Below are 57,671 nucleotides of genomic sequence, written 5' to 3'. Positions count from 1 at the left end.
TCAGCAGATCCTTCCCCGTGAGAAAGATTTGTTGTTAAGCTGTGGAGAGATCATCTCTGCAGCTACCCTGTCCAGCATGTTGACCCAGGCGGGGATCCGGAGCTGTGTATTGACCGGTGGACAAGCGGGGATCATTACGAACGATCAGCATACCAATGCCCAGATTATCACCGTCAATCCCAAACGCATTTTGCATGAACTGGAGAAAAACCGGGTCGTTGTCGTGGCCGGTTTCCAAGGACAAACAACCGATGGGGAAATCACCACATTGGGACGCGGCGGCAGCGATACCACCGCAACGGCGTTGGGAGCGGCTCTTGATGCCGAATATGTAGATATTTTTACAGATGTAGAAGGGATTATGACAGCTGATCCAAGAATTGTCGAGGATGCCGCCCAATTGGAGCAGGTCACCTATGTCGAAATGTGCAATCTCGCTTTTCAAGGAGCCAAGGTGATTCATCCCCGGGCTGTGGAGATTGCCATGCAAAACAGCACCCCGATCCGGATCCGTTCAACCATGTCGGACCATCCGGGCACGTTGGTGACACACCGGAGTGAAATTGACCGGTTGGTTCGGGAAGTGCGGGAAAACACCATCATCGGGGTGACCCAGATGCCCAATGTGACCCAAGTGAAGATCCGGCTGAGACAAGGACAATACCATACGCAGTTGAAAGTTTTCAAAGCGATGGCCGATCATGGGATCAGTGTCGATTTTATCAGTGTCAACCCGAGCGAAATTGCTTATACGGTTTATGATGATCTGGCGGATCAGGCGGAACAAATTTTATATGACCTGGGACTGGAACCAGAATTATCCAGAGGTTGCAGTAAAGTATCCGTTGTCGGGGCAGGCATCGCCGGCGTTCCGGGCGTGATGGCCAAAATTTCGGAAGCACTGACGGAAGAGGATATTCAAGTGTTGCAATCGGCGGATTCCCATACCACCATTTGGGTGCTCGTCCATGGAAAAGACATGGAGAAAGCCGTGCGTGCTTTGCATAAAAAATTTCATCTGAATAAACTCTATTGCTCATAAAGGAGGGAAGTGAGGATGTTGTTTGGCCGATTAATCACGGCGCTGTTTACGCCGTTTACCGAAGAGAATGAGATTGACTGGCCCTGTCTGGAAGCCAATATCGAGCGTTTGATCGAAGACGGGAATGATTCGATTGTTGTTTCCGGAACGACCGGAGAGTCTCCCACCCTGACCCTCTCCGAAAAGCTGGAATTATATCGTTTTGCCAAAGAAAAAGCAAACGGCCGGATCAAAGTGATCGCAGGGACCGGAAGCAATAACACCGTGCAGAGCCTGGAATTGACCAAGAAAGCGGAGGAAATCGGCGTCGACGGGGTGATGCTGGTTGCCCCCTATTACAACAAACCGTCGCAGGAAGGGTTGTATCAACATTTCAAAATGATTGCCGAATCGACTTCATTGCCGGTGATGCTGTACAATGTGCCCGGACGCACCAGTGTCAATATGACGGCTGAAACCATGGCCCGGCTCGCTCAATTGGATAATGTGGTCGCCATCAAAGAAGCAAGCGGGGATCTCAACCAAATCGGGCGGCTGATTGCGGCGGTTCCCGACGATGTGGCGGTATACAGCGGCGATGACGGGCTCACTTTGCCGATTCTGTCGATTGGCGGAGCCGGAGTTGTCAGCGTGGCCAGCCACCTGGTCAGCCGGGAAATGAAAGAAATGATGGACGCTTTCTTTTCGGGGGATGTGAAGAAAGCCCAAAACTTGCACATTCGTTTGCTTCCTGTCTTCCACGGCGTGTTTTTGACGACGAGCCCGGCGCCATTGAAATATGCGATGTCGCAAAAAGGTTGGTCGAAACCTTACGTGCGCCTTCCGATTGTGGAATTGTCGGAAGAAGAAAAAAGAAAAACGGATGCATGGTTGAAAGAACTGTGACGGGAACGGACCTGCCTGTGAAAAAAACAGGCAGGTTTTTTGTTTGTCATTGACTTTTTTCAACAAAAGATCCGGTTGCATATCCATTTTTCCATCGTATATAATAAGGGACAAGTGGTAATTGTGCGGTTTCAGTGAAAGACAACAGAATATAGGAGGTAAACAGTTTGACAAAAAACCAGCGAGGCAAATTATCCATTTTTGCACTCGGTGGGTTGGATGAAATCGGAAAAAACATGTATGTGGTGCAGTATGAGAACGACATTGTTGTGATTGATGCGGGCTTGATGTTCCCGGAAGAGGAAATGCTGGGAATCGATATCGTGATACCTGACATCACATACTTGGTTGAGAATAAGGATAAAGTACGCGGGATTCTTTTGACGCATGGTCACGAGGACCATATCGGCGGGTTGCCGTATATTTTGCGTCAGCTCAATGTTCCCATCTACGCCACGAAATTGACGATGGGACTGGTGGAGCATAAATTGCGTGAGGCTCATCTGTTAAATGACACGAGACGGTACATCATCAACGGTAAATCGGAAATCAAACTGGGTTCTACACTGAAAGCGACCTTTTTTTATACAAATCACAGTATTCCTGATTCCGTCGGCATTTGTATTCATACACCGGAAGGAGCCGTTGTTCACACGGGAGATTTTAAATTTGACATGACTCCGGTGAATGGACACGCTGCGGACATCCATAAAATGGCTGAGATTGGAAGAAAAGGGGTATTGTGTTTATTATCCGACAGCACCAATGCGGAGCGGAGAGGATTTACCGGATCGGAAAGTTCGGTCGGTGAAGGGATTAACGAAGTTTTCCGTAAAGCAAAGCAACGGGTGATTGTGGCTACTTTTGCGTCCAATATTCACCGCATCCAGCAAGTGGTGAACGCATGCCATATGTACGGTCGAAAGCTGGCTGTGGTGGGACGGAGCATGGTCAACGTGGTCAATATTGCATCGGAGCTGGGGTATTTGCATGTGCCCTCTGATTTGATCATTGACCCGGATGAGATCAATCGTTTGCCTGCCAATCGGGTGGCGGTGATTTCCACAGGAAGCCAGGGGGAATCGATGTCAGCGCTGACACGCATGGCGAACGCATCTCATCGCAAAGTGGAAATTTTACCCGGTGATACCGTGATCATTGCCGCCACGCCCATTCCGGGCAACGAAAAATTGATCGGCCGCACCGTCGATCAATTATTCCGGATTGGGGCGGATGTGGTGTATAGCACGACTTCGCATGTACACGTCTCGGGGCATGGGTCTCAGGAAGACCTGAAGCTCATGCTGAATTTGATGAAACCCAAATACTTTATTCCGATTCATGGTGAGTATCGTATGTTGCGTGCTCACGCCCAACTTGCCGAATCTGTAGGAGTAAGCCCGGAAAACATTTTTATCTGTGACAACGGAGATATGGTCGAAATTTCAGGTGGTCGTGCCCGATACGGGCCCAAGGTTCAAACCGGAAAAGTACTGGTTGACGGTTTGGGTGTTGGTGATGTTGGCAATATTGTATTAAGAGACCGCAAATTACTATCTCAGGACGGAATTTTGGTCGTGGTGCTGACCTTAAGCAAAGAAAACGGCACCATCGTATCAGGACCGGATATCATTTCGCGAGGCTTTGTTTATGTTCGGGAATCCGAACAGTTATTGGATGAAGCAAACCGGATTGTGGCATTGACCATGGAAAAATGCATGAGAGAACATGTCAGCGAATGGGCTTCGCTCAAAACGAGCATCCGGGATGCATTAAGCAAATTCTTGTTTGAGCGGACCCGTCGTCGTCCGATGATTTTGCCAATTATCATGGAAGTGTAACCGGAGCTAAACCGCACAGAAAACCGCAGCTTTTGAATTTTCAAGGCTGCGGTTTTTTTATATCCCGGTTTTCCGCAAAAGAAAACCGGGATGCTGAAACCGTTTATTCTTTGAAATGGATAAAATTGTCAATCCGGTCGACCGGAACTTGGCGTGTTCCGTAGCCGTGACGGACGTCCCAGTTATATTCTTCGACCGTCACCGTTTTCTGGTCGCTGCTCACTTCGGCGACGAAAGCCACGTGGTTGAGGTTTCCTTTGTTCCATTGGGCAATGGTTCCGACTTTCGGGGTGCGGGTTACTTTGTAACCGATCTGTCTTGCGGTTTCATCCCAATGTCTGCCGTCTCCCCAATGTCCTTTTTTCCCGTTGGGGCCGGTCATGTCATTGGTGAACGGAATGCCCAGATTGTTATTGATGCGCCAAGCGACAAAAGAGACGCATTCCCTGTAATAAAAAACCCATGGGTCCACATCGCCGGGATTGTTGTTTTTAAAAGGGTAATCATCGATCATTTCATGCTTGGGTTCCGGTTCCGGATCGGGATCGGGTTCCGGCTCCGGGGAAGGGGCGGGTTCTTTGTCTGAATTTCCTTTTTTGAATTGAAAACTGATATTGACAGATCCTGAACCGGAGGCGATCAGTTCAACATGCCAATATTTGTCGTCTTCCGGGGATTGCGGCGGGTTGGGCGGTTCTTCCGGCGGGGGGTTGTCCGATCCTTTTTTGCTTTTCAGTGCTTCGAGCGATTTTGCTTTATCCATATCCACGTTCCCCATGATTCCCGAAACACTCCCTTTGTCCGTATACTGCCAGTAGGTAATTTCTTCCCAGCCGCCTGTTGCGGGCAACCGTGGCTCGTCCACTTCCCAATGCGCCAACCATAAGGGCATGTCCTTCAAACGGTTGTTAAAGCCGTTAAACCGGTTGATATAAGCGGGGAAAGTATATAACAGAACTTGTTCGCCCGTTTCTTTTTTGACATGCTCGGCGAAGGCAAGCACCCAATCGGCGATTTCGTCCGCTGTCATATCGGTATTTTTTTCTTCCAGGTCGAGAACAGGCATGAGATCCAGTTGGTGTTGTTTCAGTTTTTCAACAAAGTTCTGCGCTTCTTTCTCTGCTTTCCCTCTTAACAACTTGGCGTAATGATAAGCACCCGCTTGGATTCCTGCGGCCTGTGCCCCTTTTACGTTGTTGGAGAATTGCGGGTCGGTGAATGTTTCTCCTTCGGAGGCTTTGATAAAAGCGAATTGAATGTTTTGGGGATCTTCTTTGACCTTCTGTCAATCAATGACCGATTGATGATGGGAAACATCAATCCCGGTGACACTGCCAAATCGATCAGACATGCCATTCACCCCTTAAAGATGATAATCAAAATCCCTCGGTTTCCGGTTGAAAAGCGGTTTTGGATGATCCAGGTGGTGGAACCTCCCTCCCCCTTTTTCTTATTCCACATTTAATTATACCAAAAATAAAGAAAATTCTATCTATTTTTGTGTTCATTTGACGCCGGGGGACGGGGATTTTTGTAAGCATTCATTAAAAATTGGTGAATTTATTCAAACGGGTTATGTAAAAGGGGTGAGATTTGATATAATATCCATCAATTCTTGTGATTGATGTTCGATTGGGAGGGTAAAAATTGCTGCAAGAACCAGATTTGATGAACTCACTCGTCATACCAGTGGCTGTTGAATTGTTGGTATTCATTATCAAGGCATTGGTGGTGACACTGTTTGCCGGTTTCTTTGTAAAACGATACCTGGCACCATTGGTAAAAAAGGATCAGAAAACGGCTGAGCCGCGTGTTCCGGCCGGTGAAAACAAGGAAATTAGTGAAGAAGAAACGAAGGACAAAAAAGAAAACTGATCCACAGAGTGAATAAAAAACCGTATCCTGTTCAAGGATAACGGTTTTTTTATTTTGCGCGGATAAGAAAACGGCTTTTTGGTTATGAACCGGCGGATGTCACTTTCAAGCCGACGATTCCGGTCAGAATCAAGAACAAAAAAAATAAACGGATCCAGTCATGAGGTTCATCAAACAAAAAGATCCCCATCACCGCCGTGCCCAAAGCGCCGATCCCTGTCCAGACCGCATAGGCGGTGCCAATGGGCAGTGCTTTGAGGGCCAGGGACAAAAAATAAAAACTGAAGATCATTCCCGCGATGGTGACAAGGGATGGAAACCACCGGGTGAATCCTTGAGCGTATTTGAGTCCGATTGCCCATACCACTTCAAAGATTCCGGCAATGATCAAATAAGCCCATGCCATGGAATCTCCTCCTCCCGTTAAAACGGAATGGCTGGATTCATACTCATTTAGTATAACAATTTTCAAATCAAAAGCAATCTCTTTCGATATCCGGAGTCCAATGAGAAATTTGTATGAATCAGGAAGGAGAATTCAAAACGATGGAAAAGAATTAGTATGATATTTCATAATTCCCAAATGCTGTATATTCCAAAAACAAAAGCATATCATTTTTTTAAAGAATACATACCCCGGGATGATATCCAAAATACCTGCATCTTATTCCGAAAATCATTTTTTGATAATATAATTTTTATATTTTATTTTGTAATTTCATGATTGTCTCATTGACAAGAGGTGGATTTTCGGATAAAATGAGTTTTGCCTTTTTAAAATAATTGAAATAGATTATAAGTTTTATATAAATTGGAGGTTAATCATGACAAAGGCAAATGTTAAGGAACGATGGAGTGAGCACAGGAAGTATTATGATGAATGGTTAAGCAGCTATGACGGGGGCGTGTTCATTCCCGCCAGGAAAACATGGGCCGGCAAAGAAAACACGAAGGACACGGTGGAAACAACGGAGCATTATGAAATCAGACTGAGCCGGTCCGTCACGGAAAGCTTCTATGCGTTATCCAGAAGGTATCAAGGGGCTTTGTCTTCGTTGATTCAAGGGGTATGGGGCAGTTTGTTGTTGAGATACAGCGGAGAGAAAGAAGTTTTGTTTGCATTTGCCGACCATTCCGGGGAGAAGGTTTCCGCTTGCGATCCGGAAATTCGATTGCTCCGTGTCAAAGACGATTTTCAAACCTTTCACCAGCTCTTTCAACATTTGTCTGAAACGAATGTCCATTCTGATTTGTATTTATTTCCGCTTTCCAAGTTTCAGGAAGCGACGGGGATGGAAGAAAAAGCCTTGGACCATCTGGTGATGGTCGCTGAACGTTCTTATTCCAAGCACGATTTTGAATACCAAAAATGGATCCAGAAATATAAAAGCCACGTTCATGAAATCAAAAAGCATTCGCCCCGGCTCGGATTGATTGTCACCTTTATTCCCGCCAAATATCTGACCATCCGGATTTCATATGATCCGATCCGGTATGACGGCGGGTTGGTTCAAGCGACCGGTCATCACCTGAAACAAATCATTGAAAGTGTCATCAGCCAGCCCCGTTTGGAAATTTCCAAGCTGCAAATCGTGACGGCACAAGAAAAGAAATTGTTGAAAAAGTTTAACGAAACGACCCGGGCTTATCCGGACGGGCAAACGGTGCACCGGTTGATTGAGCAAAGGGCTGTGAAGTCGCCGGACCGGACCGCCGTTGAATTCAAAGGGGTCAGCCTGACTTATCAGGAGTTGAACCGGCGTGCGGATCTGCTGGCGATGGCATTAAGGGATCACGGGATTGAAAAAGGGGATATTGTGGCCATCATGGTCCCGCCTTCTTTGGAAATGATCGTGGGAGTTTTGGGAATTTTGAAAACCGGAGCCGCTTATTTGCCGGTGGATCCCAATTATCCCCCGGAGCGGGTTTCGTTTATGTTGAGCGACAGCCATGCCAAAATGTTGCTGTCTTTGAAAACGGCGTCCCGCGATTGGGCGGCGGATATCCCGGTGTTTGATTTGTCGGGAATGGATTGGAGTGTAACCAGGGAAGTGCGCCCCTTGCCGTCGACGGTCCGGCCCGATGATCTGGCTTATGTGATTTATACATCGGGTTCCACGGGAAAACCCAAAGGCGTGATGATCGAACATTCTTCTTTGGTCAACCTGGTTTATTGGCATAATCAACAATTTCACATCACCGAAAAAGACCGGTGCACCAAATATGCCGGTTTTGGCTTTGATGCTTCCGTGTGGGAAATTTTCCCGCCGTTGGTGGCCGGGGCGACGCTGTATGTCATTGAGGAGGAATTGCGTTACGACATCCGGCAGCTCAATGATTTTATGCAGGAAAAAGGCGTGACGGTAAGTTTTCTGCCGACGCAGGTGGCGGAACAGTTTATGGAGCTTGATAACCATTGCTTAAAAACCCTGCTGGTCGGTGGAGACCGGCTGCAAAAAGTGGTTCCGCAAACGTATCAAATCGTGAATAACTACGGGCCGACGGAAAACACCGTCGTCACCACCAGCGGGACCGTCCGTCCCGGTGAGCCGGTCATGATCGGAAAACCCATTGCCAACCACCGTGTTTATGTCTTGGATCAAAACCACGAGTTGCAACCGGTTGGCGTTCCCGGGGAGTTGTGCATCAGCGGGGCCGGTTTGGCACGCGGTTATTTGAACCGGGACGACCTGACACGGGAAAAGTTTGTCCCCAATCCCCATGAACCCGGTGAAATCATGTACAAAACCGGTGATTTGGTCCGTTGGCTTCCGGACGGAAGGCTTGAGTTTTTGGGGCGGTTGGATGACCAGGTGAAGATCCGTGGATTCAGGATTGAGCTGGGGGAAATCGCACAACGCCTCATGGAATATCCATTGATTCAAGATGCATTGGTTCTGGTGCAAAAGGATGAATACGGCGAAAACCGGCTGATCGGCTATTTCACGGCCTGGGAAGGATGGGAGGAAGAAGACATCCGCAAACACTTGGCGCAGGAATTGCCCGACTTCATGATTCCATCCCATCTGATTCATTTGGAAGCTTTTCCGCTGACCCCCAACGGAAAAGTGGATAAAACAGCCTTGCCGGTGCCGGAAACGGAGGCCGCCGCCACCCGGGAAACGGTGAAAACCACCGATGAGACCGAACAAACGCTGATCCGGCTTTGGAGAGAAATTTTGCATGTGGAGCCCGGAACCGGGGACCATTTCTTCCGTTTGGGAGGGGATTCCCTCAAGTTAATGCGGCTGGTGTCAAGGATCCGGGAAGCGTTTCAGATTCAGCTTTCGATTCAGGCTTTGTTTGAAAATCCGGTTTTACAAGATATGGCCGTTCAAATCCGGAAAGCGGAAGGGAGAATCCCGGATGAATGGGAGGGGGCAGAGGAAAAAGAGTATTATCCGGTGTCTTCCGTCCAAAAACGCTTGTATGCAGTGGAGCAGATGGAAAACATCGGCACCACTTACCATACGCCGGTGCTGTTGGAATGGAAGGGAGAGGTTGACACAAAGCGGTTAAAATCGGCGGTGGAACAATTGGTTCAGCGGCATGAGGCATTGCGGACTTCTTTTCACTGGGTTGATGAAGAACTGGTGCAGAAAGTACATGCCGAAGCAGAGATTGCGTGGGAGATGTTCCATGCGGATTCGGAGGAAGAAGCCAAACGGATTGCCGCAGATTTTATCAGGCCGTTCGATTTGGAACAAGCTCCTTTGCTTCGTGCTGCCCTGATTCATGCCAAAGAGAGCTGTTACCTGTTGTTGGATATGCACCACATCGTTTCGGACGGAATTTCTGTGGAAGAAATCTTGTACCGTGAACTGGGAGCGCTGTATCAAGGACAGGAGCTTCCGCCGCTTTCCAAACAATACAAGGATTATGCCCTGTGGCAACAACAATGGCTCCGTTCGGAAGAGTGCCTTCGCCGCAAAGAGTATTGGCTCAAGCAACTGGAAGGAGAGATTCCGGTTCTTGAGTTGCCGGCCGATTATCCGAGGCCCCCGGTTCAGGAGTTTGCCGGAGATAAAGTTTCTTTTGAAGTGAAACCGGAATTGGTGGAACGCCTGAAGCAAATCGGGCAAAGAGAAAATGCCACCTTGTTCATGATGCTGTTTTCGGCATACAAGGTGCTCATTTCCAAACTGTCGGGACAAGATGATATCATTGTCGGAATCCCGGTGGCGGGACGGGCCAAATCCTGGATGGAACCGGTTTTCGGAATGTTTGTCAATACCTTGCCGCTTCGTTCACAGCCCAAAAAGGAACTTTCTTTTGTCGGTTACCTGCAACAAGTCAGAACCCGGGTGCTGGGAGCTTATGAAAACGGCGATTATCCGTTGGAAGAAATCGTCGGGTCATTGCAATTGGAGCGGGACCGGAGCCGCAATCCGCTCTTTGACACCGCGTTTGTTTTGCAAAACATGGAGGAAGTCGCCATCCGGATTCCCGGGGTGGACGTGAAAAGTGTGCCGTTAACCTGGAAACAATCGATGTTTGACATGACTTGGGAAGCGAAGGAAGAAGCTGACACCGTCCGCTTTCATGTGGAGTATTGCACGCGTCTTTTTGAACCGGAAACGATTCAACGATATATCCGGTCCTTTTTATACATTTTGGAACAAATCGCCATGGATCCGGGCCAGCGCCTGGCTGACGTGGAATTGCTCCCGCCGGAAGACCGCCGTCAGCTTGTCGTCGGATTCAATCAGACGGATGCGCCTTATCCGAAAACGAAGACCATTCAACAGCTGTTCGAGGAGCAAGTGTTGAAAACGCCGGATCGGACGGCGGTCAAAATGGGCGATCAAGTGCTGACTTATCAAGAGTTGAATGCCCAAGCCAACCGGATGGCCCGTTGGTTGCGGAAACAAGGGGTCACCAGGGGAAGTGTCGTCGGTTTGATGGTAAACCGTTCCCCCTTGATGATTGTCAGTCTGTTGGCAATTGTAAAGGCGGGAGGAACTTACTTGCCGATTGATCCCGAATATCCGGATGAGCGGATCCGGTTTATGCTGGAAGACAGTCAGGCATCCATGTTGTTGGTGGAACCCGGGATTTCCGCGCCGGTTTCTTATCAAGGGCTGGTGGCCAGATTGTCTCCGGAAGTTTGGGAAGATGAGGAACCCGGAAATTTGCCGAATATCAATGCCCCGGAAGACGTCTTGTACATCATCTACACTTCCGGTTCCACGGGTACGCCCAAAGGCATCGAAACCATGCACTATAATGTGATCCGGACCATGTTTAATAACGGATATATCGAAATGGATCCTTCGGATCGCGTGTTGCAACTGTCCAATTATGCTTTTGACGGATCGACCTTTGACATTTACATTTCGTTATTGCACGGAGCGCAACTCACCTTGGTCTCCAAAGAGGCATTATTGGATTTGAACCAATTATCCAGGCTGATCCGGGAAGAACAAATCACGGTCACCTTTATCACGACGGCGTTGTTTAACACCCTGGTCGACTTGGATTTGGAATGTTTGCAAAACGTCCGGAAAATTTTGTTTGGCGGGGAAAAAGTCTCCTTTTCCCATGTGAAAAGAGCGGTGGAGTTTTTGGGCGAGGATCGGATCGTTCATGTGTACGGACCGACGGAAACCACCGTGTTCGCCACTTATTGCCCGGTTGGCTTCAAGCATATCGGGCGCGGAATCATTCCGATCGGGAAACCTCTCCATAACACCCGGCTTTATGTGTTGAATTCCGAAAACCAATTGCAGCCGGTCGGGGTGCCCGGCGAACTGTGCATCAGCGGAGACGGGGTGGCCAAAGGATATCTGAACCGTCCGGAATTGATGGAAGAGCGGTTTGTACGGGAGCCTTTCGCCCCGCACGGGCGCATGTACAAAACCGGCGATTTGGTGCGTTGGTTGCCTGACGGCACGATTGAGTATTTGGACCGGATGGATGATCAGGTCAAAATCCGGGGACATCGCATTGAATTGGGCGAGATCCAACGGAAGCTGCTGGAGGAAGAAACGGTCCGGGAAGCCTTTGTGATGATGGACCGGGATGAAAAAGGACAGTCTTACTTATGCGCTTATTGCGTGGCCGAAGGGGAAATCGATGTTGCTCAATTGCGGCAAAACTTGCTGAAAAAACTGCCGGATTACATGGTGCCCGGATATTTTGTCCCGATGGATTCGCTGCCGTTAAACGCCAATGGGAAAGTTGACAAACGCGCTTTGCCAAAACCGGATTTGCGCAAAGCGGTTTCGTCCGGATATGTGGAGCCCACGACGGAAACCGAAGCTTTGCTCGCGGAAGTCTGGAAGGAAGTTTTGGGGGCTGAACGGGTCGGAATTCATGACAACTTCTTTGAACTGGGCGGCGATTCGATCAAAGCGATCCGGATTGCGGCCCGGCTGAACCAGCAGCAAATGAAACTGGAAACCAAGCAGTTATTCCGGCATCCCACGATCGCGGAACTCGCTCCGTATATCCGGCAAGGGGTCTCCCGGATGGAAGAGGAAGAGGAAATGGTTTCCGGCGACGTCCGGTTGACCCCGATTCAAAAATGGTTCTTCTCCCTACAATCCGGGGAGCCGCATCACTTTAACCAAGCCATGATGCTTTTCTCCGGTGAAGGATGGAACCCGGCATGGGTCGGCGAGGCATTCCGGGCATTGGTCCGGCATCATGATGCGCTCCGTATGACGTATGATTTCACAAACGGTGAAGTCAAACAGACGAACCGACCTTTGGGACATCATGCGTTTACCTTGGATGTATTCGATTTGACCGGATCGGAGCCGGCCGACATCGAAGCTTATGCGAACCAATTGCAAAAAGGAATCGATCTTGCAAACGGCCCGCTGGTCCGGTTGGGGGTTTTCCACACCCGTGAAGGGGATTACTTGTTGATGGTGATCCACCATTTGGTGGTGGACGGCGTCTCCTGGCGCATTCTGCTGGAAGATTTCCAAACGGCTTATGATTTGGCGTCCAAACAAGAGGAGATCCGGTTGCCCCAAAAAACCAGTTCCTTTAAAACATGGGCAAAACAACTCTCCCGGTATGCAAACAGCAAGAAGATGTTGAAAGAGAAAAGCTATTGGAAGCGGGTTTGTTCCCAAACTGTGCCGGCTTTGCCCAAAGATGAGGAATGGACCGGGGAAAAACTCCACCGGGACATGCGGGAGATCGAATTGGAGCTGGATGAAGAGCTCACCCGGAAACTGCTGACCCAAGCCCATCAGGCTTATCACACGGAAGTGAATGACCTGTTGTTGACCGGACTGGCGTTGGCTGTTCATGAATGGACGGGCCAATCGAAAGTGGCGCTTCATCTGGAAGGGCATGGCCGGGAAGAATTGTTTGACGGAGTTGATTTAAACCGGACGGTGGGTTGGTTTACCACCATGTATCCCGTGGTTTTCGAGCTGAATGAAACGAAATTGTCCCGTGTGATTCCAACCGTCAAGGAAACGTTGCGCCATGTCCCGGAAAAAGGAATCGGTTACGGAATCCTGCGTTATCTGACCGCTTCGGACCAGAAACGGGACTTGTCCTTTGCGCTCGAACCGGAAATCAGCTTTAACTACCTCGGACAGTTTGAAAACGAAGGGTTGGGATTTGGCTCCGTGTCCACCGGGGACTGGTTCAGCCCGATGACGCCGGAACCACATGTGCTTACGTTTAACAGCATGGTGGCAGACGGCAAATTCAAAGTCCGGGTGGGATACAATGCCCGTTTCTTCCGCAGGGAAACCATTGAAACGGTGGGACGACGCTTTTTGGACCATTTGGCCCGGTGTGTCCGTCACTGTTTAAATCAAGCCGAACCGGTTCGCACCCCCAGTGATTTCAGCGCCAGGGACCTGTCGATCCGTGAACTGGAACAGATTTATTCGGTGTTGGATCCGAAGAACATTCATGACATTTATCCGCTCTCTTCTCTGCAAAAAGGAATTTTGTTTCATGCGATCCAAACACGGATCCAATATTTTGAGCAGTTTTACATCGATTTGGACGGGGAAGTGGACTTTGCCGCTTTTGAAGAGAGCTTGAATGATTTGGTCAAAAAACATGATGTGTTGCGAACGGTCTTTTTGTACCAAAAATTGAATCAACCGTTCCAAGCCGTGTTGAAAGAGGTCGGGGTTCCGTTCCGGTTTGAGGATTTAAGCCATCAATCCAAAGCCGAACAAGAGGCTTTCTTAACCCGGTTTAAACGGGAAGACCGGAAAAAAGGGTTTGCCACCTTGCACGAACCGTTGATCCGTTTTGCGTTGTTCAAATTAAGCGACCGGCGTTACCACTTTGTGTGGAGTTTTCACCACATCTTGTTTGACGGTTGGTGCATCGGCCTGTTGTTGGAAGATTGGCTGGACATGTACCGGGCGCGGATGAAGCATGCCACGCCCAAAGCGGAAAAAATGGCTCCTTACCGGGATTATATCCGGTGGCTGGAAGAGCAGGACCATGAAGAAGCCAAAGCGTTCTGGCGGGATTATTTGCACGGTTATGAACAGACAGCCAGCGTCTTGAGCAAAGGCATTGGGAAGAAGACCGATTTTGAGCTGGAAAAGAAAGAGGTTAACTTCCGCCTTCCCCGGCATCTGAGCGACCGGTTGTCGAAGTTGGCGCAAAAATATCATGTGACGCCCAGTACGTTCTTCCAAGCGATCTGGGGAGTGTTGCTTCAAAAATACAACAATACGGATGATGTCGTGTTCGGAACCGTGGTGTCCGGAAGGCCGTCGGATCTGCCGCAAGTGGAAAAAATGGTCGGTTTGTTTATCAATACCGTCCCGGTGCGGATCCGCCGGAAGGAAAACGAACCGTTTTCCGAATTGTTGGTGCGGACCCAGCGGGAAATCCTCGAAGCGGAAAAAGTTCACTATGCGTCATTGGCGGAGATCCAGGCCAACACCCCGTTGTTTAATCAGCTGTTCGATCACATTATGGCCTTTGAAAACTATCCCCTGGACATGGAAGCGTTAAAAAGCAAGGAAAAAGACCTCGGATTTTCCATCGCCGGTTTGGATGCGTTTGAACAGGACAGCTACGGGTTGGGATTGATCATTTACCCCGGCGATGAATGGTTGATCAAGCTGAAGTACGATACGGAAGTGTACACGGAGTCCGACATGCAGCATGTGATTTTGCATCTGCAAACCTTGATGGAACAAATCATGGAGAATCCGGAAACGCCCCTGAACCGGTTGGAAATTGTCTCGGAAAAAGAGAAACAACAATTGCTTGCGGACTTTAACCGCACAAAGACGGACTATCCGGATCAAGCCGTGATTCAGCAGTTGTTCGAACAACAGGTGCAAAAAACCCCCGGACATCCGGCGCTGGTTTACAAAGAGGAAGTCTGGACTTACAAAAAGTTGAATGAACAAGCCAACCAACTGGCGAGAAATCTCCGCGACAAAGGAATCGGCCGCGAACAGATTGTCGGGATCATGATGAACCGGTCGCCGGAGTTGATCGTTTCCATATTGGCGGTCTTAAAAGCCGGGGGCGCGTATCTCCCCGTGGATCCGGATTATCCGGCCGGGCGGATTCAGTATATGTTGGAGGACAGCCAAGCCAAATTGTTGTTGGTGCAGCCGGGATTGCAAGTGCCGGCCGGTTACCGGGGAAATGTTTTGGTGATCAGCCCGTCACTGATGAGGGGAGACGCCTCCGATTTGCCGGTCATCAACCAGCCGGACGACCTGGCTTACATGATCTATACCTCCGGCTCGACGGGTAAACCCAAAGGGGTGATGATTGAGCACCGCAACCTTTGCAACTTGGTGCAAATTGCCCGGCCTTACGAGATCCGTGAGCACAGCCGCGTTTTACAGTTTGCATCCATCAGTTTTGATGCATCGGTTGCCGAAATCTTCCCCACCTTAACCGTCGGGGCGACCTTGTATCTGGAAGAAAAAATGGTGCTCTTGAATGACCTGGTGAAATATTTGAAAGAAAAAAGGATCAGCAATGTGACATTGCCGCCGTCGGTATTGCAATCCATCCCGCATGAAAAATTGCCGGATCTGGAGACGATCATCAGTGCGGGAGAAGCATGCAGCCCGGGGGTGGCCGATAAATGGGGAGCCGGCCGCACGTTTATCAATGCTTACGGTCCGACGGAAGCGACGGTATGCACGACTTACGCCAAGCTTGACGGTTCTTCGGATAAAACGCCGATTGGAAAGCCGTTTTTCAATCAGCAGGTGTACATTGTCAACCAAGACCATCAACTGCAGCCGGTCGGGGTTCCCGGCGAGCTTTGCATCAGCGGGGAAGGGCTGGCCAGAGGTTACTGGAACCGTCCGGAATTAACCGCGGAAAAGTTTGTGGAAAATCCGTTTGTCCCCGGGACGAAAATGTATAAGACGGGGGACTTGGCGCGATGGTTGCCGGATGGAAACATCGAGTATCTGGGCCGGCTTGACGAACAGGTGAAAATTCGCGGACACCGGGTGGAACTGGGCGAAATCACAGACCGGTTGCTGAAACACCCGAGTGTGGAGAAAGCCGCGGTGGTGGCGCAAACCAATGAAAACGGACCTTCGTATTTGTGCGCTTACTTTACGGCCAGGGATTCCTGGTCAGTTCCGGAATTGCGCCGGTACATGATGGAAGAGTTGCCTGAGTACATGGTTCCCGCATTTTTTGTGGAACTGGAACAAATCCCGCTGACCCCAAACGGAAAAATTGACAAAAAAGCATTGCCCAAACCGGACGGGATGGTTCAAACCGGTGCGAAACACACCTCTCCGACCAATGAGGTGGAGAAAAAGCTGGTTCAAATCTGGAAAGAAGTGCTCGGTTTGGAAAGGATCGGGATCCATGATGACTTCTTTGAACTGGGCGGGGATTCGATCAAAGCCATTCAGATTGTATCCCGGTTGCATCAATGGGATTACAAACTGAAAATCAACGACCTGTTCGATCATCCCACCATTTATGAACTGGCACCGTATGTTCAAACGGTCGAATCAGCGGATGATGAGGGGATCGTCGAGGGGGAAGTCCCGCTGACTCCGATTCAGCATTGGTTCTTCGAGCAGGAGTTTATGAATGCCCATCATTGGAATCAATCGATGATGCTGTATCATCCGGACGGCTGGCAAAAAGACCGGGTGCATCTAGCTTTCTCCAAACTGGTGGAACATCATGATGCGCTGAGAATGCGTTTTGAGCAGGACGGCGAAAAATGGGTGCAGATCAACCGCGGCTTGGCAGAAGAGGAGTTTTTCACCCTTTATGAATTTGATTTGCGGCATGTCAACGACCCGGAATCGCACATCGAATCCATGGCCAATGAATTGCAGCGGAACCATGATTTCAAACAGGGTAAATTGATCCAACTGGGATTGTTTAGAACCGGCCAAGGGGATCATTTGTTGATCATTCTTCACCACTTGCTGGTGGACGGCGTGTCGTGGCGCATTCTGTTGGAGGATTTCGCAACCGCCTATCAACAGGTTTGTGCAAACCAGGAGGTTGTTTTGCCCAAGAAAACCACATCTTTTAAAAAATGGAGCAAAAAGTTAACCGACTATGCCGATTCACCCCAAGCCTTGTCCGAATTGAATTATTGGAAGGAAGTGGAAAATAAAGATGTTCCGGCCTTGCCGAGGGATTTCATCCCGCCGAAAGAGCGGCGCCTTATGGATCACGACACCATCAAAGTGGAACTGAGCGAAGAAGAAACGAAACAATTGCTTACCGAAGTGCACCATGCATATCATACCGAAATCAACGACCTGTTGTTGACCGCACTGGTTTTGGCTGTCCGCAAGTGGACGGGGCAGGAACGGGTGGCCGTCAACCTGGAAGGGCACGGTCGGGAAGAGATTGTGCAAGATGTGGATTTAAGCCGCACTGTCGGTTGGTTTACAACGGCGTTCCCGGTTGTTTTTGATCTGGATACAGACCATGAAGGGGATGCCATCAAGCAGGTGAAAGAGCAATTGCGGAAGATTCCCAATAAAGGAATTGGTTACGGGATTTTGAAATACCTGACTTCCCCGGTGAAAAAAGAATGGATGACCTGGAACCTGAAACCGGAGATCAGTTTCAACTATTTGGGGCAGTTTGATCAGCAAAAAGAAGACCAGGGGTTCCAAATGTCCCCGATACCGGCGGGCGATGAGTTCAGTCCGTTGTCGACCAGCCCTTACTTGTTGAATATTTACGGCAAAGTGACGGATCAACGATTGGAGATGAACTTCCAGTATCATCAGCATGTTTTCCGTTTTGAAACCGTGGCCCGCGTGGCGGATGAGTTTGTTCGTCAGTTGCGCCTGCTCATCGGGCATTGCGTAGCCAAAGAAGAAGAAGAGTGGACCCCCAGTGACTTTAGTTCCAAAGATTTGACGTTTGAAGAGCTGGAGGATATTTCCGATTTGCTTTCCGATTTGTAAACGTTCATGCCAAGAGTCCTTTCGCGAAGGGCTCTTGGCTTAACATCCTTGACTGAGCATAGGAGGAGATCGGTTATGGAGAAAAAACAGGTGGACATCTATTCTTTGTCTCCCATGCAAGAAGCCATGCTGTTTCATTCGCTGTATGACCAGGGGAATTCTTATTTCAAACAATTGCTGATCCAGGTGGAGGGGGATTTTGATCCCGGACTGTTTGAAAAGAGTTTAAATGTTTTGATTGAACGATATGACATTTTCCGGACCGTGTTTCTCTATAAAAAGCTGAAAAAACCGCGCCAAGTGGTTTTGCAGGAGCGCAAAGCAAAAATTCAGTATCAGGATTTTTCCCATTTTCCGGAAGATGAGCGGAATCAAAAGATTGAGGCATGGATTCGAAAAGATCAAACCAAACCGTTTGATTTGTCCAAAGATTTGTTATTGCGTGTTTCCGTGTTGAAAACCGGCGCCCAACAGTATCAAATTGTGTTCAGCAGCCACCACATCCTGTTGGACGGATGGTGTATGGGGATCGTATTTGAAGATTTGTTTGAAATTTACGGGAAACTGAAAAATCACGAGCCCGTTCCCCGCAAAAAAGTGACGCAATATCGCGAATTGATCCGTTGGCTGGAAAATCAGGACCCCAAAGAAACGGAACAATATTGGAAACAGTATTTGGCCGGGTATGAGGGACATGCCAAAATTCCGGGAGCAAAGACTGCCCGCGGCGATGATTATAAGTTGGAGGAAGTCCGTTATTCACTGGATGAAACGTTGACCAGGCAATTCAATCAATTGGCCCGTGAACATCATCTCACCCTGAACAATGTTTTCCAGACGATCTGGGGATTGATGTTGCAACGGTACAATCACACGGACGATGTGGTGTTCGGTTCCGTGGTCTCCGGAAGGAACAAAGACATTCCCCGGATCCAGGAAATCGTCGGTTTGTTCATCAACACCATTCCGGTGCGGGTTAAAGCAAGTGGCGATGAACGCTTTATTGACCTGGCCAGACAGGTTCAACAAGCGGCGCTGGCCTCGGAGCCGTATGATTATGCTTCTTTGACCGATATTCAAAAAGCGGCGCAATGCGGCGATTCCTTGGTTGACCATATTGTTGTGTTTGAAAACTATGTGTTTGATTCGAATATTTTCCATAAATACCGGCATCAATTGGGGTTTGTCGTGACGGATGCCAAGAGCACGTTTGAAAAAACCAACTATGACTTCAATGTGATTGTGGTGCCCGGTGAGAAATTCACCATTTTGTTTCAATACAACGGACAGGTTTATCAAAGAGAAGACGTGGAATCCTGTTTCCGCCACTTTGAACGGATTGTCCGCCAAGTCATTGAAAATCCGGATTGTCGCTTGAAAGACATTGAACTGGTTTCGCCTTCGGAAAAGCAGAAGTGGTTTGAATGGAATCAAACGGATGCGGATTATCCGCGCGATAAAACCATTCAGGAGATTTTTGAAGAACAGGCGGAAACATCCCCGCAGCAAATCGCCTTGAAATTCCGGGGAAACACGATGACTTACAAAGAGTTGAATGAGCAAGCCAATCAGCTGGCGAGGGTGTTAAGGAAACAGGGTGTCCGGCGCGGGGACATTGTCGGATTGATGACGGAACGCTCTTTTGAAATGATGATCGGCATGCTGGCGGCCGTCAAAGCCGGCGGGGCTTATATGCCGATTGATCCGGAATATCCGGATGACCGGAAGGAATTTATGCTGGAAGATGCCGGGGCTCCGGTTCTCCTGGTGCAGCCGGGACTGAAAGTGCCTGCCGGTTATGAAGGACGGGTGATTGAACTGGCTCCCGGTGAGTGGGCGGGGGAAGAAAAAAGCAACCCGGAAAATGTCAATCAACCGGATGATCTTCTTTATGTCATGTATACTTCCGGATCGACCGGAAAGCCCAAAGGCATTTTGACCATGCATTACAATGTGATGCGGACGGTCATCAACAACGGGTACATAAAGGTACATGCCGAAGACCGGCTTTTGCAGCTGTCCAACTATTGTTTTGACGGATCCACGTTTGATATCTATAACGCCTTGTTAAACGGAGCGACGCTGGTTTTGGTGCCCAAAGAGGCTTCTAAAGACTTCGCGGCACTGACCAAATTGATCCGCGAAGAAGAGATTACCGTCGCCTTTATGACCACTTCCCTGTTTAACACGGTTGTGGATTTGGATCTTGATTGTTTAAAGAACTTGCGCAAGATTGTGTTTGGCGGGGAAAAGGCTTCGGTCAAACATGTCCAAAAGGCAGTGCAAGCATTGGGCGGAAACCGGCTGATCAACGGGTACGGACCGACGGAAACCACGGTTTTTGCCGCGACTTATTCCATTGATTCGTCGGTGTTGGCCACCCATCGCGTCCTGATAGGAAAGCCGCTGAACAACACCAGTCTGTATGTGTTGGATCCGTGGGGAAATCTTCAACCGCCCGGCATTCCCGGTGAACTTTGCGTCAGTGGAGACGGGGTGGCCAAAGCGTATTTAAACCGTCCCGAATTAAATGAAACCCGCTTTGTTCCGGATCCGTTCCATCCCGGCCGACGCATGTACCGCACCGGGGATCTGGTCCGCCTGTTGCCGGATGGCCATTTGGAATATTTGGAGCGGATGGATAACCAGGTGAAAATCCGGGGACACCGCATTGAGACCGGGGAAGTGGAAAAAGGTTTGTTTGCCCATCCCGATGTGCTGAATGCGGTGGTTTTGGCCGATAAAGATGAGAACGGGCACTCCTATCTGTGCGCTTATGTCGTGTTGAAAAAGGATGTTTCACCTTCCGCATTGCGTGCACACATGTCCAAAGCGTTACCGGAATACATGATTCCCGATTACTTTGTGAAAATGGACCAACTTCCCTTTACGCCCAATGGAAAAGTGGATTTGCGGGCGCTTCCCAAGCCGGCCGAAGCGTTGGAGAGCAAAAGCGATTATGTTGCTCCCACCAACCCCGTGGAAGAAAAGTTGGTGAAAGTCTGGCAGGAAGTTTTGGATACGGACCGGGTTGGAATTCATGACAACTTTTTTGACTTGGGGGGCCACTCTCTGAAAGCGATGATGCTTTCTTCGCGGGTGAGCAAGGAATTGAATGCGGACTTGCCGTTAAGGGAGATTTTTGCCCGGCCGACGGTACAGCAACAAGCGGCCTTTTTGCAAGATACGGGCAAAAAAGAATACACCGGGATCGCCCCGGCACCGGAGATGAAGGATTATCCGGTGACTTCCGCGCAGAAGCGCCTGTATATGGTCAGCCAACTGGAAGGAATGGGCACCAGTTACAATATGCCTTATGTGTTCCGGATTCACGGTGATTTGTCCGTTCCGGTTTTAGAAAGCGTCTTGCAATCTCTGGTGGACCGGCACGAATCGTTGAGAACTTCTTTCCATATGATCGCCGGGGAATTAAGGCAGAAAATCCATCCCGATGCCCGGTTGGTCGTCGAGCATTACCAAGCCGGCGGGAAATGGCAAGAAAAACGTGCCATTCAAGAATTTATCCGCCCGTTTGATTTGCAAAAGGCGCCGTTGATGCGTGCCGGGGTGTTGGAACGTACGGACACCCGGGAAAAGTATCTGTTGTTGGATTTCCATCATATCGTGGCCGACGGTGTTTCGATCCGGCAATGGTTTTCCGACTTTTCGCGGCGGATGCAGGGGGAAGCGCTGCCGTCGCTTCCGTTGCAATACAAGGATTATGCTTATTGGCAACAACATGAGAAACAAAAAGACCGTTGGAAAAAACATGAGGAGTACTGGTTGAATGAACTTTCCGGCGAGTTGCCCGTTTTGCAATTGCCGACCGACTTTCCGCGCCCGAAAGTGCAGCGTTTTGACGGGGATCAGCATTCTTTTGAAATGGATGCGGGATTGTCGGACCGGTTAAGGCAGCTGGCTGATGAGCAGAATGCAACGATGTATATGGTGTTGTTTGCCGCTTATCATGTCCTGCTCGCCAAGTACACGGAGCAGGAAGATTTGATTGTCGGATCCCCCATCGCCGGAAGGCCGCATGCAGATCTGGAGTCGATGGTGGGCATGTTTGCCAACACGCTGGCGGTCCGGACCCGGCCGACACCGGATGTTTCGTTTTCCCGATTCCTCGGGCGATTGAAAGAACAGATCCTGGAGATGGCAGAGCATCAGGATTATCCCTTTGAAGAACTGGTGGAAAAATTGGGGGCGGAACGGGATTTAAGCCGGAATCCTCTTTTTGACACCATGTTTTCATTGCAAAAGAATGAATTGCCGCCCCTGCGATTCCGGGATTTTTCGCTGGAACTGGTTGAATGGGATTGGAAAAAATCCAAGTTCGATATGAGCTGGATCCTGATCGAAGATGAGAAAATCAAAGGGATCGTGGAATTTGCCACGCATCTGTTCAAGCCGGAAACGGTAAAAAGAATGGTTCGCCATTATCTTCATATTTTAAAGCAAATCACGGAGAATCCGGACCTTCGCCTGTCGGACATCAAATTAATTACGCCGGATGAAGAGCATCAGGTGTTAAACCATTTCAATGCGTATCGTCTGGAGTATCCACGGGGAAGAACGATTCCGTCCTGGTTTGAAGAACGGGTGGAAAAACAGCCGGACCGGGTGGCAGTGGTATGCGGCGAAGAAAAGTGGACCTATGAAGAGTTAAACCGGCAGGCCAACCGCCTGGCCCATGCGTTGAGGAAAAAAGGGATCGGCCGTGAGCAATTGGTCGGCATCCTGATGTTCCCGTCCAAAGAGATGATGGCGGTGGTACTGGGTGTTTTGAAAGCGGGGGCGGCGTACGTTCCGATCGACCCGCAATATCCGGCGGACCGGATTCAGTATATGTTGAAAGACAGCGGGGCTTCCCTGCTTCTTACGGATCGCCCGGCCGTGTTCGAGGGTTCCGGCGTGGAAGTCTGGGACATGAAAACCGAAGATTTGCGGGGTGAGCCTGACGACAATCCCGCACCAGTGAACAAAGAACGGGATTTGGCTTATGTGATCTATACGTCCGGTTCCACCGGGAAACCCAAAGGCGTGATGGTGGAACACGCTTCCCTGATCAATTTGTGCGAATGGCATATCCATGAATTTCAGGTGACGCCGGAAGACAAGAGCATCAAATATGCAGGGGTCGGATTTGATGCATCGGTGTGGGAGATTTTTCCGACCTGGATGGCGGGAGCGTCACTTCACATCATTGAAGAGGCCATGCGTTACGATCTGGAGGCACTCAACCGGTACATGGAGGAACAAGGGATCACGGTTGCTTTTCTGCCGACGCCGGTGGCGGAGCAATTTATGCAGTTGGAAAACCGCAGCCTGAGAGTGTTGCTGACCGGAGGGGACCGGTTGGGCCGGGTGTTGCCGCAGAACTACACGGTGGTCAACAACTACGGTCCGACGGAGAACACGGTGGTGACCACGAGCACCCGGGTGCGTCCGGATGAGCCGGTCACGATTGGGAAACCGGTGGCCAATAACCAGGTGTATGTGTTGAATGAACATCAGCAATTGCAGCCGGTCGGCGTGCCGGGCGAGCTGTGCGTCAGCGGGGAAAGCTTGGCCCGGGGATATTTGAACCGGCCGGAACTGACGGCGGAGAAGTTTGTGCCCAATCCTTATGTGCCGGGGCAAAAGATGTACCGGACCGGAGACTTGGTGCGGTGGTTGCCGGACGGGCGCCTGGAGTTTCTGGGACGGATGGATGAACAGGTGAAAATCCGCGGTTACCGTATCGAGCCCGGGGAAGTGGCCGACAAGTTGTTAAGTTACCCGACCGTGAAAGAAGCCGTGGTGGTGGCGCAAACCGACGAACAAAATCAGTTGCATTTGTGTGCATATTTCACGGCATCGGAGTCCTGCTCCATTCCTGCATTGCGGCAGTATCTGGGAAAAGAATTACCTGATTACATGATTCCGGCTTACTTTATGCAGATGGAGCAACTGCCGTTGAATGCCAACGGTAAAGTGGACAAAAACATGCTTCCCAAACCCAAACAGATGCAAACCGGTGTGGAATATGCAGCCCCCCGCAATGAAAAGGAACGCATCCTGGCGGAGCTGTGGGAGGAAATTTTGCATCTGGACCGGGTCGGGATCCGTGATCAGTTTTTTGAGCTTGGCGGCGATTCCATCAAAGCGATGCAAATTGCTTCCCGCTTAAAACCGTACCGGCTGAAAATGAGATTGAAAGATTTGTTCCAACATCCGACCATTGAAGAATTGGCACCGCTTGTGCACCCCGTCGATGAAGACCGGGAAGAAGAAGTGGTGACGGGGGAAGTCGCGCTGACCCCGATTCAGCGTTGGATGTTTGAGCAGACGGATTATCCGGATCAATGGAACATGGCCATTGTCCTGCACCGGAAACAAGGCTGGGATGCCGGGGTGTTAAAACCGGTTTTCCAAAAGCTGGTGACCCATCACGATGCGTTGAGGATGTCGTTTCAACGGGAAGGACACCGGGTGAAGGCATGGAACCGGGATGTGGAAGGGGAATTTTTCACCATCCACGAGTTTGATGTCAACAGTGAAGATCTTTCGGAAGTGATAAAAAGGGAAGCCAACCGTTTGCATCAATCGCTTCGCATCCATGGCGGTCCGTTGATCCGCCTGGGGATCTTCCACACCGGCGAAGGGGATTACTTGCTGATCATCATTCATCACTTAGTGATGGATGCCGTGTCCTGGCGGGTGCTGTCCGAAGATCTCCATACCGCTTACTCTCAACAATTGGCCGGGGAACCGTTGGCTTTGCCGCAAAAAACGACTTCGTTTCAATCATGGGGCCGTCAATTGCAAGAGTTTGCGAACAGCCCGGCATTACTTGCTGAAATTCCGTATTGGCATGCGCTTGACCGCCTCCGGATTCCGAAACTTCCGGTCGATAAAATAGAAACGCCGGATTATGCCAATCAGCATATCGGCACCGTTTGGGGCCGCCTCCCGAAAGAGGTAACCGCTGACTTGTTGTCCGGGGCGCATCGTGCTTACCAGACGGAGATGAATGATCTGTTGTTGTCGGGCTTGGTGATGACTTTAAACGGTTGGACCCATGGCAAGGTGGCCGTCCAATTGGAAGGGCACGGCCGGGAGGAAGTGATTGACGGAGTGGATTTGACGCGGACGGTCGGATGGTTTACGTCCATGTATCCGGTCGTGTTTGAGCAAGATTCCAAAGATCCGGATGAAGTCATTCCGTATGTGAAAGAAGTCTTGCGGCAGGTTCCCAATAAAGGAATCGGATACGGGATTCTCAAATACTTAACCCGTCCCGAACACAAACAAGATCTTTCGTTCCGGCTCAAACCTGAGATCAACTTCAACTATCAAGGGGAGTTTGTCCGGGATGTGGAGAAAGAGGACATCCAAATCGTGTCCCTGCCGGTGGGAGAAGGGGTTCATCCCCGCGCTCAGTGGCCGTATAAACTGGATTTCAGTTTGTTTGTTGAAAACGGGGAACTGGTCACTCTGATTCGCTACCACCAAACGCTGTATCACCGGGAGACGATCGAACAACTGAAAAACCTCTATCTCCATCATCTGAAAAGAATCGTGAACGTTTGCCGGGAAAAAGTCTTGGTGAAATAAAGACAAAAAACATCCTGTCTGGGTTGTCCAGGCAGGATGTTTTGTCATTTACAGAGCCGGGGTTGGCGTCGGTTCGGCAAAACCGTTGCCGTATTTTTGGTCGATGGATTCCCGGATTTTTTGATCCGAAGCTCCGGATTTTTTCATTTGAATGGATTCTTTGGCAATCTCCAGACAAACCCCGCAAGTGGTGGCATGGGAATCCCATGTGATTTGGTTGTTGGATTGTTGGTGGATAAAGCAATCCAGATTATTGCGATGCCCCACACTTTGTCCGCACCCGCAAAAGCATGGGATTTTGGCCAGCAATTCACGGTGTTTGGAGACTTCCTGATAAGTTTGCGCCACCTCCGCGGGATAATCCTGCAAAAAAGAGGGCAATTCATGGAGTGTGGTGGTCTCCCGGACATCTCCCATTACATGAGGGGATTCACCGGGACCGGCCTCCTCATGCGGATCCGTCTGGCAACCGGCTGCAAAAGACAAGCCAAACAGAAACAGCAAGATGGAAAAAAAACGGATGGTTTTTTGCTGCATGATCATACGGCCTCCCTTTTCCCTCTCATCATAGCAGAAAAAGATGAGTTGGTGTAAAGAAGGGGCAATCTGTTTCAAAAAGATAAAAAAAGAGACCGTTTACACGGTCTCATAGATCCGGGGAACAAAATGATAAAACCACTTGATTGAGATAGCCCAGTAAGCCAGAGTGGCTATCTCGTTTATTATTATAAAGCAATTTGTGAGTTTTTGTTAAGGAAATAAAAGGGAGAAAAACTTTATTTGGGTGATTCATCCTGTTTTTTAAGTGTTTTATTTTTTTAGATATAATGAAGTGTGAAAAAACATGTTTTACCCGATGGATGATCTGAATGATCTAAAAGGGAGATGAGAAAAAGTTGAAAAAATTGATCAATCATCCTGAAAACGTTGTGGATGAAATGCTGGACGGCATGGCAGCCGCGTATCCGGAGAGATTGTCCAGAATTCCGGATTATTCCGTCATTGTGCGCAAGCAGGCGCCGGTTCAAGGAAAAGTGGGGTTGGTCAGCGGCGGCGGATCCGGGCATGAACCGGCTCATGCCGGGTATGTGGGAAAAGGCATGCTGGATGCCGCCGTGCTTGGCGAGGTGTTTACTTCCCCCGCGCCCGATCAGATCGTCAGAGCGATTCAGGCGGCCAACGGGGGCAAGGGCGTCTTGTTGATCATCAAAAATTATGCCGGGGACGTCATGAATTTTGAGATGGCGGCTGATATGGCCGAAATGGAAGGGATCCCCGTGAAATCCGTGGTGGTCAACGATGATGTGGCCGTCAGCGATCCGTCCCGGAGAAGGGGAATTGCCGGAACGGTTTTCGTCCATAAAATTGCCGGAGCTTGGGCCGAAGCGGGGGCAAGTTTGGAGGAGGTTCACCGGATTGCGGAAAAAACCGTGCAAAATATGCGGAGCATGGGAGTGGCTTTAACTGCCTGCACTGTGCCGGCCGTCGGTAAGCCGGGCTTTGATATCCAAGAGGATGAAATGGAAATCGGGATGGGGATTCATGGCGAACCCGGTATCCAGAGAACGGCTCTCTTGTCTGCGGATGAAACCGCCGGTATGTTGTTGGATGCCATTTTTAAAGATTTGCCCCTTCAAAAAGGGGATGAGGTGGCGGTTATGTTGAATGGTTTGGGAGCCACGCCGCTGATGGAGTTGTATATTTTGAACAGGAAAGTATCGGAATGTTTACAAGATAAGGGAATCCGGGTGTTTTCCACCAGTGTCGGCGAATACATGACTTCGTTGGAGATGGCCGGTTGTTCACTCACCCTTTTGAAACTGGACGATGAATTAAAAAAAGGATTGAAAGCACCAGCTGACACCGTTTCATGGGTTCAAGCCGAAGGAGGAAGATAAGATGGAATGGACGGTTTTGCAGGTGAAGCATTGGTTGTCGGAGTTAAGCCGGGTCATGCAAGAAAAAAAAGAAGAACTTTCCCGGTATGATCAGGCCGTTGGAGACGGGGATCACGGTGTGAATATGGCACGCGGCTTTAAGGAAGTGGAGAAAGTCCTGACGCAAGAAAATGACGATCACGATATTGGTTGGTGGTTCCAAACAGTTTCCCGGATCCTGTTAAGCAAAGTGGGCGGGGCATCCGGCCCTTTGTACGGCACTGTTTTTCTGAAAATGGCTTTGGTTTGCAAAGGAAAAAGCGTGTTGACGCATGAAGAATGGGTGAAAGCTTTTTCCGAGGCTTGTCAGGGATTAAAAATGAGGGGAAAAGCGGAGCCCGGCGACAAGACCATGTTGGATGTCTGGGAACCGGTTGTCCGGTACATGGAACAGGCAAAAGAGCCAATTTCGCGGCAAACGGTCAAGGACATTGCCGAACAATCCATGAATGACACCCGGGCGATGGTGGCAAAGAAAGGGCGGGCTTCTTACCTGGGGGAACGCTCGGCAGGTCACTTGGATCCGGGGGCGGTGTCTTCTTATTACTTCTTTCGGACATGGGCAGACCAACCATGGAAGGAGGACAGACAATGAGTTGCGTCGGATTGGTGCTGGTCTCGCACAGCGAAAAGCTCGTTGAAGGATTGGCGGAATTTCTCTCGCAAATCCAAAAAGACGTGCCGGTCGCCATTGCCGGCGGAACGGATGACGGGGAACTGGGAACCAGCCCGTTTAAGATCAAAGAAGCCATCGAACGCGTTTATTCGGATCGCGGAGTTTTGGTTTTATTTGATATCGGAAGTGCCGCCATGTCCGTCGAAATGGCCATCGAGATGTTGGGGGACGAAAAAAAGATTCGCGTGGCGGACGCACCGTTGGTGGAAGGTGCCTATGCCGCCGCCGTGGAAGCCTCGGTCCGGAGTGACTTGGATAAAGTGGCGGCATCGGCACACAAAGCAAGAAATTGGCGCAAATAGAAACATAAAATGTTCCCGGGTTCCTCACAATAAAAAAAGAGAGATGCGCATACTAACTCGTAACCCATTCAAAAGGAGTGAACCCGGTGAAAGAGGATCAAAATGTCCGACCCGATACAGAACCGAATGAAAAAAAGAAGAATGTTGCTGCCCAGATGATCCAGCAATTGGGGCAAACCAATGTTCCTCAACTGGAAAGCAATATTTTTTGTTTGAGCATCATCGGGCAAATCGAAGGCCATCTGGTGATGCCTCCCCAAAATAAAACGACCAAATATGAACATGTGATTCCGCAAATCGTCGCAGTGGAACAAAACCCGAAGATTGAAGGAATGGTGATTGTATTAAACACCGTGGGCGGCGATGTGGAAGCCGGTTTGGCCATCGCGGAAATGATTGCATCGATGCGGAAGCCGACGGTGTCGATCGTTCTCGGGGGAGGCCACAGCATCGGGGTTCCCATTGCGGTTGCGGCGGATAAATCTTTCATTGCCGAAACCGCCACCATGACAATTCATCCGGTCCGTCTGAGCGGATTGGTCATCGGAGTGCCTCAAACCTTTGAATATATGGAAAAAATGCAAGACCGGGTGATTCGTTTTATTTCCACCCATTCAAACATCACGGAAGAAAAAATCCGTGAGCTCATGTTCCGGACCGGGGACCTGGCCCGGGACATCGGAACCAATGTGATCGGAAAAGATGCGGTGAAATACGGATTAATCGATGAAGTGGGCGGTATTTCCGAAGCGCTTGCCGAATTGAACAAAATGGTGGAGACCAACAAACAAAGGGAGATTTTGCAATGATCTACTATTCCACGATTCCCATCGAAATGGCTTTTTACCGCCCGGATGAGTTGAAACTGAAACAAATTCAAGTGGATGGCGTGAAGATGATTGTCCATGAAGGAGAGGAAGGAGAAGCGACCATTGTCCAAGTGCTGAGCGGAGATCCCGGTCATTTTTTGGATCCTCGTTTTCAGCCGGGAAACACCATCAAAAACGTTCCGACCGTGGCAGAGTAAACCGCCGGCAGTCAGCCGGCGGTTTTTTGCGGGATCCGGGAGAAGAACAAAAAGAAAAAATCTTTAAAATCCGGTAGGAGACTTTATGTTGTTTTGGGAAATAAATATCGATAAGATAATACCGACTGGTTATCATTGCCATCAATTACTTTCGGAACGGATGGGTTGAAAAGGTGGTTTCAATGGCAAAAAAGAGAAATAAGAAAAAACAGTCGATTGGAACAAAAAAAGAAATTTTGTTTGAGATTTATGGCATTGTCTTATTGGCATTGTCTTTGGTGACGATTGCCAGTTATGGAGCCATTGGCAGAAATTTGACGTATCTGGCCCGTTTTGTGGTGGGGACATGGGATTTTTTGATTCCGGTTTTGGGAATGGGATTGTCCGTGTACGTGATGGCGCATCACAAGTGGCCGGATCATTGGTCGTCGAGGTGGACGGGAGTCGTTTTGGTGTTTATGGCGCTCATCACGTTTAATCATTACTTGACCTTTCACACCATTCAAACGGACAAGGGAATCATCGATCAGACCTGGTACATGTTGTTGGAGGAAAGGAATTCAGCGGTGCCGCTGGATGTCGGCAGCGGGATGCTGGGGGCTTTCTCCTATGCTTTGCTCCATTTTTTATTCGATGATACCGGCACTTTGATCGTGCTGGCGGCCGTCGTGTGTTGCGGTTTTTTGCTGATTGCCGATTTTTCGTTCACGAAAGCTGCGCTGATCTCAAAGGCCGTTTACAAAAAAGCAAAACAAAGGGGAAAGGATTTCCTGATCGATTGGATCAGGCAATATGACCGGCGCCAAAAGCGGACATCGAAGCAAAAGCGTGTGCGGGAAAAAAACGTCCCCGATGTGGAAGTGAGCAAAGAGCCCATCGATCCGGTAGTTTACGACTTTGAAGATGTGGCTTACCAGGACAGGGAGCAACCGGAGAACGGGAAAAAGCCGGTCCATGAACAAATGAAATTGAAATTGCAGCCGTCGGAGCCGCAGCCCCAACCGAAACAACCGGAACCGGATGAAGGTTCCGGTGAGCCGATCGAAGTTCATTTTCAATCGCAACAAAAGATGGATCATTATGTCTTGCCGCCGGCCACCCTGTTAAATCCGACAAAGAAAAGGCAGGGCCGGGAGCAGGAAAACGTCCATGAAAAAGCGCAAACCCTGCAGGACAAACTGGAAAGCTTCGGAGTCAAAGCAACGGTGGGGGAAATACACCGGGGACCGGCTGTCACCCGTTATGAAATCCGTCCGGAAAAAGGGGTAAAGGTGAGCCGGATTGTCAACCTGGCGGATGACATTGCCCTGGCGCTGGCGGCCAAAGATATCCGGATTGAAGCCCCGATCCCGGGAAAATCGGCGGTCGGGATCGAAATCCCCAATTCCAAAGTCGCGCTGGTGGGGTTAAGAGATGTGTTGGAGAGTGCGGAATATTTGGGATCGCAATCCAAGTTGAGCATTGCCCTGGGGCGGGATGTGTACGGCAAACCCATCGTGGATAATCTGGCCAAGATGCCTCATCTGTTGGTGGCGGGGGCAACCGGATCGGGAAAAAGTGTTTGCATCAACGGGATCATTGTCAGCCTGTTGTACAAAGCGCGTCCGGACGAAGTGAAATTGATGATGATTGATCCCAAAATGGTTGAACTCAATGCATACAACGGAATTCCCCATTTATTGATCCCGGTGGTCACGGAACCGCGCAAAGCGGCCGTGGCATTGAAAAAAGTGGTGGCGGAAATGGAAAAACGCTATGAATTGTTTGCCAAGCACGGGGCCCGCGACATTGAACGCTTCAATCAATTGGTGAAAGAAAAAGGATTGGAAGAGACAGCCCCCCTTCCTTACATCGTTGTCATTGTGGATGAGTTGGCGGATTTGATGATGGTCGCCCCGGCCGATGTGGAAGATTCGATTTGCCGGCTGGCGCAGATGGCCAGGGCTGCCGGGATTCATTTGATCATCGCCACCCAGCGTCCGTCGGTCGATGTGATCACCGGCGTGATCAAGTCCAATATCCCGACCCGGATTGCTTTTGCCGTTTCATCGCAGGCCGATTCCCGCACCATCCTGGACATGGGGGGAGCCGAGAAATTGCTCGGACGCGGGGATATGTTGTATTTGCCGACGGGGGCATCCAAGCCGATCCGGATCCAAGGGGCATTCCTTTCGGATGAAGAAGTGGAGCGGGTGGTGAAGTTTGTCAAGGAACAACAAGAACCGGATTATCAGGAAGAAATGATTCCCAAATCCCCTGACAAAAATAAATCATCCGTCGACGACGAATTGTTCCCGCAAGCGAAAAAACTGGTCATTGAAGCGCAAACGGCCTCCGTGTCTTTGTTGCAGCGCCGGTTGCGGATCGGTTATACCAGGGCGGCCCGCCTGATTGACATGCTGGAGGCCAAAGGGATTGTCGGCCCGTATGAAGGGAGCAAGCCCCGCGAAGTGTTGGTTTCATCGCTTGACAATGAAACCGGGGAGAGGAAAAAAGAAGCCGTGAAATGAGCTTTTCAGAGAAAAGAATTTTTTGTCGGACAGACGATCATAATAAATGGTGAACATTTCTAACCGGTGCCGGATTCGTCTATAATAGGGGTAATTGACTTGATGAAAAAGAGGTGAATAATTTGGGTTTTGCTCAGTTTGAAACAGGCTCGATCGGGAATATTCGTGTCCATGTTTGTAACAGCGAAAAGTTTAAAACCACGACGCTGATGGCATTTATTCAACAGGAGTTGTCCCCGGAAACCGTAACCAAAACCGCATTGCTCCCTCAAGTGTTGCAGAGGGGGACACAGTCCCATCCGACCACCCTCTCTTTCCGTCAGAAATTGGATGAGTTGTATGGGGCCATTTTGTTCGGGGATGTATTCAAGCGGGGAGAACGGCATATCATGCAATTTGGCATGGAACTGGCCAATGAACAATATCTGAAGGAATCCCCTTCGCTCCTTGCGGAAGGGATCCGGTTTTTCAGCGAGGTGTTATTAAAGCCGGCGTTGGAAAATCAAGCATTCAAATCTTCCTATGTGGAAGCGGAAAAGAAAAATTTAAAACAGAAAATCAAGAGCTTAAAGGACGATAAAATCCGCTATGCATCCCAACGCATGATCGAAGCCATGTGTCAGGGAGAGCCGTATGCGTTGTTTAACCACGGACGCCTCGAAGACTTGCCAACCATTGACCCGTCATCGTTGTATACATATTATCAAGAGGTTTTGTCCGAATGCCCGGTGGATTTTTATTGCGTGGGTAATGTATCGGCGGACGAAGTGTTGAAATTGCTTGAAAAAGAATTTTCGTCCATTGCGGGTAAAACGCGGAAAACGGTACAGACCCAAACGGCTTCCCGTCCGGTGAAGGAAGAACGGGTCGTGATCGAACGGATGAATGTCAATCAAGGGAAACTGAACATCGGTTGCCGGACCCAAACCACGATAAAAGATCCGGATTATCCGGCGCTCATGATGTATAACGGCATTCTGGGCGGCTTTCCGCATTCCAAGCTGTTCAGAAATGTGCGTGAAAAAGCGAGCCTCGCGTACTATTGTTCTTCCCGATTGGAAAGCCATAAAGGCCTGTTGCTCATTCAATCCGGGATTGAAATCGCCAACTATGACCAAGCGGTTCAAATCATCAAAGAGCAGTTGGAGGAAATCCGGCAAGGAAACATCAGCGATCAGGAACTGGAGCAGACCAAGGCGACATTGTCCAACCAGTTGCGCTCTCAAATGGACCGGTCTTATGAGATGATCCAATTCCATTACCAATCCGTCTTGAACGGAAAAGATTTGCCGCTGGAAATATTATTGGAGCAAGTGAATGCGGTGCAAAAGGAAGACGTGCAAAAAATAGCGGAGAAAATCCGGTTGGATGTGATTTATTTTTTACGGGACCGGGGAGGGAATGAACATGCAAAAAGTGGAGTTTGATCAAATTCAGGAATCTCTGTTCTTTGAAGAGCTAACCAACGGCTTGAGTGTTTATGTCCTGCCGAAAAAGAATTTCTTTAAAACTTATGCCACGTTTACAACCAAATACGGATCCATTGACAACACTTTCCGGGTAAGGGGGAAAGAAAAGCACGAGGTTCCCGACGGCATTGCGCACTTTTTGGAACATAAAATGTTTGAGCAGGCATCGGGGGAAGACGTGTTCCAGGAGTTTTCGCGGCAGGGGGCTTCAGCCAATGCGTTTACCAGCTTCACCCGGACAGCTTATTTGTTTTCCAGCACGGGCCAGGTGGAAAAAAACCTGACAACCTTGCTTGATTTTGTGCAATCGCCGTATTTTACGGAGCAAAATGTGGAGAAAGAAAAAGGGATCATCGGGCAGGAAATCCGGATGTACGATGACAACCCGGACTGGCGTGTTTATTTTGGCTTGTTTGAAGCCATGTATCACCATCACCCCGTTAAAATCGACATCGCCGGAACCGTGGAGTCCATATCAAAGATCACCAAAGACTTGTTGTACACTTGCTATGAAACCTTTTACCATCCGAACAACATGGTCTTGTTCATCGTCGGGCCGGTGGATCCGGAGGCCATCATCCGACTGGTGAAAGAAAACCAACAGAACAAGTCTTTCCCGGACCAGCCGGAGATCGAACGCTTTTTCCCGGATGAGCCTGAGGAAGTGGTCGAACCCGTCAAGGAAATCGAGCTGAGTGTCGGAATTTCCAAATGCATGTTTGGATTCAAAGAAAAAGCGGACAAGGTGAACGTAAAGGGAAACGAGTTTCTCAAACAGGAAATGGCCACCCAGATCGTCTTAGAAGCATTGCTCGGCCCGGCTTCCAACTTGTACCAATCCCTGTATGACGACGGATTGATCGATGACGGTTTCGGGACGGACTACACCCTGGACCGGGGATTCGGGCTGTCCATGATCGGAGGGGATACCCCCGATCCCGACCAATTGCTTCAGCGGATCAAAAAAGAATTGCCGCCTTTGATCGAAAAGGGACTGGACCAAGACACTTTTGAACGGATCCACAAAAAGAAGATCGGTGCGAATCTGCGCTATTTGAATTCCCCGGAATGGATCGCCAACCAATTTACCGGTTACCGGTTCCATGATGCCGATTTATTTGACCTGGTTCCGTGTCTGGAGGCTTTGACGTTGGAGGAAGTGAACCGGCGCATGCAGGAACACATGCAGTGGGACCGGTTTGCCGTTTCCATCGTGCGGCCGTCCCGGGATTAAAGTCACCAATCACCAAATAACCGTGAAAGCGTCCTTGTTCAAAAGGGCGCTTTTGTTTGAAAGGATGGAAAATATGCAAGCGTTAAAAGGAAAAACCGCTTGGATCCTTGGTGGCAGCGGGGGAATCGGGCGGGACATTTGCATCAAACTGGCCGGATTGGGTGCAAATATTGCCGCCGGTTATTTTTCCCGGCGGGAGGAAGCGCAAAAAGTTGCCGGGGAATGCAAAGAAAAAGGGGTCTTAGCTTTTGCCTTTCCGGTGGATTTAAGGACCCGTTCCTCCGTCGCTGAGGTTTACCGGCAAATTTCCATGTATCTGTCTCCGCCGGATATCGTGATTCATGCGGCCGGAACATCCAAATGGGGATTGATTCAGGATTTTTCGGATCATGACTATGAAATGCTGATGGATGTTCATGTCCGGGGCGCTTTTTATCTGGCGCAAACCGCGCTTCCCCGCATGATCCGGAAAAAAGACGGGCGGATCATTTTGGTCTCCTCCATATGGGGGCAGACCGGCGGTGCGGGGGAAGTGTTGTATTCCGCTGCCAAGGGAGCGCAAATCAGCATGGCCAAGGCCCTGGCCAAAGAAGTGGCGCCAAGCGGCATCACGGTGAATGTCATTGCGCCCGGAGCCATTGACACTCCTTTGTTGGACCGGCAATTGCCCGGGGAGGAAAAACATTCGCTGGCGGAGGACATCCCGGCCGGCCGTTTGGGGAGCCCGGAGGAAGTGGCGTCGCTGGCTGCTTTTTTATGTCTCCCCCAAGCTTCCTATATCACCGGTCAAGTCTTTGCTGTCAATGGCGGTTGGTATACATAAAAAGAAATCATTCGATTCATATTAGAAGTAGATCCATGTATCAGATCAAAGGAGGAAAAAGAAATGTCTGTTTTGGACAACTTTCAGGATTGGAAAGAGTTTTTGCATAACCGCGTGGACCAAGCCCGCCAGCTGGGAATGAGTGACCGGGACATCAAAGATTTGGCCCATCAACTGGGGGATTATCTGGCCAAGGATGTGGATCCGCAAAACACCCAGGAACGTCTTTTGAAAGATCTTTGGAGTGTGGCGGACGAAAACGAACAACAAACGATCGCCAATTTAATGGTCAAAATGGTGAACGATGGAAAAAGATGAATGTTTGTTTTTTATTTTAAAACACCCAAAAACGGGTGTTTTATTTTTTTGATAAATCTAATTCTCAATGTAATACTTTTTTGGCACTTTGCGGTTATGCTATACTAATTAACATATTAATCTTTTGAGTTTAGCGTTTGAAACGGGAGAGGGTGGGGTGTTGTCATGGATCACCAGGAATGGTATCTGGAATATCAGATTCATAAAAACCGCCCCGGACTGATGGGGGATTTGGCGTCCATATTGGGGATGCTTACCATCAATATCGTCACGATTAACGGTGTGGAGAAAAACCGGCGGGGATTACTGCTCCGTACCGATGATAAAGAAAAGATTGAGGCGTTAAGGGAAATTTTGACAAGAGTTGATAACATCACCATTACTGCTTTGCGCCCTCCTCAACTGGTGGACCGGATGGCGGTCAGACACGGCCGTTACCTGGAACGGTGTGTGGCCGATGAAAGAACGTATCGATTCACAAGGGAAGAGCTGGGGCTTTTGGTGGATTTCATGGCACATCTTTTTAAAAAAGAAGGGGCTCAGTTAATTGGCATCCGGGGCATGCCCAGGGTCGGGAAAACCGAGTCTGTGGTGGCTGCCAGTGTTTGTGCCAATAAGCGTTGGACATTTGTTTCGTCCACATTGTTAAAACAGACGGTCCGCAGCCAATTGGCCCAGGATGAACTTTCAGGCCAAAACGTGTATATTATTGACGGGATCGTTTCCACGCTCCGCTCGACCGAACGCCATGACATGCTGGTCCGGGAAATTTTGCGCATGGACGCAACCAAAGTGATTGAACATCCGGATGTGTTCATCAGGGAAACAGAGTATACTTTGGATGATTTTGATTACATCATTGAATTGCGGAATCATCCGGATGAAGTGATTTCGTATGACCGATTGGATGAAAATCATGGATTTTAAACGTGGCAAAAGCTTTGCTGCAAGGGGAGGGATCAAAAATGTCGGGGATTGGAGACTATTTGAAACAGGTCCGGCAGCAACGGGGGTATTCTCTGGAAGAAGTAAACAGAATTACGAATATTCACATAAAATATTTGCATGCGCTGGAAAATGACCGTTTTGATTTGCTGCCAAGCCCTTTTTATGCCAAGGCTTTTTTGAGAACCTACGCGAAAAGCCTCGGTGTGGATACAAAACCATTGTTGGACCATTTTGACAAGCTGATGAAAATGCGTCCCAATCAGGAACAGTCCAAAGCCGTCACGCCCCCCAAACCGGCATCCCGGACACAAATGTTGCCGAAACCAAGCGGAAAATTTCTTCCTCCGAAAGGACAAGCGCAAAGTCCGAGACCGAACGGGCTGTTGGGCGGAAGTCCGTTCCGTCAGCCAATCAACCCGGAGCCTGAACCGGCCAAAAAATCTTTGTCTTCTGCGCCGAATCCCGGATTGAATTTTCGTCCGGAAAATCAGCAAAATCAGCTTCCGCCGGTTCCGGAAGTGCCGAAAGCCCCAGAACAACCGGCCGGACTGCAACCAACGAAAAACCCGGAACCGTCAACCCAAACACCCGTACCTCAAACGACGCTGTCTCTGCCTCCGCTTGAAGCCACGCAACAGCATCTGTTAACACCGCGCCGGGTTGCCATGGAATTGAAAAAACAACAAATGAAAGAGAAAAAAGAAAATGTCAAAAAGAAAAAACATACGATGATTGCCATGGTTGTCGGTGCTTTGTTATTGTTAAGCGGAGGAGTGTATGTTTATCTCCATGATCATCAGACTTCCCAGCCCGAAAAACGCAATGCAATGGAATTTCCTTCCGGAAACGGGCAAATGGAAGATGTCAATGCAGCTTCGCAAAATTCGCCCACCTTGGAGGAAGGGGAAGAATCTTCGGATCCTTATGTCGGACAAGAGTTTTTGATCAAAAATGTCGATAAATTAAATGTTGTGTTAAAAGGGAGAAGCGGGGAATCAACGGTTTTGTATGCTCCGACACCGAAAGATCAGCCCCAAAAATTGACATTGCGTGTGGGGCAAGAAGTCACACTGGATACAGCCGGAAAAAACTATATTTGGTTCCGGTTGGGAACGCCATCTAATGTAGAAATCCTTGTTAATGATCAACAAATCAATACAGATGCTCAAGATGCTGAAAAAAGTTACGTGGTGAAAGTTCAGTAAGCCGTGAAGTTAGTTTGGGGAGGGTGCTTCGTTGTCCGTGGAAATCGGGAGGAGATTGAGAAGGGCGCGTGAGGCGTCGGGCTTGACTTTGGAAGAAGTGGAGAGAAGGACCAGAATTTCCAAAAGGGAATTGTTGGCGATGGAACAGGGGAGGTTTCAGTTTCACCCCAATCCTGCGTATGTTCGTTCCTGTGTCCGGGCATATGCAACGGTAGTGGGGGAAAATCCGCAACGGATGTTAAATTGGTTGCAACGGGCACAAGAAAGGACCACGCGCAGGGAACCAGCGGTCCGGAGAAATCTTCCGGACGGGCAGGGAAATGGCGGAGAGCTGTCCCGGTCCCGCCGCCGGTCAAACGGCTACGGACGTTCACAATCTCATACGAAACCGGATGATCCGCAGCAGGAGGATTATCCCCCTCAAAGGCAGGTGTACCGCCGATCGGAGAGAGAGGGGATGGAGGCGGAATCCGGCGAAGGTGAGTACAGCCGCCGGAGTCGCCGGCAGGCTTCCAAAAAGAAAACGTCCGTTTTTGATAAAATTTACTCGTATTTTTTATTATCGGGTGCAATTTTATTGGTGATTGCAACCATTTGTTTTTTATGGTTCCGATGGAGCAATGCCTGATCAAAAAGGCGGTTTCCCGGATTGGACAGGCCGGGGACCCCTTTCTTTTGAAATATCAGAATATATTGAATTTTAACCGGAGTTTTTCAGCGGAAAAATTGACGGTTTTTAAAAAAAGATTTAATTTCGGATGGCGTCAAGAGGGACTGCAGAAGAAGGCGTTTTTGACACATTTCGGAGACCATGGTATGCTTGAAACAAATTGTTGTTTCTATACAGCGCCGTCAAGATCATTGTTTTTTTATATATATTTACAACAACTCTCAGGCTCTTTTTTGTTTATGGGATGTTGTTTCAAAGAAAAGAAATAGATTTTGATTTCGGTAAAGAGTATGATAGAAGACGGTGTTTCAACTATCGATAAAAATGTTTACAACCAATCGAAAAGTGCTGGGAAAACAGCGAACACCATGAGAAAACCGATAATTTAACGGGTTGCTGAGCAGCATGTCTTTTGTTGTCAAAAGCGTATTGTTCAAACAGCCTTTCAGGAGGTGGCTGGGGTGTCTGTCGAAATTGGCTCATATCTTCGACAAGCCCGAGAAGCGATTGGAATGTCCCTCGAAGAATTGCAAGAAAAAACAAAGATCCAAAAATCATTTTTAATTGCGATCGAAAATGGTGAATTTGATAAATTGCCGAGCCCTTTTTATGTGCGGACATATCTGCGTTCTTATGCCAACTGCGTAAAAATCGAACCGCATCATATTTTGCGTCAGTACCGAAAGATGGAACAAGCGGAGAGATTAACCGGGGTACATAAAGCGGTCAATCCGAATGATCTTAATCAAAATCAGCAGACGCAAAAGTTGCCGCCGCTTGAAAAATACCAGTTGACGGGCAAAATGCCTGCCGTCAATCCAAGCCAATCGACGCAGCAAAACACAACGCGCATGAGAACATTGCCGATGAGTAACCAGAACAAGGGCCGGATCAATGCCCAAACGGCGCTGACGGCTTCCAAGACCATGATCAACCGGGTGAGCGATCAGGTGAAAGCGCGCCGGGACATGGGTTATCAGCAAGCGGGCATTCTGAATAAGGATAAAGACCAGACGGCTCAGGGGAACGTTGGCGGAATCAGTCCGAAAAAAGAATTGTATCCGACGGTTTCACGGAAAAACCACGGACAAACCTGGCCGAACCAGAGTTTGTTGCTTTCAAACACCGGAAAGGTGCCGCGTGTGTCCGGGCCGTTGACCCGGGTTTCGGATCAGGCAACCCGAAATTCCGGACCGGTGCCCCGGGTGACGGGTGCGATGAAAAAGCTGGATTTAAACGATGTCCCGATTCCATCGGTTTTGCCGGATGACTTGGAAAACGAATCGAAGACAAAAGAAGGGGAGCGTCAACGGTTGAGTCGCGTTGAACGCTTAAGTCGCAGTGCGTCCAAAAGCCGGAGATCTTTCAAAATATCCGGTTTGAATCTCAAAAGCCCCATTGCCATGGCGGTGGCAGGTCTGATTTTGTGTATTCCTTTGGGATGGGCGATTTTGTCTTTTACAGGGGATGACACCCAACCGGATTCCAATTCGACTGCACAAACCGCCAATGACCAAATGCTTGAGATTCCGCCTGAGAAAAAAGGAAAATTGCAATTGGCGCAACAAGATGTGAATGTGGTGCACTATCGTCTCCAGGATACCGATCAAATCGTGGTGATGGTTCATGCCGCCGGTGGAAAATCGCGGGTTGAGCTCAGAACCGATCTTCCTTCCGAGGGCGGGAGTGACCATTTGATCAAAGATGTGACGTTGCCCAAGGACGAAAAATGGAGCTACAAATATACATATGAAGGCAATCCGGACTTTTATGTCGGATTGAGCGCTCCGGAAGATGCGATTGTTTACGTGAACGGACAAGTCGTGAAATCGGCTCGGTATATTCACGTTCGCAGAGTGGATTGATTTTTTTTTGGAAGCAAGTGCTTACCCGGCACTTGCTTTTTTGACGTTCATATTCTTCTGGGCTATACTGTATAAGTTAGAATTGAACAGAACAATCTACGGGAGGGACACGGCAGATGTCCAAGCCTTTTGAAGAATTAAAAAAGGCCAGGGAACAGAAGCAGCTGAGTTTGAAAGAAGCAGCGGAAAAAACCCGGATTGATGAAAATTATCTTGCAGCTTTGGAAAATGCTGAATTTTCCGGGCTTCCGGACCCTCTTTATGTGAGGGGGTTTATCCGTAGGTATTCAAAATTGTTGGAAATCGATGCAAAGCCGATGTTGGATGCATATAAAAAGTGGGAACAAGAAGAGCATCCCGAAGAGTCCCGGCCGGCCACCACGCTTCCGTCCCGGAGCAGCCGCACACAAGAATCATCCAGGCAAAAAAAGAAGTGGCTTGCCAAGTGGCCGGGTGTCCTCTGGGTTTCTTCCATCGCCGTTTTGTTGATCGCAGCCGGTGTGGTTACATGGCTGGTTCTCGATCAGGATTCATCCGACGCGGAAACCGTTCAGCTTGAGGAACCGCAAGCGGAAACGGCGGATGCCAAACCGGAGCCCAAAGAGCGTCCGCAGGTGGAATTGATTCAACCGGCTGAGAAAGGTGAGCAAGGCGATGTGTACGGTGTTTCCAAAGCCGAAAAGGTGACGGTGAAAGTGGTGGCGGACAAATCAACAGAGATTCAGGTCCGTTCGGGGGGACCCACGGGGGAAGTGATTGCTTCCAAAGCATTGTCCCCGAACCAGACGGAAGAATTTTCCGATCCGGAGTGGATTTCTTTGCGGGTCGATCATCCCCATTATGTCAAACTTTATGTCAACGGGGTTTATATTGACACCTCTTTACAGCAGCAAGTTTCATTGTACCAATTCAAAAAGAAAGAAAGCACGGATGATGAATAAAAGCGGTTCAGCAGAGAGGATCCCTCTTCCTCTCTGCTTTTTTTGACACGCTTCAGATGCTTGGTTTATACTTACGAAAGAATTAAACGAGGAAGGTATGGGTTTAATATTAAAGGATGGATGCGTTTATACTAGAAAAATAAAGTTGATGGACAAAAAGCCGGATAACGGCTTTAAAAGATGGTACCGAGCAAGAGCGACGGCATTCCCTTCCTGGAAAATGCGAAACGCCGGAAATGAAGAAAGCTTCAAAGGCCGGCCCGGAAATGAATGGCGCGGTGTTTCCGCTGCTCCCGTGCGTACGGGGCTTTGAAAATCCTCTTCCTGTATTCATGATGATTTGTGTGAATATGGATGAAAATTTACATCAAAATGGTTATTGCCAGGGAGGTTGGATAGGATGAACCTGGCCAACAAGATTACATTGGCTCGTATTTTTTTAGTCCCCATTGTGATGATCTTTTTGTTGTTTCGCTTTGACATCGGAGAAATCCATGTGGGAGCGGCGAAGTTGACCGCGGGCGAATTGATCGCCACGTTTATTTTTATTTTGGCTGCCGTCACGGACGGGGTGGATGGATACATAGCAAGACGGAAAAAAATGGTGACCAATTTGGGGAAATTTCTTGATCCGTTGGCTGATAAACTGTTGGTGACAACGGCTTTGATCTCATTGGTGGAATTGCAGCGCCTGGAGGCGTGGATGGCCATTGTGATCATCAGCCGGGAATTTGCCGTGACCGGCCTCCGGATGATTGCAGTCACCGAAGGTCATGTGATTGCTGCCAGTCCGTTGGGAAAACTGAAGACCATCATACAAATTGTGGCGATTGTTTCATTAATGCTCAACAATGTTCCGTTCTCAACGATTTCATTTCCGTTTTCCATGATCGCCACCTGGCTGGCCGTGATCATCACGGTCATTTCCGGAGTGGATTACTTTTACAAAAACCGCAAGATCGTTTCATTGACCAATACACAGTAGTGTCGTCCGGGATTCGGCTAAAGAGAAAGGAAAGATAAAATGCAATCAGAAATCATTACGGTTGGTTCTGAATTGTTGGCGGGAGAAACGGTGGATTTGCATTCTTCTTATTTGTCCCGGGAACTCCATTCATTGGGGATTGATGTTCAATTTCACACATCGGTCGGGGATGATGCACAAAAGCTGCATGACGTGATTTCACTCGCACGCACGCGATCACAGTTGATTTTCCTGTGTGGCGGGCTGGGGCCCACCATGGATGACTTGACCAAAGAAACCGTTTCGGAAGTGACGGGGGTTCCGTTGGTTGAGGATCCGGAGGTGAAACGCCGTCTGGAGAAGTATTTTGAAGGACGGATGAAGGTGGTCCCCGCAAATAATTACAAGCAGACTTATGTTTTTTCCGGCGGTGTTGTTTTCCAAAACCATCATGGAACAGCTCCCGGTCTGGCTCTGCAGGTGGACGGGATCACTTATGTTTTGTTGCCGGGGCCTCCGGGGGAATTGGTGCCGATGTTTGAGAAGCAGGTACGTCCTTTCCTTCTGCGTGAAGTGATTCAGGAGGGGCAAGTGATTCTTGCGGAATCCCTTTCTTTTTTTGGATTGGGCGAATCGCTTTTGGAGGAGAAGATTGCCGATTTGATCCGGCAACAGGACAACCCCGTTTTGGCCACCTATGCCAAAGAATCGGGGGTTGTGTTGAGAATCACGGCTTGGGCGCCGGATGAAGCGGAGGCCCGTCAGCTGATTGACCGGCAAAAAGCGAAAGTTTTAACCCGGATCGGGGAATATTGTTACAGCGAACAGGGTGAGACGCTGGAAGAAGTGGTTGTGGCCGGATTGATTCGCCATCAGAAAACAGTGGCGGTGGCGGAAAGTTGCACCGGCGGAAAATTGGCTCATCTGCTGACTTCCGTGCCGGGAAGCAGCCGGGCGTTCAAAGGCGGGTGGGTGACCTATACCAATGAAGTCAAAGAAAAAATTGCCTCGGTGCCGGCAGAATATTTGAATGAATATGGTGCAATCAGTGCACAAACGGCAGAACTCATGGCCCGAAACACGTTGGAGTGTTTTGATTCGGATTTTGCACTCGGGGTCACCGGGGTCGCCGGGCCGGATCCGGCGGAAGGAAAGCCGGTGGGAACGGTATATATCGGATTGGCCGAAAAAGGACAGCCGGTGCGGGTTTATCAGTTCGCTTTGAAAGGGTCGCGCAGGCGTATTCAGCTGTTGGCGGCGAATCATGCCTTATTTGTTCTTGAGCAATGTTTAAAGAAAGGTGAAACAACAAGATGAATCGTTTTGATCAGTTTCAATTAAGCCATGAAATATTAAACGGAATACACGATGTCGGATTTGAAGAACCTTCTCCGATCCAGGCGGAGTGTATTCCGGCCGTGCTCCGGGGGGAAGATGTCATCGGGCAGGCGCAGACCGGAACCGGAAAAACCGCAGCATTCGGTATTCCCATTTTGGAGCGGGTGGATCCGAAGCAGCCGCATGTCCAAAGCATCATTTTGGCCCCGACCCGTGAGCTGGCGATTCAAGTGTCGGAAGAATTGCGGAAGATCGGGCGCAAAAAACGGGTGAAAACATTGCCGGTGTATGGAGGGCAATCGATCGGGCGCCAAATCAAGGCTTTACAACAAGGGGTTCATGTGGTGATCGGGACTCCCGGCCGGCTGTTGGACCATTTGAGACGCGGCACGATCGATTCTTCCCATGTTGAAACCGTGGTGTTGGATGAAGCAGATGAAATGCTGGACATGGGATTTATTGATGACATTGAGCAAGTGTTCCGTTTTATGCCGAAACATCATCAATTGTTGCTTTTTTCGGCCACCATGCCTTCGGCCATTCGCCAATTGGCGAAAAAGTATATGCGCAAGCCGAAGTACATCACCGTCAACCGGGGAGAAGTGACGGTGCCGGTGATCCGCCAGATTTATTATCGCGTGTTGGACAGTTACAAGGTGGATGCCTTGTGCCGGATTCTTGACAGTGAAGAAGTGGATTTGGCGATTATTTTTTGCCGTACGAAAAAAGGCGTGGATGAATTGACGGATTCCTTGCAGGGGCGGGGCTACCTGGCCGGCGGACTGCACGGGGATCTGGCCCAGCAACAGCGGGATCGCGTGATGCAATCCTTCCGGAACGGAGAAATCGAACTTTTGGTGGCGACCGATGTGGCCGCCCGCGGCATTGATGTGGGTAGCGTGTCCCATGTAATCAATTACGACATCCCTCAAGATGTGGAAAGTTACGTGCACCGGATTGGAAGAACGGGCAGGGCCGGACGCAAAGGGGTGGCGCTCACGCTGGTCACCCCCAGGGAAATGAAACAGCTTCGCACGATTGAACAGGAAACGGGCACCAAATTGAAGGCCCGGGAACTGCCCACGTTGGAAGAGGTCGCGGCGAAACAGCAAGAAAGCTGGATGGCGCAGATTGAAAATACCATCCGTTCCGATGTGGATATGACGTTGTTTGAGGAAATGACCGGGGAGTTGTCGAAGAAATTTTCCATGGAAAAAGTGGTGGCGGCTTCGTTGTATCTTGCTTTTTCCGACCGGTTTGTCAAGAGCATTGACACCACTTACCATTTCGGGGAAACGGGGGCAGCACCCGGAATGGTCCGCTTTTTTATCAATGTGGGGCGTAATGCCAATTTGCATCCGCAGGAATTGGCCAAAGCGATTTCGGAAAATGCGGGGATCAGCTTGAGGCAAGTGGGGAAAATCAACATATACGACCGCTTTTCTTTTGTGGAGGTTCCGGAGGAAGTCGCGCCTTTTGTTTATGAGGCGTTCCGGCAATCCAAAATCAACGGTTCCCGGGTTAATATGGAACCGGCCCGTCCCCGCAACCGTTCATAAAGGGCGGAAAACCTGAAAGAGCTCTTACTTTGTGGTTCAACCACAAAGTAAGAGCTCTTTTTTCAGTCGGGGATGCCCAAAGCGATTTTGGCATAACGGGACATCCGGCTTTTGTCCCACGGGGGGTTCCAAACGATTTCCACGTCCACTTTGTTGACACCTTCCACATTTTTCAACGCTTGTTCCACTTCCTGCTGGATGATTCCGGCCAAAGGGCAACCCATGGCTGTCAACGTCATGGTGACCTTGACATTTCCTTCATCATCGATATCTATGTCATAGACCAGACCCAGGTTGACAATGTCAATATTTAACTCCGGGTCATTGACTTGTTCCAGTTGTTCCATGATTTGTTCTTTCATCTGTTCCTTTTGCAATGCGCCTCACTCCTTTTTTGCTTCTACCTATAACGTAACACACTTTTTTTTGCATTACACGAGGATTTTCAAAAAAAAGAGTCGAATAAATGTTCGTAAATGATCTTGGCAGATGAAGAAAAACACGATATGATGTTCATATGATTTAATGGGGAAAAAGAGGAGGAACGATACATGTCCGATCGACGACAAGCGTTGGAAATGGCATTGAGACAGATAGAAAAGCAGTTTGGCAAAGGCTCGATCATGAAAATGGGAGACCAGGCCACCCGCCAGGTGGAGACCGTTTCAAGCGGCGCGTTGGCCCTTGACATTGCTTTGGGAGTGGGCGGATATCCCCGCGGGAGGATCATCGAAATCTACGGGCCGGAATCTTCCGGGAAAACCACGGTGGCTTTGCATGCCATTGCCGAGGTGCAAAAAAAGGGAGGACAAGCTGCGTTTATCGATGCAGAGCATGCACTGGACCCCGTATATGCGGAAAAACTGGGAGTGAACATTTCGGAGTTGTTGTTGTCCCAACCGGATACCGGGGAGCAAGCGTTGGAAATTGCCGAAGCCCTCGTCCGCAGCGGTGCCGTCGACATCATTGTGGTTGACTCGGTGGCGGCACTGGTGCCCAAAGCGGAAATTGAAGGAGAGATGGGAGACTCTCACGTCGGTTTGCAAGCCCGGTTGATGTCTCAGGCACTGCGCAAGCTTTCCGGGGCGATCAATAAATCCAAAACCATTGCCATCTTTATTAACCAAATCCGTGAAAAAGTGGGCGTCATGTTTGGAAATCCGGAAACGACACCGGGCGGACGCGCGCTGAAATTCTACTCCAGTGTGCGCCTGGAAGTCCGCCGCGCCGAAACCATCAAGCAAGGCAGCGACATGGTCGGAAACCGAACGAGAATTAAAGTGGTGAAAAACAAAGTGGCTCCTCCCTTTAAACAGGCGGATGTCGACATCATGTTCGGAGAGGGCATCTCCAAAGAAGGAAGTGTCCTGGACATCGCTTCGGAACTGGACATTGTCAATAAGAGCGGGGCATGGTATTCCTTCGAAGGCGACCGCCTGGGGCAAGGGCGCGAAAATGCCAAACAGTTTTTGAAAGAGCATGCGGATGTTTGCCTCAATATCGAAAACCGGATCCGGTCCCATTACAACCTGCCCATCATTCAGGCAAGTGAACCGGAAGAGGCAAAGGACACAAAAAAGAAGAAAAGTAAAGCGGGCAAAACGGAAGAACTTGCTTGAGAACCGGTTCTGAAGAATGGATGAGGCAAGTGGGAGAGAGAAAAAAAATCACCCGGATTGAAAAGCCGTATCTGCACAAGCCGCGGTATCATATCTATGTGGATGGAGAGTTTCTGCTCTCCGTCCATGAAGATATTTTGGTGAAGTACCGGCTTCAAAAAGGCATGGAACTGGATGAAAGCGAAATTGCGAAGTGGCTTGAGGCGGAAGAATGCAACAAAGTGAAGCAAAAGGCTTTGCATTATTTATCTTACAAACCCCGTACAACGCATGAAGTCAAAATGTATTTGGGCCGCAAAGGTTTTGAATGCGAAACCGTCGAACAAGTCATCCTGGAGTTGGAAAAAAACGGATTTTTGAATGACATGGAATTTGCCAAAGCCTGGGTGAATGAACGGCAACATCATAAAGGATACGGAAAAAGGCGGTTGAAACAGGAGTTGCTGAACAAAGGAATGGACCCGGCGGTCGTTGATGAGGCATTGATTCATATCGGGGAAGAAGATGAGCGCCAGTTGGCAATATCCATTGCTGAAAGGCGCTATTTGCGTTTATGCCATGAGTCTTGGCCCCGTATCGAACGCCGCCTGGGCAATTATCTCGTCAGGCAGGGATTTTCCATGGGCGTGGTGTATGAGGTGTTGAATCTTTTCCGGGCCCGTTACGAAGAAGAGAAGGGGAATGGTCCATGAAAATATTGTATATGACCGATACACATATCCGTGGGACATCACCACGAAGCCGTACCGACGATTTTCAGCAGGCGATTCGCGAAAAGATTGAAGAAGTGATTGACATCGCCGAAAGAGAGCGGGTCGATCTGGTCTTGCACGGCGGGGATTTGTTTGACCGCCCCAATCTTTCACCCGCCATTGTCCGGGAATTCGCCGGGCTGTTCCGCCGTTTTCCGGTCCCCATTTTCGCGGTTGCGGGGAATCATGATATTTACGGGCACAATCCCGCAACGGTGGAGCGGACGATGCTGGGGTTGCTCGATGCTTTCGGCGCCATCCGGTTGGTGAACGAAGGGGAACGGATCAAATGGGAGAAAGACGGTGTCACCGTTCAGATCAGCGCCCAACCTTTCCATTATGATTTGGATAAACGAAAGCGGCATCTCGATTATACGGTGCCAAATGAATGCGGAGCCGATTATTGTGTGCACATGGTTCACGGCATGTTGGTGGACCGGGCCCTGTCGGACAGCATTCCGCACACGTCGGTTCACGAAGTCTGGAGTGATTCCGTCGATGTGCTGTTGACAGGGCATTATCATGCAGGCTTTCCCGTGCAGCACCGGAACGGAAAATATATTGTCAATCCCGGTGCGCTGGCCCGGATCAACAACCACCGGTCGGAAATCAAACGGATGCCCCAAGTCGCCCTGCTGGAATTGAACAAGGAGGGCATCGATGTCCGGCTGATTCCGCTTCAATGCGCCAAACGGGGGGAAGAAATTTTGGACCGGTCCTACATTGAAAAAGAAGAATTTCGCGAAAAACAGCTGGGCGAATTCATCCGGGAAGTCAAATCGGTGACCGATTTTCAATCCATCAACATCATGGATATCATCTTTGAAATGTCCAAGTTGCATGACATCGGGGATGTAGTCACTTCGGAAGCCCAGCGGAGGATTGCGATTGAACAAGAAGCAGAAAGGGAGAGCAGCCATTGAATGGTTTTAAAAAGCTCGTGATTGAAAATTTCCAGTCCCATCAGTATACCGAAATTGATTTCACCGACGGGCTCAATGTGTTTGTGGGACCGTCTGACAGTGGGAAAAGCGCAATTTTGCGTGCATTGAAGTGGGTGTTGTTCAACACCCCGCGGGGAACGGACTTTATCCGGACCGGGGCCAAAGAGTGCCGCGTTCGTCTGATGTTGACGGACGGGACGGCGATCGAGAGAATCCGCAGCCGTTCGGTCAACCGGTATGTGCTTTATACACCGGACGGTAAGGAACAAATCTTTGAAGGATTTGGCAACACCGTGCCGGAGGAAATCACCGACGTGCACCGGATCGTTCCGGTGGAGCTGGACCAGAAAGAGTTGTTGTTGAATTTCGGCACACAATTGGAGAGCCCTTTTTTGCTTTTTGAATCCAATCAAAACAAAGCCAAAACCATCGGCCGGATCAGCGGTGCCCATTTGATCGACAAAGCTTTGAAAAAAACGAGCACCGACCGGTTGGCTTTAAGCGGAACGATCCGCCAGCTGGAACAGGAAAAAGAGCGGTTGGAAGAACAATTAAAGCCGTATGAGAACCTGCAGCAGTTGGAAGCCGATTTTCAGGTGGCAGAACAAGCTTTTCATGACGTGCAGGAAAAAAAACAGTTGCAAGCGTCTTTGCAAACAAAACTGGAAAGCTTGAACGGGATCCGGCGGGGAAAAGAAGTGTGGCAGGAAAAAGTGACGGCATTAAAACGGTTGCCGGATGCCGAACAGCAGCTGCTTCACTTGGAATATCAAAAAGCGCTCCTTTCCCGGTTGATTCGTTTAAACGAAAAGTGGACCCGGCTTCAACAGGAAAAAGAGCGCACGCTGGAAACGGTCAAACAGGGGGAACACATTCCGGAAGCGGAAAAGCAGCTCGCCGGTTTGTCAAGGAGCCAACAAAGGTTTGAGCAACTGCTCCGGCTCCAAAACAAGCGGAATCAGATCAAAGAGAAAAAAGCCGGGCTTGAAGCCGGTGTTCTCCGGCTTCAGAATGTGCCGCAAGGCATGCGGGAGTTTGAAAAACTGGCCGGGAAGCACGAGCGTTTCAAAGTGCTCCAGCCTCTGATCCGCCGGAAAGAAAAGAATGCAGAGGAACTGAATTACTGGCGCAAGGTGCAAAAGCAAAGCCGGGAAGCCCTGGAGGTATTGGAAAAAGTGGTGCCGAACATAGAAGAGAAAGAAGCGCTGATAAAGAAGCTGAACGATTTGCACCAAAGCCGGCTGGATTGCCAAAAACGGATTGCCATCGGAAAAAAATACATCCGGGAAAAAGAGCAGGAAATTTTGCATTGCACCCGGGAATGGATCCGGCTGTTAAAAAAGATCGGGAAGTGCCCGACCTGTGGAACGCCCATCGGCCACTCCGTTTTGCAACATATCATGGAAGAGTATCAAGGAGGAATTTCTCGTGCAGCAGCTGGAAGAGAAGATTAAACAACTCAAAGCGCAACTGGAAGATGCCAAAAGCAAATTAACGGTTGCCAAAGCCCGTCTGGAAGATTTGGAAAAGCAGGAAGAGGAGATTGTCAAAGAAGCCAGGGAACTGGGAGTGGAACCGGAAGATTTGCCCGGGGAGATTGAGCGGCTTGAAAAAGAGATTGAGGAAGGCATTGAAAAGGCATGGAGCTACTTGCCGAAGGAGTTGAGAAAATGAGATGAAAGACGCATCACTCGGGGAATTGCAACAGGCTTTGAAAGAAGCAAGAGATGAACTGTTGCGGCGAAAAGCGGAAAAAGAGCTCCATTTGCGTCAATTGAATGAGACAAAAACCCGGTTGAAAGAAAGCGTGGAGCACCGTGACCTGTTGGACCGGGTGCGTCTTTTGTTCCAACTGTCATCCGACTATGCCCGTCAGCAGGCAAAGCAACAATTGGAAACGCTGGTGACCAATGCCTTGAAGTATGTCTTCGGTTCGACGCTTCATTTTGAAATTGAGCTCTCGGATCATGGCGGAAACCCGACGGCCGAATTTTATGTGGTTTCAAAGTGGGATGAACAGGAAGTGAAAAACCGTCCTCAGGATGCCCGCGGCGGCGGTGTCGTCGACATTGTCTCATTGGCGCTCAGGATTGCGCTCATGGAAACGATCAAGCCCCGTGTCCAAGGACCGATTATCTTGGATGAACCCGGAAAACATGTGAGTGAAGATTATATTGTCCCCATGATTGAGTTTTTAAAATCGGTCGGGGAAACATTCGGCCGGCAAATCATTCTTGTCACGCACAATACGCATTTGACGGAATCGGCCGATTCGGCTTATTACGTGCGGTTGTCATCCGGCAAGTCGGAAGTGGAGCGAAGCCGGAATCTTGACAACAATACTGTATAAATAATACAATTTAGTTGTATCTTTGCCTTTTTTAACGGTGAAAGATACCTTCTGACGAAGTAAGTTTGGAATAGAAACCTGAAGGAATTTGAAAATGTTTGCTGGTTTTCCAGCCTTGACCTGGTATAGCAAAAAATGAGTGAGGACGAGCGTGAGAAGACCGAGTTCATCGGTCTTATTTTGTAAACAGAAACAGAGGAGGTGAGCGGTGAATCCAATGGTGTTTAATGGATTGGACATCGTTCTGATGTTTGCCTCTCTCGGTGTCGGAATCGGTGCGGGTTACTGGATACGCAAAATGACGGCGGAAGCCCGGATCGGCAGTGCGGAGAAGGAAGCTGCCGAAATTCTGGAAAAGGCGAACAAAGAAGCCGAAGCCAACAAAAAAGAAAAAATCTTTGAAGCCAGGGATGAAATCCATCAATTGCGCACCGAAGCGGAAAAAGAGATTCGTGAGCAGAGGAATGAATTACAGCGGATTGAGCGTCGTCTTGACCAAAAAGAAGAAACACTTGAACGAAAACAATTGAATTTGGAATCGCGTGAGGAAGAATTGGCCAAACGCGAGAAATATATTGATGAACGTCAGCAGGAGATTGACCGGCTATACCAGGAACAGCTCAAAGAGATGGAACGGATTTCCGGACTTACCACGGAAGAAGCGCGTCAGTTGATTCTGGCTAAAGTCGAGAACGAGATGAAGCACGAAACGGCTCAAATCATGAAAGAGATGGAACAACAGGCGATTGATGAAGGAGACCGGCGTGCGCGGAAAATCTTGTCTTTGGCCATTCAACGTTGTGCGGCGGATCATGTTGCAGAAACGACCGTATCCGTAGTGAATTTACCCAATGATGAAATGAAAGGCCGCATCATCGGGCGTGAAGGCCGGAATATCCGGACGTTGGAAACGTTGACGGGAATTGACCTGATCATTGATGATACGCCGGAAGCCGTGATTTTGTCCGGATTTGACCCCATTCGCCGTGAAGTGGCGCGGGTGGCGTTGGAAAAACTGGTGGCTGACGGAAGGATTCACCCGGCGCGGATTGAAGAGATGGTGGAAAAATCCCGCCGGGATGTGGATGAACGGATTCGTGAATATGGCGAGCAGGCGACCTTTGAAACCGGCGTGCACGGATTGCATCCGGATCTCATCAAGATCATCGGCAGGTTAAAATTCCGTACCAGTTACGGGCAAAACGTTTTGAAGCACTCCATGGAGGTCGCGCATCTGGCTGGTTTGTTGGCCGCGGAATTGGGTGAAGACATTCATCTGGCGAAACGGGCCGGCTTGCTTCATGACATCGGAAAAGCCATTGACCACGAAATTGAGGGTTCGCATGTGGATATTGGCGTTGAATTGGCGAAAAAATACAAAGAGCATCCCGTGGTGATCAACAGCATCGCTTCTCATCACGGAGACTGTGAAGCGACCAGTGTGATTGCTGTCTTGGTCAGAGCGGCGGATGCGCTTTCGGCGGCCAGACCCGGAGCCCGTCGGGAAACATTGGAGGCATATATCAAGCGTCTGGAGAAATTGGAAGAGATTTGCGATTCCTTCGACGGCGTGGAAAAATCATATGCAATTCAAGCAGGGCGTGAATGTCGGATCATCGTGAAGCCGGATGAAGTCGATGATGCGGAAGCCGTCCGTTTATCCCGTGAAATCACCAAACAGATCGAAAGTCAATTGGATTACCCCGGCCATATTAAGGTGACGGTGATTCGAGAGACAAGATCTGTCGAATATGCGAAATAAAGTGGCCTTGCGGCCGCTTTATTTTTTCAAAGCATCTTAGCGGAGTTGGAGGCTATTTGTACTGATGAGAATCTTAATGATCGGTGATATTGTTGGACAAGTGGGGCGACAAGCGGTCGCCAATTATTTGCCGAAATTAAACCAAATGTACTCGCCCGATGTGATTGTGGCAAACGGGGAAAATGCCGCGGGCAACGGACGGGGAATTCAACGGGAAATTCTGAGGGAACTGATGGATCTGGGAATCCATTGTGTCACATTGGGAAATCATGCTTGGGCACAAGCCGAGGTGTTTGATTTTATCGACGAGGAGCCGTTTTTAATCCGTCCCGCCAATTATCCGCCGGGGACGCCCGGGAAAGGCCATGTCTTATTGACGGTAAAAGGCGTGAAAGTCGTTGTGGTCAACCTGATGGGAAGAGCGTATATGGGACAATTGGATTGCCCGTTTAGAAAAATGGATGAAATTTTGAGCCGGATTTCAGGAACCCCGTATATCTTGGTCGATTTTCATGCGGAAACCACATCGGAAAAACAAGCATTGGCTTGTTACCTGGATGGGAAAGTTTCTGCGGTGATCGGGACCCACACGCATGTGCAAACGGCAGATGAACGAATTTTGCCAAAAGGAACGGGTTATCTGACGGATGTGGGGATGGTCGGCCCGTATGACAGCGTGATCGGGATGAAAAAAGAGGAGGTTGTGAAGCGGTTTATCACGCAAATGCCTGTTCGTTTTTCTGTTGCAAAAGGAAGAGAACAATTTAATGCTGTATTGATCGATTTGGACAAACAGACCAAAAAAACCACGAAATTAACGAGGATTCGCATTGATGCGGAGCATCCGCTTATCGGTTGAAACAGAATAAATTTATTTATGATTTTTTACTCCTATCTATGCAAATTGGAAGGAATTTTTACTTGCGAGTCGAATAGGATAGTAGTGGATTCACTCCAACCATCGAGGAGGTACCTACATGGAAGTATTAAAAGTTTCAGCAAAATCTAACCCGAATTCTGTTGCTGGTGCACTCGCCGGAGTCTTGCGTGAACGTGGTCAAGCAGAGATGCAAGCAATTGGCGCAGGGGCGCTGAATCAAGCTGTAAAAGCGGTTGCGATTGCACGAGGATTCGTGGCGCCTAGTGGGATTGATCTGATTTGTATTCCTGCTTTTACCGATATTATGATCGATGGTGAAGAACGGACCGCGATCAAACTGATTGTGGAACCTCGTTAGGGGAAATTGGTCAATATATTCAAAAAAACCTGTTTATTTATATAGACAGGTTTTTTTAAATGGAAGGGTGAACAAGATGCAGTGGATGGATGGGCATTGCGATGTGTTAAGCAAAATGTGGCGAAATTTAAAGGACCATTCTTTTTATGACCCCCGCTCCAAGTTGGACAGTTCTTATCACCATCTGAAGGAAGCTTTGGTGGCTTTGCAGGTTTTTGCGATATGGGTACCTGATTCGGTACCCAGAGAAAACCGGTTGTCGGTCGCATTGAAACAAGTGGATTTGTTTTATGAACAGATTGTCAAGCAAGAAGAAGCGGTTCATATGGTCGGTTCAAAACAAGCGTTAAAACAATGTGCCCCGGAGCGGATGGGGGCACTGTTGGCGATGGAAGGGGCCGACGCCTTGCATGGAGAACTGGCTTTCCTGCGGCTTTTTTTTCGTCTCGGCGTGCGCCAGTTGGGGTTGACTTGGAACCATGCGAATGAAGTGGCGGACGGCATTGAGGAGGAACGGAACGGAGGATTGACGAATTTCGGCAAAAAAGTGATCGCCGAGATGGAAAGGCTGGGCATGATTTTGGACGTTTCCCATTTGTCGGTACGGGGATTTTGGGAAGTGATGGAGTCTGATTTGCCGGTGCTTGCTTCACACTCCAATTGCCGGAAAATCGCCCCTCATCCGCGGAATCTGGAAGATGAACAAATCGAGGCGCTGATCCGAAAAGGCGGATTGATCGGGATCACCTTTGTTCCATCGTTTACATATCCTTGTGAAAAGGAAGCCACCATCGATCATCTTTTGTTACATATCGAACATGTCTGCAGTTTGGGAGGCGAACGGAATCTTTGTTTTGGATCGGATTTTGACGGAATCCGTTTGAAAATTAAAAATTTGCACAATTACAGGGATGTGCACCGTTTGAAAGAAGCGCTTTTGCGCCGTTATCCCGAGTCATTGGTGAAGAAATGGGCATGGGAAAATGCCTTTGCTTTTTACTTAAATCATTTACCGTCATAAAGCCGAAAAAAGTTTAGCAAAAATGATCTTTTTTTTACTTAGGTCTTTTTTTGCAACATTAAAAGAAAAATTGAAAAGATAGGGAACTTAAAACGGTTGCTTTTTATACCATACAGGTCTAGAATGATACATGAAAATGCTATCACTCGGCACAAAGTTGGCTTTATTCCTTTCTTTGTGAAGAGTCGATATCTTTCATAGTTATTTTAATATTGTGTAGTGTTTGGCAGTATTAAAGGAGATGAGTTCATTGGTTAAGCAGCTTTCGTGGAAAGTGGGCGGACAACAAGGGGAAGGTATTGACAGTGCAGGAGAGATTTTGTCAACAGCTTTAAATCGAAAAGGGTATTATTTATACGGGTACAGACATTTTTCTTCACGAATTAAAGGTGGTCACTCCAACACCAAGATTCGTATCAGCATAAACCCAATCCGCTCCATTTCCGACGAGCTGGATATACTTGTCGCATTTGACCAAGAATCCATTGACTTGAATGCTCATGAATTGGTTGTGGGCGGGGTCATCTTGGCCGATGCCAAGTTTAATCCAACCGTTCCGGAAGGAGTAAACGCAAACCTTCTTGCGATTCCGTTTACCAAGATTGCCGAAGAAATCGGAATGTCCCAAATGAAAAATATGGTGGCCGTCGGGGCTTCGGCTGCTTTGTTGGGCATTCCGGCGGATGCTTTTAAAGAAGTGATTGAAGAAAGGTTCGCACGGAAAGGCCAAAAAGTGGTAGATAGGAATATGGAAGCGATTACAAGAGGGTTCGAGCATGTCGCAGGCGAACTTGGTGATGGAATAACAAGATTTCGCTTGGAACCTTCTGACGGGAAAAAACGGTTATATATGATTGGAAATGACGCCATTGCACTGGGGGCCATTGCGGCGGGAGCCCGGTTGATGGCTGCCTATCCGATTACGCCGTCTTCAGAGATCATGGAGTATTTGATCAAAAAACTGCCGAAATTCGGCGGTTCGGTTGTTCAAACGGAAGATGAGCTGGCGGCAATCACCATGGTGATCGGGGCAAACTATGGTGGTGTTCGCGCTCTCACGGCTTCGGCAGGGCCGGGATTGTCACTGATGACCGAAGCGATTGGTCTGGCCGGGATGACCGAAACGCCAGCGGTGATCGTAAACACGCAGCGTGGCGGACCCAGTACCGGTCTTCCGACCAAACAGGAACAAAGCGACTTATTGTCCATGTTGTTCAGCACACACGGTGAAATCCCGAAAATCGTCATTGCTCCGAGCACAGCCGAAGAATGCTTCTACGATACCATTCAGGCGTTCAATCTGGCGGAGCAGTATCAATGCCCGGTGATCATCCTGTCGGATTTGGCGATGTCGCTCGGGAAACAAACCGTTGAACCGCTCGAATATGACCGGATTGAAATTAAACGCGGAAAACTGGTTCCCTGGGATGAAGAGCTTCCGGAATTGGAGCCTTCCCAATTATTTTTGCGTTATGAACTGACTGAGGATGGCATTTCCAGAAGGGTTCTTCCAGGACAGAAAAACGGGTTGCACCATGTGACCGGAGTGGAGCATGATGAAACCGGACGTCCGTCGGAAAAACCGTTAAACCGCAAAAAAATGATGGAAAAACGGCTCATGAAACTGAAAAACGGCATCGATTTTGACACCCCGGTTTATCTGGATGCCCCGCACGATGATGCTGATTTGTTGATTATCGGATTTAACTCGACCCGCGGCACGATTTCCGAAGCGAAAGAGCGCGCAGAAGCAGAAGGCTTGAAAATCAACCATGCACACATTCGTCAATTGTTGCCGTTCCCGACGGAAATCATCCGGGAGCAAATGAACAGAGCGAAAAAAGTAATGGTTGTTGAAAACAATGCTACCGGACAATTAACCAATGTCATCAAAATGTATGTAGGAATGGCCGAAAAACTGGTTCACTTTGGAAAATATGACGGAAACCCATTCCTGCCTTCTGAAATTTATCATCAATGTAAGGAGCTGTTGGTCCATGGCCACGTTTAAAGATTTTCGCAATAAAGTAAAACCCAACTGGTGTCCCGGTTGCGGTGACTTTTCCGTGTTGGCCGCCATGCAGCGTGCTTTCGCCAATACCGGTTTGGAGCCGCATGAAGTAGCCGTTGTTTCAGGGATCGGTTGTTCCGGACGGATCTCCGGATACATTAATGCGTACGGATTTCACGGTGTCCATGGCCGGGCACTGCCGATTGCACAAGGGTTGAAACTGGCAAACCGCGATTTAACGGTGGTTGCGGCCGGCGGGGATGGTGACGGTTTTGCCATCGGGATGTCGCACACCATCCATGCCATTCGCCGGAATGTGGATATCACCTATATTGTCATGGATAACCAGGTTTACGGGTTAACCAAAGGCCAAACCTCTCCGCGAAGCGAAAAAGGATTCAAAACGAAAAGCACTCCCCAAGGCGCCATTGAATCACCCATTCATCCGATGGAAATGGCGTTGACGGCAGGAGCCGGCTTTGTGGCTCAATCGGTTTCCAGCGACCTGAAACAATTAACCCGTGTGATCGAAGAAGGGATCAAGCATAAAGGATTTTCCTTCATCA

At 49.2% G+C, this 57,671-nt stretch carries 40 protein-coding genes (2 of these 40 cut by a window edge); 36 read left to right on the top strand and 4 right to left on the bottom strand.

The annotated features are described in order from the left end of the window. The 3 genes from dapG to I8U21_RS12825 all read left to right on the top strand — a co-directional run. Nucleotides 1-1,042, top strand: partial view of an aspartate kinase gene (gene dapG / locus I8U21_RS12835; RefSeq protein ID WP_181733016.1) — the 3' portion only. 188 nt of this gene lie to the left of the window's left edge; only the last 1,042 of its 1,230 coding nucleotides appear in the window; its start codon lies beyond the left edge, outside the window; the stop codon is at nucleotides 1,040-1,042. A gap of 15 nt (nucleotides 1,043-1,057) precedes the next feature. Next, nucleotides 1,058-1,927 carry a 4-hydroxy-tetrahydrodipicolinate synthase gene (gene dapA / locus I8U21_RS12830; RefSeq protein ID WP_181733015.1) on the top strand — a complete coding sequence of 290 codons (870 nt, stop codon included), beginning with the start codon at nucleotides 1,058-1,060 and terminating at the stop codon, nucleotides 1,925-1,927. A gap of 167 nt (nucleotides 1,928-2,094) precedes the next feature. After that, nucleotides 2,095-3,768, top strand: a complete 1,674-nt coding sequence (locus I8U21_RS12825; protein ID WP_181733014.1) for a ribonuclease J — start codon at nucleotides 2,095-2,097, stop codon at nucleotides 3,766-3,768. A gap of 103 nt (nucleotides 3,769-3,871) precedes the next feature. Here the strand turns inward: I8U21_RS12825 and I8U21_RS15355 are convergent, their stop codons facing one another. Continuing rightward, nucleotides 3,872-5,026, bottom strand: a complete 1,155-nt coding sequence (locus tag I8U21_RS15355; RefSeq protein WP_309544817.1) for a GH25 family lysozyme — start codon at nucleotides 5,024-5,026, stop codon at nucleotides 3,872-3,874. 389 nt (nucleotides 5,027-5,415) lie between these two features. Here I8U21_RS15355 and I8U21_RS12815 point away from each other — a divergent pair, with 389 nt between their 5' ends. Beyond that, nucleotides 5,416-5,643: a hypothetical protein gene (locus tag I8U21_RS12815; protein WP_181733012.1), complete on the top strand. Its 228-nt coding sequence runs from the start codon at nucleotides 5,416-5,418 to the stop codon at nucleotides 5,641-5,643. Between the two features lie 82 nt (nucleotides 5,644-5,725). Here the strand turns inward: I8U21_RS12815 and sugE are convergent, their stop codons facing one another. Further along, complete coding sequence (gene sugE / locus I8U21_RS12810; RefSeq protein ID WP_181733011.1) at nucleotides 5,726-6,049, bottom strand: quaternary ammonium compound efflux SMR transporter SugE; 324 nt, start codon at nucleotides 6,047-6,049, stop codon at nucleotides 5,726-5,728. A 373-nt stretch (nucleotides 6,050-6,422) separates the two neighbouring features. Between sugE and I8U21_RS12805 the strand changes: the two genes are divergently transcribed. Further along, nucleotides 6,423-18,023, top strand: a complete 11,601-nt coding sequence (locus tag I8U21_RS12805; protein ID WP_370527093.1) for an amino acid adenylation domain-containing protein — start codon at nucleotides 6,423-6,425, stop codon at nucleotides 18,021-18,023. A gap of 75 nt (nucleotides 18,024-18,098) precedes the next feature. Continuing rightward, nucleotides 18,099-25,622 (top strand): non-ribosomal peptide synthetase, encoded by a 7,524-nt coding sequence (locus tag I8U21_RS12800; RefSeq protein WP_198054039.1) that lies wholly within the window; start codon nucleotides 18,099-18,101, stop codon nucleotides 25,620-25,622. Nucleotides 25,623-25,670: 48 nt separating this feature from the next. Here I8U21_RS12800 and I8U21_RS12795 read toward each other — a convergent pair whose 3' ends face one another. After that, nucleotides 25,671-26,159 (bottom strand): PCYCGC motif-containing (lipo)protein, encoded by a 489-nt coding sequence (locus tag I8U21_RS12795; protein WP_181732618.1) that lies wholly within the window; start codon nucleotides 26,157-26,159, stop codon nucleotides 25,671-25,673. A gap of 359 nt (nucleotides 26,160-26,518) precedes the next feature. Here I8U21_RS12795 and dhaK point away from each other — a divergent pair, with 359 nt between their 5' ends. The 18 genes from dhaK to I8U21_RS12705 all read left to right on the top strand — a co-directional run bounded on the left by dhaK (nucleotide 26,519) and on the right by I8U21_RS12705 (nucleotide 45,408). Further along, on the top strand, nucleotides 26,519-27,520 hold the full coding sequence (gene dhaK / locus I8U21_RS12790) for a dihydroxyacetone kinase subunit DhaK (RefSeq protein WP_181732617.1): 1,002 nt from the start codon (nucleotides 26,519-26,521) through the stop codon (nucleotides 27,518-27,520). 1 nt (nucleotide 27,521) lies between these two features. Then, the gene (dhaL, locus tag I8U21_RS12785) at nucleotides 27,522-28,154 is read left to right on the top strand and encodes a dihydroxyacetone kinase subunit DhaL (RefSeq protein ID WP_198054038.1); all 633 of its coding nucleotides are present in this window, start codon (nucleotides 27,522-27,524) and stop codon (nucleotides 28,152-28,154) included. Then, nucleotides 28,151-28,537: a dihydroxyacetone kinase phosphoryl donor subunit DhaM gene (gene dhaM, locus I8U21_RS12780; RefSeq protein ID WP_181732631.1), complete on the top strand. Its 387-nt coding sequence runs from the start codon at nucleotides 28,151-28,153 to the stop codon at nucleotides 28,535-28,537. The genes dhaL and dhaM overlap by 4 nt, the downstream gene beginning before the upstream one ends. A gap of 86 nt (nucleotides 28,538-28,623) precedes the next feature. After that, nucleotides 28,624-29,346 (top strand): ClpP family protease, encoded by a 723-nt coding sequence (locus I8U21_RS12775; protein WP_370527091.1) that lies wholly within the window; start codon nucleotides 28,624-28,626, stop codon nucleotides 29,344-29,346. Further along, nucleotides 29,343-29,564 carry a YlzJ-like family protein gene (locus I8U21_RS12770; RefSeq protein WP_181732616.1) on the top strand — a complete coding sequence of 74 codons (222 nt, stop codon included), beginning with the start codon at nucleotides 29,343-29,345 and terminating at the stop codon, nucleotides 29,562-29,564. The genes I8U21_RS12775 and I8U21_RS12770 overlap by 4 nt, the downstream gene beginning before the upstream one ends. A 182-nt stretch (nucleotides 29,565-29,746) precedes the next feature. Further along, nucleotides 29,747-32,074 carry an FtsK/SpoIIIE family DNA translocase gene (locus I8U21_RS12765; RefSeq protein WP_181732615.1) on the top strand — a complete coding sequence of 776 codons (2,328 nt, stop codon included), beginning with the start codon at nucleotides 29,747-29,749 and terminating at the stop codon, nucleotides 32,072-32,074. Nucleotides 32,075-32,196: 122 nt separating this feature from the next. Continuing rightward, nucleotides 32,197-33,501: an EF-P 5-aminopentanol modification-associated protein YfmF gene (gene yfmF, locus I8U21_RS12760; RefSeq protein ID WP_232337657.1), complete on the top strand. Its 1,305-nt coding sequence runs from the start codon at nucleotides 32,197-32,199 to the stop codon at nucleotides 33,499-33,501. Further along, entirely contained in the window at nucleotides 33,482-34,777 is a 1,296-nt protein-coding gene (yfmH, locus tag I8U21_RS12755; RefSeq protein WP_198054037.1) for an EF-P 5-aminopentanol modification-associated protein YfmH, read from the top strand. The genes yfmF and yfmH overlap by 20 nt, the downstream gene beginning before the upstream one ends. 73 nt (nucleotides 34,778-34,850) lie before the next feature. Further along, nucleotides 34,851-35,600 (top strand): elongation factor P 5-aminopentanone reductase, encoded by a 750-nt coding sequence (gene ymfI, locus I8U21_RS12750; protein WP_181732613.1) that lies wholly within the window; start codon nucleotides 34,851-34,853, stop codon nucleotides 35,598-35,600. 63 nt (nucleotides 35,601-35,663) lie between these two features. Then, nucleotides 35,664-35,918, top strand: a complete 255-nt coding sequence (locus I8U21_RS12745; protein ID WP_198054036.1) for a DUF3243 domain-containing protein — start codon at nucleotides 35,664-35,666, stop codon at nucleotides 35,916-35,918. A gap of 165 nt (nucleotides 35,919-36,083) precedes the next feature. Continuing rightward, on the top strand, nucleotides 36,084-36,845 hold the full coding sequence (locus tag I8U21_RS12740) for a DUF3388 domain-containing protein (RefSeq protein ID WP_181732611.1): 762 nt from the start codon (nucleotides 36,084-36,086) through the stop codon (nucleotides 36,843-36,845). Nucleotides 36,846-36,883: 38 nt separating this feature from the next. Continuing rightward, on the top strand, nucleotides 36,884-38,071 hold the full coding sequence (locus I8U21_RS12735) for a helix-turn-helix domain-containing protein (protein ID WP_198054035.1): 1,188 nt from the start codon (nucleotides 36,884-36,886) through the stop codon (nucleotides 38,069-38,071). 37 nt (nucleotides 38,072-38,108) lie between these two features. Then, a complete protein-coding gene (locus I8U21_RS12730) occupies nucleotides 38,109-38,699 on the top strand; it encodes a helix-turn-helix domain-containing protein (protein ID WP_309544822.1) in 591 nt (196 codons plus the stop codon). Between the two features lie 503 nt (nucleotides 38,700-39,202). Further along, nucleotides 39,203-40,606, top strand: coding sequence for a helix-turn-helix domain-containing protein (locus I8U21_RS12725; RefSeq protein ID WP_198054034.1), 1,404 nt, complete (start codon nucleotides 39,203-39,205; stop codon nucleotides 40,604-40,606). Between the two features lie 116 nt (nucleotides 40,607-40,722). Next, nucleotides 40,723-41,547 (top strand): helix-turn-helix domain-containing protein, encoded by an 825-nt coding sequence (locus tag I8U21_RS12720; protein ID WP_198054033.1) that lies wholly within the window; start codon nucleotides 40,723-40,725, stop codon nucleotides 41,545-41,547. A 400-nt stretch (nucleotides 41,548-41,947) separates the two neighbouring features. Further along, nucleotides 41,948-42,532 (top strand): CDP-diacylglycerol--glycerol-3-phosphate 3-phosphatidyltransferase, encoded by a 585-nt coding sequence (pgsA, locus tag I8U21_RS12715; RefSeq protein WP_037996897.1) that lies wholly within the window; start codon nucleotides 41,948-41,950, stop codon nucleotides 42,530-42,532. A 39-nt stretch (nucleotides 42,533-42,571) separates the two neighbouring features. Continuing rightward, nucleotides 42,572-43,828 (top strand): competence/damage-inducible protein A, encoded by a 1,257-nt coding sequence (locus I8U21_RS12710; RefSeq protein ID WP_198054032.1) that lies wholly within the window; start codon nucleotides 42,572-42,574, stop codon nucleotides 43,826-43,828. Further along, the gene (locus I8U21_RS12705; protein ID WP_181732605.1) at nucleotides 43,825-45,408 is read left to right on the top strand and encodes a DEAD/DEAH box helicase; all 1,584 of its coding nucleotides are present in this window, start codon (nucleotides 43,825-43,827) and stop codon (nucleotides 45,406-45,408) included. The genes I8U21_RS12710 and I8U21_RS12705 overlap by 4 nt, the downstream gene beginning before the upstream one ends. Before the next feature lie 62 nt (nucleotides 45,409-45,470). Here the strand turns inward: I8U21_RS12705 and I8U21_RS12700 are convergent, their stop codons facing one another. Beyond that, nucleotides 45,471-45,770, bottom strand: a complete 300-nt coding sequence (locus I8U21_RS12700) for a metal-sulfur cluster assembly factor (RefSeq protein ID WP_037996939.1) — start codon at nucleotides 45,768-45,770, stop codon at nucleotides 45,471-45,473. A 189-nt stretch (nucleotides 45,771-45,959) separates the two neighbouring features. Between I8U21_RS12700 and recA the strand changes: the two genes are divergently transcribed. The 12 genes from recA to I8U21_RS12640 all read left to right on the top strand — a co-directional run. Further along, nucleotides 45,960-47,027, top strand: a complete 1,068-nt coding sequence (gene recA, locus I8U21_RS12695) for a recombinase RecA (protein WP_181732604.1) — start codon at nucleotides 45,960-45,962, stop codon at nucleotides 47,025-47,027. Continuing rightward, nucleotides 47,024-47,719, top strand: a complete 696-nt coding sequence (locus I8U21_RS12690; RefSeq protein WP_198054031.1) for a RecX family transcriptional regulator — start codon at nucleotides 47,024-47,026, stop codon at nucleotides 47,717-47,719. Before recA ends, I8U21_RS12690 begins: the two co-directional genes overlap by 4 nt. Then, nucleotides 47,716-48,702, top strand: a complete 987-nt coding sequence (locus I8U21_RS12685) for a metallophosphoesterase family protein (protein WP_198054030.1) — start codon at nucleotides 47,716-47,718, stop codon at nucleotides 48,700-48,702. The genes I8U21_RS12690 and I8U21_RS12685 overlap by 4 nt, the downstream gene beginning before the upstream one ends. Beyond that, entirely contained in the window at nucleotides 48,699-50,177 is a 1,479-nt protein-coding gene (locus tag I8U21_RS12680) for an AAA family ATPase (RefSeq protein ID WP_181732601.1), read from the top strand. Before I8U21_RS12685 ends, I8U21_RS12680 begins: the two co-directional genes overlap by 4 nt. Beyond that, nucleotides 50,152-50,397: a hypothetical protein gene (locus tag I8U21_RS12675; protein WP_049720194.1), complete on the top strand. Its 246-nt coding sequence runs from the start codon at nucleotides 50,152-50,154 to the stop codon at nucleotides 50,395-50,397. The genes I8U21_RS12680 and I8U21_RS12675 overlap by 26 nt, the downstream gene beginning before the upstream one ends. A 1-nt stretch (nucleotide 50,398) precedes the next feature. Next, on the top strand, nucleotides 50,399-51,073 hold the full coding sequence (locus I8U21_RS12670) for an ATP-binding protein (protein ID WP_181732600.1): 675 nt from the start codon (nucleotides 50,399-50,401) through the stop codon (nucleotides 51,071-51,073). A gap of 217 nt (nucleotides 51,074-51,290) precedes the next feature. Then, nucleotides 51,291-52,835 (top strand): ribonuclease Y, encoded by a 1,545-nt coding sequence (rny, locus tag I8U21_RS12665; RefSeq protein WP_181732628.1) that lies wholly within the window; start codon nucleotides 51,291-51,293, stop codon nucleotides 52,833-52,835. 64 nt (nucleotides 52,836-52,899) lie between these two features. Further along, nucleotides 52,900-53,694: a TIGR00282 family metallophosphoesterase gene (locus I8U21_RS12660; RefSeq protein ID WP_181732599.1), complete on the top strand. Its 795-nt coding sequence runs from the start codon at nucleotides 52,900-52,902 to the stop codon at nucleotides 53,692-53,694. Between the two features lie 118 nt (nucleotides 53,695-53,812). Next, a complete protein-coding gene (locus I8U21_RS12655) occupies nucleotides 53,813-54,073 on the top strand; it encodes a stage V sporulation protein S (protein ID WP_037996879.1) in 261 nt (86 codons plus the stop codon). Nucleotides 54,074-54,149: 76 nt separating this feature from the next. Then, nucleotides 54,150-55,094, top strand: a complete 945-nt coding sequence (locus tag I8U21_RS12650; protein WP_181732598.1) for a dipeptidase — start codon at nucleotides 54,150-54,152, stop codon at nucleotides 55,092-55,094. A 250-nt stretch (nucleotides 55,095-55,344) separates the two neighbouring features. Next, nucleotides 55,345-57,105 carry a 2-oxoacid:acceptor oxidoreductase subunit alpha gene (locus tag I8U21_RS12645; RefSeq protein WP_181732597.1) on the top strand — a complete coding sequence of 587 codons (1,761 nt, stop codon included), beginning with the start codon at nucleotides 55,345-55,347 and terminating at the stop codon, nucleotides 57,103-57,105. After that, nucleotides 57,092-57,671, top strand: partial view of a 2-oxoacid:ferredoxin oxidoreductase subunit beta gene (locus I8U21_RS12640; protein WP_181732596.1) — the 5' portion only. It continues 287 nt past the right edge of the window; only the first 580 of its 867 coding nucleotides appear in the window; it begins with the start codon at nucleotides 57,092-57,094; its stop codon lies beyond the right edge, outside the window. Before I8U21_RS12645 ends, I8U21_RS12640 begins: the two co-directional genes overlap by 14 nt.

Source organism: Thermoactinomyces sp. CICC 23799, from assembly GCF_016055145.1.
Taxonomy (GTDB): domain Bacteria; phylum Bacillota; class Bacilli; order Thermoactinomycetales; family Thermoactinomycetaceae; genus Thermoactinomyces; species Thermoactinomyces intermedius.
This window is presented reverse-complemented; position numbering and strand designations above follow the sequence as displayed.

Excerpts from the sequence above, each read along its gene's own strand:
- dapA (WP_181733015.1), top strand. The coding sequence starts at position 1,058 with ATGTTGTTTGGCCGATTAATCACGGCGCTGTTTACGCCGTTTACCGAA.
- sugE (WP_181733011.1), bottom strand. The coding sequence starts at position 6,049 with ATGGCATGGGCTTATTTGATCATTGCCGGAATCTTTGAAGTGGTATGG.
- I8U21_RS12800 (WP_198054039.1), top strand. The coding sequence starts at position 18,099 with ATGGAGAAAAAACAGGTGGACATCTATTCTTTGTCTCCCATGCAAGAA.
- I8U21_RS12795 (WP_181732618.1), bottom strand. The coding sequence starts at position 26,159 with ATGCAGCAAAAAACCATCCGTTTTTTTTCCATCTTGCTGTTTCTGTTT.
- dhaL (WP_198054038.1), top strand. The coding sequence starts at position 27,522 with ATGGAATGGACGGTTTTGCAGGTGAAGCATTGGTTGTCGGAGTTAAGC.
- dhaM (WP_181732631.1), top strand. The coding sequence starts at position 28,151 with ATGAGTTGCGTCGGATTGGTGCTGGTCTCGCACAGCGAAAAGCTCGTT.
- I8U21_RS12770 (WP_181732616.1), top strand. The coding sequence starts at position 29,343 with ATGATCTACTATTCCACGATTCCCATCGAAATGGCTTTTTACCGCCCG.
- I8U21_RS12765 (WP_181732615.1), top strand. The coding sequence starts at position 29,747 with ATGGCAAAAAAGAGAAATAAGAAAAAACAGTCGATTGGAACAAAAAAA.
- yfmH (WP_198054037.1), top strand. The coding sequence starts at position 33,482 with ATGCAAAAAGTGGAGTTTGATCAAATTCAGGAATCTCTGTTCTTTGAA.
- ymfI (WP_181732613.1), top strand. The coding sequence starts at position 34,851 with ATGCAAGCGTTAAAAGGAAAAACCGCTTGGATCCTTGGTGGCAGCGGG.
- I8U21_RS12745 (WP_198054036.1), top strand. The coding sequence starts at position 35,664 with ATGTCTGTTTTGGACAACTTTCAGGATTGGAAAGAGTTTTTGCATAAC.
- I8U21_RS12740 (WP_181732611.1), top strand. The coding sequence starts at position 36,084 with ATGGATCACCAGGAATGGTATCTGGAATATCAGATTCATAAAAACCGC.
- I8U21_RS12735 (WP_198054035.1), top strand. The coding sequence starts at position 36,884 with ATGTCGGGGATTGGAGACTATTTGAAACAGGTCCGGCAGCAACGGGGG.
- I8U21_RS12720 (WP_198054033.1), top strand. The coding sequence starts at position 40,723 with ATGTCCAAGCCTTTTGAAGAATTAAAAAAGGCCAGGGAACAGAAGCAG.
- pgsA (WP_037996897.1), top strand. The coding sequence starts at position 41,948 with ATGAACCTGGCCAACAAGATTACATTGGCTCGTATTTTTTTAGTCCCC.
- I8U21_RS12710 (WP_198054032.1), top strand. The coding sequence starts at position 42,572 with ATGCAATCAGAAATCATTACGGTTGGTTCTGAATTGTTGGCGGGAGAA.
- I8U21_RS12705 (WP_181732605.1), top strand. The coding sequence starts at position 43,825 with ATGAATCGTTTTGATCAGTTTCAATTAAGCCATGAAATATTAAACGGA.
- I8U21_RS12700 (WP_037996939.1), bottom strand. The coding sequence starts at position 45,770 with ATGAAAGAACAAATCATGGAACAACTGGAACAAGTCAATGACCCGGAG.
- recA (WP_181732604.1), top strand. The coding sequence starts at position 45,960 with ATGTCCGATCGACGACAAGCGTTGGAAATGGCATTGAGACAGATAGAA.
- I8U21_RS12685 (WP_198054030.1), top strand. The coding sequence starts at position 47,716 with ATGAAAATATTGTATATGACCGATACACATATCCGTGGGACATCACCA.
- I8U21_RS12670 (WP_181732600.1), top strand. The coding sequence starts at position 50,399 with ATGAAAGACGCATCACTCGGGGAATTGCAACAGGCTTTGAAAGAAGCA.
- rny (WP_181732628.1), top strand. The coding sequence starts at position 51,291 with ATGGTGTTTAATGGATTGGACATCGTTCTGATGTTTGCCTCTCTCGGT.
- I8U21_RS12660 (WP_181732599.1), top strand. The coding sequence starts at position 52,900 with ATGAGAATCTTAATGATCGGTGATATTGTTGGACAAGTGGGGCGACAA.
- I8U21_RS12655 (WP_037996879.1), top strand. The coding sequence starts at position 53,813 with ATGGAAGTATTAAAAGTTTCAGCAAAATCTAACCCGAATTCTGTTGCT.
- I8U21_RS12650 (WP_181732598.1), top strand. The coding sequence starts at position 54,150 with ATGCAGTGGATGGATGGGCATTGCGATGTGTTAAGCAAAATGTGGCGA.